This is a genomic window from Parabacteroides sp. TM07-1AC, from assembly GCF_003480915.1.
Classification (GTDB): domain Bacteria; phylum Bacteroidota; class Bacteroidia; order Bacteroidales; family Tannerellaceae; genus Parabacteroides; species Parabacteroides chongii.
The window spans coordinates 1-57,671 of the sequence record NZ_QUKD01000007.1; the positions used below are offsets into that span (position 1 = coordinate 1).

Below are 57,671 nucleotides of genomic sequence, written 5' to 3' on the forward strand. Positions count from 1 at the left end.
GGTGCAAAAGTAGTGCTTTACAACATACGCTCCAAATATTTCGGAGATTATTTTGTAATTATTTTTCCTTCAAAGACGTTGTAATATAATGTACGTACGAAAGAGAAAAGAAATACGGGCATAAACGAAACCGACACGGATAAATCAGCTGAAATTAACCTCGCTCATTCTGTCGCTAAGTCTAAACCGGTACAATCCATAGGCAGGAAGAAGAACAAGGATGCCGTTCATTGTGCATTTACATTCCAAACGGTTTGCCTTTCGACAGCTGTGGGAAGGCCTTTCGATAGCTATGGGAAAGCCTTTCGACAGCTATCGAAATATCTTACCACAGCTGTCGAAAGGCAAATTGTTCGAGAGACTAATAAGCATTCATCATTATATATTCTTTTACACTTCGCATAGGAAGTTTACGACTCCCTGGTATTCAGCACCGTTCTTCGTTAAGATATTATCAGAAGGCCAAATAAACAAGCGGAAAACAACAATTAGTATCAATAAGTTAACTATATTTGCTGTCTGATAAAAATAACGCGACACAGATATGAAACAGTTTTTTAAAATGATGTTCGCCTCAGCATTAGGAGTTTTCGTTGCTGTTGGCCTGATTTCCATTGTATTTGTATTTACTTTGATTGGCATCGCCACCAGTATGAGCAGCACACCTGACTATACTCCTAAAAGTAATACCGTTTATAAACTAACACTTGACGGTAGTTTGTCTGACAATATTCAGGAGAATCCTATCGCTATGCTGATGGGAGAAACAGAAAAAGCTCTTTCTTTAAAAGATATATTATCTACAATTCAAACCGCGAAAGAGAATAAGAACATTAAAGGTATATATATAGAAGCAAAATCACTGAGCACAGGTACAGCCAGCCTTGAAGCCATCCGTAGAGCTTTAGTGGACTTTAAAGATAGCGGTAAATTCATTGTCGCTTATTCCGACAATTATACACAAGGGTGTTATTATCTTTGTTCTGTTGCCGATAAAGTATTTCTGAATCCCCAGGGTACTTTAGGATTAATCGGAATGGCATCACAAACGATGTTCTACAAAGAACTACTCAAAAAAGTCGGCGTAGATATGATGATCTTCAAAGTCGGCACCTACAAAGGAGCTGTAGAACCTTTTATGCTCGACAAATTGAGTGATGCCAACCGCGAACAGATTCAGTCATACATGGGCAGTATTTGGGAAAATGTAACAACAGGCATTGCAGAAGCCAGAAATATACCGGTAATTGATATTAATAATTTCGCCAACGAGGGTTATGCTTTCGCTGCTGCGGAAAAAGCTGTTGAATGCGGTCTAATAGACGAATTAAAGTATCGTACTGAAGCCGAAGAATACATTAAAGAGCTGGCTGGTCAAAGTGACAAACGCCTGCAGACTGCGGATATATCCAAAATTAAAAGTATTAAAACAATCGATCGCGAAAAAACAGACCGCATTGCAATCTTATATGCAGAAGGAGAAATCAAACCGGAACAACCTTCTTCTCCATACAACGCAGAACAGGCTATCACGGAAAAGGTTGCCAACGAACTGATCAAACTCAAAAATGATGAAAATGTAAAAGCTGTTGTTTTTCGCGTGAACTCTCCGGGCGGCAGTGCTTTTGTCTCCGAACAGATCTGGCGTCAGGTAGTAGAACTGAAAAAGGTAAAACCAATCGTAGTCTCCATGGGTGACGTTGCCGCCTCAGGGGGATATTATATTTCATGTGCCGCAAGCAAAATAGTTGCTGAACCCAACACGCTGACAGGATCGATCGGCATCTTTGGTATTTTCCCGAATGTAACCGGTTTATTCAATAAATTATCTCTTACAACAGATATTGTAAAAACCAATACATATGCCGATCTGGGAGATATGAGCCGCCCGATGCGTGAAGACGAGAAAGTTCTGATCCAGTCGTTCGTAGAAAGAGGTTATGATACGTTCCTTACCCGTTGTGCCGATGGCCGTGACATGAGCAAAGAGGCTATCAATGAGATCGGACAAGGTCGTGTCTGGACCGGTGAACAGGCTAAAGAACGTGGATTGGTAGATGAGCTAGGGGGAATCGACAAAGCGATCGAAACAGCAGCCACATTAGCCGACCTCAGTGACTACAGCCTGACATATGTTTCCGGTTCAAAAGATTTCTGGAAAGAATTTATTGAAAAACAACTGGGAGAAGTAAAAGTATCCATCGTAAAAAATGTACTGGGTAATGAATATGAATATTTCAAAACTCTGAATAATATAAAATCGACAACAGGAATCCAGGCTAGACTTCCTTATGATGTTAAACCTTTATAATCCGAGATGCCGACAGAAAACAACATAAAAATACATACTCTGCTTTCCCCCCTCTCCTTCCTGTACGGATTGGGGGTAAGATTCCGTAATCAGCTTTTCGACTGGAAATGCTTAAAATCGGAATCATACCCCATACCTGTTATCTGTATCGGGAACCTGGCTGTGGGAGGAACAGGTAAAACACCTCATACCGAATACATTATCCGTCTACTGAAAGATACTTACAGAATAGCAGTGCTCAGCCGGGGATATAAACGAAAGACAACCGGTTTCATCCTGGCAAACGAACAAAGTACCAGCCTGGAGATTGGAGATGAGCCTTATCAGATGAAACACAAGTTTCCTGATATTCTCGTTGCAGTAGATGCCGACCGGCGTGAAGGTATCGGTAAATTACTGGCGCTTCCCTCCGAGTTACGACCGGAAGTGATCCTGCTTGACGATGCTTTTCAACACCGTTATGTCACCCCTTCTTTTTCGATCGTACTAACTGATTATCACCGCCTATTCTATAATGACAAACTTCTTCCGGCAGGCAGGTTACGCGAACCGATCTGCGGAATACGGCGTGCCGACATGGTGATCGTCACAAAATGTGAAGAAGATATGAAGCCGATCGAATACCGTATTATTGAGGAAAACATGAAGTTGCTGGCTCATCAGTCGATTCATTTCACCCATATTGCATATGCAGATATCAGACCGGTGTTTACCACTCATGCAAAGACTCTTTCCCGGCATGAGATCCGTAAAGAGGATGAGCTTCTGGTGTTATCGGGAATTGCTTCTCCTGACGGTTTTATCAAAGAAGCCAGGAAGCTATCGGATAAAGTAACCCCACTGATATTTCCCGACCATCACGCTTTCGAGAAATCCGATATCCGCCATATTAAAAACGTATTCGATAAAATGAGTTCAACCGGCAGATACATTTTGGTCACAGAAAAGGATGCTGCCCGGTTAATAGATAATCCGTATATTCCTGAAGAATGGAAAACTTGTATGTATTATCTGCCGATCACAATAGAGTTTTGTCTGGATAAGAAATTCGACGATGAAATCAAAAAACATATAACAACTTTCCACAAAGATAAATTGTTACGATAAATAAAAGATGAACAAACGAACAGAAATAGGAACATTAGGTGAGTTTGGATTAATCCGTCACCTTACAGAGAAAATAGAGTTAAAAAACGAAAGTACGGTAAAAGGCGTTGGTGATGATGCCGCAATACTCGATTACAAAGAAAAGCAAGTACTGGTGACAACCGATCTCCTGCTTGAAGGTATTCATTTCGACCTGACTTATGTTCCATTAAAACATCTGGGATATAAATCAGCTGTCGTTAACTTTTCCGACATCTATGCAATGAACGGAAAACCGAAACAAATGACCGTTTCACTCGGTATATCCAAACGTTTCTCAGTAGAAGATTTGGAAGAGTTCTATGCAGGACTTCAACTGGCATGCGACATTTATGGAGTTGATATTGTCGGAGGCGACACTTCCGCATCATTGACAGGTCTGTGCATCAGCATTACCTGCATCGGTGAAGGCGAGAAAGGCAAAATCGTTACCCGTAGCGGAGCCAAAGACACTGACCTGGTATGCGTATCCGGCGATCTGGGAGCCGCTTATATGGGTTTACAACTCCTTGAAAGGGAAAAGAGAGTATTTAAGGGAGAAAAAGAATTTACACCGGACTTTACCGGCAAAGAATATTTATTGGAACGTCAGTTAAAGCCGGAAGCCCGCAAGGATATTATCGAATCACTGGATAAAGCCGGTATCGTCCCTACTTCCATGATGGACGTTTCCGACGGACTTTCATCCGAGTTACTCCATATTTCAAAAGAAAGCAATGTCGGTTGTCGTATTTACGAAGACCGTATTCCTATAGATTATCAGACTGCAGCTATGGCAGAGCAATTCAACATGAATTTAGTGACTGCCGCCCTGAATGGCGGTGAGGATTATGAACTTTTGTTCACAGTTCCTCTTACCGACCACGATAAAGTGTCTGATATGAAAGGTGTTAAAGTCATCGGTCATATTACCCGTCCCGAACTGGGCAAATATCTGGTGGGCCGTGACGGTGGAGAAGTTGAACTGAAAGCTCAGGGCTGGAATTCACTCAATGAATAATTTTTGATATTTTTCTCCACAAACTCTTGCACATTAAAAAAAAGTCCGTATCTTTGCACCCGTTAAACAAAACAACGGTGCCATAGCTCAGTTGGTAGAGCAAAGGACTGAAAATCCTTGTGTCCCCGGTTCGATTCCTGGTGGCACCACTTTTTAAGAAAGAAAAACGATGTAAATCCCTGAATTTCAAAGAAGTTCAGGGATTTTTCATTTCCAAGAATAGGCAAAATAAGTGGGATTAGAGCAAACTATACGTCCTTATTCAAGGGACTGGTTTTAAAAGCCCGAAATGTTCCACCGCGAGGTATTTACTTCATTCTTTTACAGCATGTTGCACTATTTTACATAACAGGGTTCCCGGTTCGATTTCCTAACTTTGTATCATTAAAAATTGAGCCGTATGGAAAGAAAAAGATTCAGCGTGTTGTTCTTCATCAAGCGTAGCAAACTGTTAAAAAACGGGGAAGCACCCGTGCGTGTGCGTGTCACTTATGACCGCCTATACGTGGAACTTCAACTAAAACGGAGCGTAAAAGTCCCACTTTGGTCGCAGGAAAAAGAGAAATCGACAGGCAAAGACCGAAATTCCGTGGAACTTAACCATTACATTGACGCCCTGCGTGTGAAATTCTATCAGATTTACCAAGACTTGGAACTGGAGGGAAAGATTATCTCCGCACGTGCCATAGTGAACCGCTATCAGGGAAAGGACGAGACTTTCAAGACATTATATAATGTATTCAAGGAGCATAACGACAACTGTCGGAAGCTAATCGGGACAGACTATGCCGACATCACCGTAAGACGCTACGACAATTGCCTTAAATACCTCATGGAACTGGTTAAACGGGATTACAAGGTAGATGATATGTTGCTGCGTGAGGTAAACGGGGAACTGGTACGCAAATTCGATTTATACCTAAAGACGGAGAAGCATTGCGCACAGAATACCGTTATCCGGTACATGAAATGTTTTAAGAAAGTGATAAACCTTGCCATTGCCAACGAGTGGCTGACAAAGAACCCGTTTGCCGGAATCAAGTTTCACGAGGTGGAAGTAAACAAACAGTTCTTAAGCCAAGCCGAGATAAACCGGATATGGCAGAAAGAGTTCAGGATTGAACGGCTGGAACTGGTACGGGATGTTTTTATCTTTTGCGTATATACGGGGTTGGCATTCATAGACGTGTATAATCTGCGCCCCGAACACGTTTCAGAGGACAGCAACGGCAACCTGTGGATAGTGAAACCCCGTGAAAAGACAAACAACCTCTGTAACATCCCGCTTTTGAGCATTCCCAAACAGATACTTGGCAAGTATAAGGATAACCCCTACTGCATGGATAAAGGAACTTTGTTGCCCGTTCCCTGCAATCAGAAGATGAACAGCTACCTGAAAGAGATTGCCGACCTGTGCGGTATCAAAAAGAACCTGACCACGCACACAGCCCGCCACAGTTTTGCATCGGTTATCGCACTGGCTAACAACGTGTCACTACCGAACGTGGCTAAAATGCTGGGGCATTCATCCACCCGAATGACACAGCACTACGCAAAGGTATTAGACCAAACGATACTAAGGGATATGCAAGCCGTTGAAAAACAACTATTTGTATAACAAAAGATTACTTAATACATACTTATAAAAGTAATACCCCCTAAAATTATGAAGAAAATTTTCTTCATAATTTTAGGGGGTATTGAGCTATTTCTTTATATTTGCAGAAAATTTTCTGCAAATATGAACAATATAGACATAGAACTTAGTAAAGTAATTGATGCAGCTGTTCAATCTTCAATCGATATAGGTCAGGTTGCATCCTTAAAGGATTTATACAAAGAAAAGAAAAATTCACTAAACTTATCAGATAGACAGATTCAGAAAATTTTAGGAATGGATTCTAAAACTATAAATCCTATATTAAATGGAACTGCTAAACAAATCAATTTCATAAATGTAGTAAAATTGGCTCATTTTTTAGGTCTGTCTGTTAATGACCTAATAAAAGTTTACGTACCAGAATTAGCTCCTAAACAAATAGGAGAAATCCAACGAGCAAGAGAAGCAGGATATATCGTTGAAAATTTTGATGTATCTATCCTTGTTAAGATGAAGTTTTTTAATTCCAATGCTTCATCTAAAGATATGAGTGATAAAATCAAACGCTTTTTTGACATTGATAATATTTACAGTTACTCGGAAAATTCTTTGCTTCCCGTTTTTAGTCGCTCTAAAAGAAACTCGAATGATTTAATGCGTAATTTTTGGATACAATCTGCGTTTATCCAATTTAAATCTATTGCAAATCCCAATCCATACATAAGAAAAGAATTAGTTGAATTAATACCCAAAATTAGACCATACACAAGAGATATAAAAAATGGTCTAATTAGAGTTCTGAAAGCACTATTTCGTATTGGGGTCACAGTTATATATCAACCAAGTTTAGAAAAAATACAAGTTAGAGGAGCTACTATGATAATAAATGATAAACCATGTATTGTACTTTCTAATTTACAAAATAATTATCCTACATTATGGTTTACTCTTTTACATGAACTACATCATGTACTTTTTGATTTTGAAGAAATCAAAAAACAGACGTATCATATTAGCAATAATGAGGGAGACATATTTTTAATGAATGAAGAACAAGCAGATAATTTTGCTTGTGAATATTTATTAAATGAATCTCGATTAAAATTTGCATCAGGGTATATTACATCACATTACAATATTGAAAAACTAGCTAAAGAATGGGGGGTACACTCCTCTATTATATATGCAATGTATTGTTATAAAACCAACGAATGGGCTTTTTATAATAAATATATACCTAAAATGAATGAAGCCTTAGAGCTTATAAATACTCACCCATTTGAAAAAGAAACGTTAATGGAATCAGTACAACAAATCAAAGAATTTTTATACAATTAATTATGGAAGAAAAAAAGAAAAAAAAATCTCAGGAGGAATTAGAAGAACTCCAAAGAAAGCAAGAACAAGATTTAGAGCGTGCAGCAATTTTAATGAAAGCTGATGAAATCAAAGAAGAAACATTTGATTTTGATGTAAACGGTCAAATCGAACTCAAAAATGAGTTGGCAGATATGGTTTTAGAACAAATCGATGACCCTGAAGCTAAATATAATTTATATTATAATGTTGTCAATCGTCTATTAAGAAAATATCTTCCAAAAGGCGATACATATAAAGATGCAAGAGATTTGATTTATGAAGAAAAGAACACATTTTTAACTCGTGGACACAGAAAAGATGCACAAGGTATAAGAGGAGCAGACGGAAGAATGTCCTATATTTCAGATATAAATGAGCTTGTTAACATTATCACTGAATGGATTTCGAACAAAGGAACAATGTTTGATTTATATACTCAAATTAGGGATTTGAACATTTCTAAAGGATATGGTGCTCCACAGTCAAAATAAAATGAATAGAACTATATATATACTCATAATCTCTATTTTAGCCTTTCTTTGCTTACACAGTTGCGCTGTGGATATTGACCCTAAAATAGCTAATACAGCCTTTGGGCTTACAGCTATAAAATACGAATATATAATAATGATTTTAAGTTTATGCAGTGGCATCTTCTGCATTATTGGAGGTATTATACTTACCATTTTAGGGTTTACTGGAAACATCAATTGGATTATTGAAGGAACAGATTTTACGTCAAAATTAATAAATGCTTCTCCTGGAGTTTTACTAATGGTAATAGGAGCCTTGATTATTATTTTTAAAAGATTGAAAATAAAAAGTAAGTAAATAAAAAGCCAGCAACACAGTTTTCAAGAAAACGTGATTGCCGGCTTTTAATCAAACAATAAATCAATAAATGCAGAAAACAAGATTGAAATATTTCAAGAAAGCAATATTCCAAGAAAACAAAATTCAATGTTTTCAAGATTTCATTTTCTGTAATGCCTTTCCAGCAGGTCTAAAATCTCGCTTTCCCGGTAGATGATTTTTCCCGGAAGCTGCACATATCCCAGCAGTCCCGTGTCCCTGTAATCCTGCAACGTCCGTTTGCTGATGCAAAGCCGCTCGCACACTTCCTCGCCCGTCAGGTAGTGTTCACCGTTCAATACCGGACGATAGTTCATTACCACGTACTCCACATTTTCCAGCACCCTGTCAAGGGAGGAAAACAGTACCAGCGTGGTTTCGGAATCTTTCGTTATCAAATCCATACGCCTACTTTTTAGAATTCTCCCTTACTTGGTTGAGCAGAAATGTTTCCACGTCCGAAGCCTTGTAATAAATCTTATTGTTAATCTGCGAATAAGGCAGTTTCCCCGTATCACGGTAGGTCTGCATCGTCCGGGCTGAAACATTCAGCAAACGGCAGGTTTCGCAGTTATCCAGCCACTTGTCACGCTTCCTGCGTAAAGGCACGCAGAGCGCATCCACACGCCCCACAAAGTTTTCAAACCTCTGTTTCCAAAGTTCAAAGGTTCTCTTTTCAATCGTCACTATTTCCATAACCGATATATTTATTCTTGTCAATACTCCGTTTTTCTTCACTGGTGCAAATATATAAGGCTGAATGACAGGTTGTTTCTTTCTGTCCTCAAATGACCTTGCGTGTCCGAAAATGTCCACCGCCACCCCAAGAACAACACGAAAGAAACGAACCGATAACAAAAAAACTGTTTTTTCTCCACTCCTTAAATAAGTAAGGTAATGAACACAAAGCCGTTTTCTATTTGCCGACATTAATTTGGTGCAGAGCGCAGCAAAGCGATTCCAAACGGCTGACGCTTTGTTTTTTACCGATTTTTCTTATTTTATTTGTGGTGCTAATTCAAAAAACAAGCACCTATGAATAATCCTTTCGAAGAAATTTTCAAACGGCTGGAGAACATCGAAAAGATGATTGCCCCGGTCATGGGCGTACAACCCGAAGAACGGCAGGACGGAAAAGAGCCTGTGTTAGTCAAAATATCCGTTGCCAGCGGCATAACCGGGTATTCGGTCAATTACCTGTACCACTTAGCCAGCAAGGGGCTGATACCGTGTGTCAAGCGTGGGCGTACCCTGCGTTTCGACATGGAGGAACTCAAAAAGTGGATGCAGCAGCAGTATGTCCCGGCTTCTAACAGACTTCCCGATGAAAAAGAAAAGAAGTGATGATACACGGCACATCGAGGGCTGGCAGTCAAAGAACGAGCGCATCGAAAGCCTGTTGAACATCCTGTACGATTTCCGGTTCAATACCGTAAAGAGCCGGACGGAATACCGGGCTGCAAGTTCTTCGGGCTTGTACCAGCCCGTTACGAAATTTGTTCTGAACTCGTTCAGGCGCAGGCTGGATGCGACCGCTGGTATTGTCACCTCTGCCGAGAACATCCGTACCATACTGGAAAGCGATTTCGCAAGAAAGGTACATCCCATACGGGAATACTTCAATGCCCTGCCCTTACTGAATCCAGCCGAACACGGGCATATCGGCAGGCTCCTGAACACGGTACAGGTAGCCAACCCCGGCAAATGGGAGGAATATTTCACGAAATGGCTTATCGGTGTGGTAGCCAACGCCATGAATGACACGGGATGTCAGAACCATACCTGTCTGGTATTGACAGGGGACAAGCAGGGACAGTTCAAATCGTGGTGGCTGGACAACCTTTGCCCAACACCGCTTAAGAACTACCTGTTCACCGGAAAGATAGACCCGCAGGGCAAAGACATCCTGACACTGATAGCCGAATACCTGTTCATCAACATTGACGACCAGCTAAAGGAACTCAACAAGCAGAACGAGAACGCCTTGAAGAACCTTATCACCACCCCGGCGGTGAAGTACCGCAGACCGTATGATGTTTACATAGAGGAATACCCCCACCTTGCCAGCCTCATGGCTTCGGTGAACGGCAACGAGTTCCTGACCGACCCGACAGGCAGCAGGCGTTTTCTACCGTTCGAAGTGCTGCACATAGACAAGCCCACGGCAGAAAATATCCACATGGATAACGTCTATTCCGAAATCATGTACCTGTACCGTCAGGACGTGCGCTACTGGTTCAATGATGCCGAGATTGGAGAACTACACCTGAACAATGCGGAATTTGAGGTGCAGACAATTGAGTTTGAAATACTGACACAATATTTTGAGAAGCCGACAGAGGAAGAAGAACCCCAGTTTTTTATGACAACAGCGCAAATACTGGCACGTTTACGGGATATATGCGCCATGCAGCTATCTGAAAAACGGCTGGGGGAAGCTTTGCGAAAAGCCGGGTTCAAACGGATACAGAAACGTATCGACAAACAGACCTATTCGGTATATGGGTACAGGATAAAGCCTGTTCCGGCATCCTGTACAAACCACGATTACGGTTAGCACGGTCATTTTACGATTGGTTATTACTGCAATGCAGTAACTGCCATAGTAAGATATATTTCTATTTTACATACTGTATATCAGATATTTAACAATGATGCAGTAAGCAGTAAGATAAAACCGCAAACTTTTGGAAAAGTTTGGAAAAAGAAAAAACGCAGGAATTATCAGGGGTATATTTCTATCTTCTTTTTAAGAAATAACTTACTTATCTTACTGCATAAGAGATAATCCGCTGAAAGAAAAAGAATTATGCGCAGAAACATGGTCGTTTTTCTTCTTACTGACTTCTTACTGTGCTACTGCAATTTATCAACACCCAAAAAATAAAGATTATGACCTACAAGGAAGCCAACAATATCAGTATCAAGGATTACCTGAACTCTTTGGGAATCCAGCCCGTCACGGAAAAAGGAAGTTACGGGATGTACCGCAGCCCCTTACGGGAGGACAATACGCCAAGTTTCAAGGTGGATTATAACGCCAATCTATGGTGTGACTACGGAACTGGTGAGGGTGGGACGCTCATCGACCTTGTGATGAAGCGGAACGGGTGCAACGCCTACGGTGCTATCTGCCGGCTGGAACAGGGTGACACCACCTCTTTTTCCTTTCACGGGAAAGACCTGCCCGAAAGGGGAACGAAAAGGCAAGCTGCCAGCCCGATAGAGATACGCAGAATACAGTCGTTACAGAATCCGGCACTCATGCGCTACTTACAGGAAAGGGGGATTTCTCCCGGAACGGCATCCCCATACGTGCAGGAAATGTATTACCGCATCGCTGGCAAGCCTTATTTTGCACTGGCATTCAGGAATGATTCAGGAGGTTACGAGCTTCGCAATCCCCGTTTCAAGGGCAGCACATCGAAAGACATCACCCATATAAGGCAACAGGGAGAGCCGAGAGATACCTGTTTCGTGTTCGAGGGCTTTTGGGATTTCCTCTCGTTCCTCACTTTCCGGCAACAGAAAAGCCCGGATATGCCCTGTACCGACTGGCAGGACTACGTTATTCTGAACTCCACCGCCAACACGGATAAAGCCTTATATCCGTTGGCTGGTTACGGGCATATACATTGTATGCTTGACAATGACGAGGCAGGCAGGAAAGCGGTTGAAGCCATAAGGCAGGAATACAAATGGCGTGTACGTGACGTATCACACCTGTACAGCGGTCACAATGACCTGAACGACTATCTGCGTAGCCTTAAAGTGAAACAATCCCAAGACTTGACAGTTGCCGACAAGCCCCAGTTGGAGCAGGATAACAGACAAAATCCGGGTGAAAAAAGAAAAAAAGGGCTAAGGATGTGACCTGCAAGACTGGCGGCATGAACAGACGGCAGGCTATATGATTAGGGAGAGCAAGGTTATGTTTCGGTTTACCGAAACACCTTTCTTTGCTTGACAGCAAAGAAAATTTCTCCCGTTGGTCGCAATTTTTAAGATACCACCTAAAAGCAAAAACGTATGACAGAAATAAGGAACAAACCAGGAGGTCGCCCGGCAAAAAGCCGGATAGACAAGCAGAACCGAGTAGTCAGCACGAAGCTGACCGAGTTACAGTTCTACGCAATCAGGAAGCGAGCCACCGAAGCCGGGCTGCGTGTCAGCGAGTACGTCCGGCAGGCGGTTGTTTCGGCAGAGATGACGCCCCAGCTGAACAGGCAGGATGCGGACACCATCCGCAAACTGGCAGGCGAAGCCAACAACATCAACCAACTGGCACACCGGGCGAATGCCAGAGGTTTCGCACTGGTGGCGGTGGAACTGGTGAAACTCAAAAACAGGATTGTCGAAATCATAAACCAGTTGTCGGATGATTGGAAAAATAAAAAAGGGAAGCGGATTTAAAGGCTGCGTGAACTATGTACTCGGCAAGGAACGGGCTGCTTTGCTTCATGCGGAGGGAGTGTTGGCGGAAAGCAATCGGGACATCATACGCAGTTTCATACTGCAAGCCGGGATGAATCCCAGCCTGAAAAAGCCTGTCGGACATATTGCGCTAAACTATTCCCCGGTGGACGCACCCAAGCTGACAAACGGGAAAATGATACAGCTTGCGCAGGAGTACATGCGTGAAATGAAAATCACCGATACGCAGTACATCATCGTGCGCCACCAAGACTGGGAACATCCGCACGTGCATATCGTGTTCAACCGTATAGACAACAACGGCAAGACCATTTCGGACAGGAACGACATGTACCGCAACGAACAGGTATGCAAGAAGCTGAAAGCCAAACACGGGCTTTATTTTGCTAAAGGTAAGGAGCATGTAAAGCAGCACCGCTTGAGAGAACCGGACAAATCCAAATACGAGATTTACAACGCTGTAAAGAATGAAATCGGGAAGTCCAAGAACTGGCAGCAGTTACAAACCCGGCTGGCAGAAAAGGGTATCGGGATTCATTTCAAGTACAGGGGACAGACTGGCGAAGTGCAGGGCATATCCTTTTCCAAAGGTGAATACACGTTCAAAGGTTCGAAGATAGACCGCAGTTTCAGTTTCTCCAAACTGGACAAATGTTTCGAGGATGTAGGGCTGAACACTACCGGAAACAATAGACAGATAGTTTCCGCACCTGTTCAGGAGCCAGCGCAGACACCGGGCAAAGCCGACAGTCCGTTACTGGCAGGCTTGGGCGGTCTGTTCTCCGCTTCATCCTCTCTGGCTGATGATGCGCCCGACAATCCCGGTGAAAGAAAAAAGAGGAAAAAGAAACGACACTTAAAATTATAGGAACATGGAAGAAAATTTAATTTTGGAGGGGCTTCTCTCTATGGTTACGGAACTGAAAGAACGGCAGGAGAAGCAGGTCACGCCTGCCAGCCGGGAGGAAACGATTAACCGACTGGACGTTATCGAACAGCGCATTTCGGATATGCAAAGTAAATCCGGCATTCCTGAAAACACGGTGCAGGAGATTCTGAACCAAATCGGCAGTATCAGAAAAGGGCAGTCCGAGAACCAAAAACAAGACCTTGAAGATATTAAGGGGCTTATCGTGACCTCGCACCGATATTTCAAGGAGCGGTTAAAAGTATTATTCCCGGTTGATGATACAACACCGACCGGAGAAGTAACGCCCGTTTCATGGTACGGCAAACTGACATACCGAGTAACTCCCTATCTGAAACCTAAGTTCTTTCTTCTTTCAACAGGGTTTATTATCTGTATCACTTCGCTAATCCTGAATGTTCGTTTTACGGAACGGATGCAGCGGTTACAGGACAACGATATAAAATACCGCTATATCCTGATGAAAGGAAAAGCAGACGGCAGCAGCCTTGATTTGCTGGAAACGAAGTTCAGCCGGGAACGGGATAACGCTTTCATCCGAAGCCTGACCGATTCGGTGAAAGGCTTTGAATACCGTAGCAGGAAACAGGCGGAAGCGTTGGAACGGGCAAGGCTGTTGAACGAACAAGCCGAGCAGCTAAAGGAGCAAGCCAACAAGTTGGGCAAGCCATAAACCAAAGCAAAGCCGGAGCAGAACCGCCCCGGCTTTTTAATTCACTTCTTTTTCTTCGTGCAGTGTTCTTTCTCGAACTGGCGCATGGTGGTAACACTAAACCGCTCCTTGATGAACTCCCGGACATCGGAAGCCTTGTAATACACTTTTCCGCTGATTGTGAAGTATGGCAGCGCACCGATAGCCCGGTAGCGTTGCAGGGTCTTGATACTCACTTTGAACAACAGGCACAAGTCCTGATTATCCAGCAGGTTGTCATCTTCGGGCAGTACCCTGTCGGCATTGCGCAGTACCCGTACATCCTTGCAGAGTTCTTCCAGTTTGGCGTACAGCTTCTGCATCCATACGCTGAAATCGTCATTGTCTATATACATGATTGCTTCATTTTTCTGATTATACATTATGGTTTGTCAATCGATTGATGAAGCAAAGTTCAGAAAACGAGAGCAAAGAAAATAAGGGAATGGTACATCCACTCCCCTATAAATCATCCACATCTAATTGATTATCAAATAAAAATATTTAAAAATAATCGTATCCATTATCTTTACTCTTTTTGATAATAGCAGATTTCAGCCTATCTAAAAAGTCTGTAATTTTAGTAGGTTTTCGTTTAATAACTGCAATTTCCTTTTTGTATATATCACCAAAATTTATATTAAACATTTTCTTAAAAATACGTGATATATCACTTAGAAAAACATCCTTGTTATCAATGCGAATAATACCATCTTTGATATAGAAAATGCCACAAACTAATTCCATTATATCTATAATTTTAATTACCTCACTGTTTAAATAAAAGGGAGATTTCCAATCTGATTCAATGTTAATGAAAAATTTGGGGTATTCCATTTGCCGATAGATTAGTTCTTGCTCCATATTTATTAAAGATAACAGTTTGTCAAGATATATAATTTTTAACTTACTATTTTCCGTAGGTGAAGTTTCTTCTAAAGCCTTAATTGTTCCAAAATCTATATAACTCATATTTAATTGCCTAATACGTGTTTTGTTATCATTTTCTTTATTAAGGTAATCGAATAATTCTTCTACAAATTCAAGATATGCAGCAGTAATAGCTTCTATCTCAGATTTTTCCTTTTGGCAAGGGTGTTTTAATAACTTATATATCTGTTTTTCTGCTAAATTCCAGTTTGCCATAATTAACTTAAGTAGCTATCGTGAGCATTTTATAAGTTCTTTGCAATTTTCTGCCATTTCTTTTGTCTGTGTTTATAAAATTTAAGAGTCCACCAAGCAACAAGTGGGGTTAGATAACCAGCATACAATTCAACACTATCGGTATATCTTGTAACATTTTCGGTAATCTTTTCCATTTGAATATAATGATTCCATATAGTTACTCTTTTATTATACTCATTTGAAACTATTTCTCTTGCTTCTTTATCTATCTTAATTATGTTTATTGTATGTTTTCCAATAGAAATAAATCGATGAAGAAACATCTTAAAATAAAATGTTTCCCCCTCTTTCCAAACAGGAGGAATATTGCCATAAGATATAAAACTTGCTTTGGGTTTACAAATATCCCTTAGCGTTTCAATATCTTGAATCTTGCGCCAAATATTTTCAATGTCAGTTTCAAATACTGACGTCACTACAACTTTGCGCCCCATAACTCTTTTACCTCTCCGTGTCACTAAACAAATCTTTTTTATCATACAGGAATAATTAAAACATTAAACATCTATTTATCTTACACTTATGCTCTTTTTATTAACTTTGTGCAAAGTTAGATGTAAGATACTCTAAAGACAATAGTCATTTATAATGAGATGTAACCTAACTATTTAACAATAAACGTCATAGCAAGCATGATAATTAGTGAAATAGAAAAGAAAGTCATAAATATACTGCCAACATCAAGCATAGAGTTTGATGAAATTGATTATTCCATTCTTGAAAAGAGGAAAAATGACTGGATTAAACTTTCAGAAGTTACACATAGTATCGTATTGGTATTTGATTGCTACACTAATAAATTCATTTTTGTTTCTGATAATATTCCCAAACTATATGGACTTGACTCCCGTAGGTTGTTTATTCACGGACACCAGCCGGTTACTGAGGTTATACATCCGGACGATATAGATTATGGGTTACTTGTAAGAAAAAAAATCTATTCGATATTGCGTTCATTCTCCAATGAAGAAAAAAAGAGCTACAAAGCCATTCATGAAATGAGGATAAGAAATATACGGGGTGAATATATACGCATAATAGAGCAAGAACAAGTTCTTGAGTTAGATAAATCAGGAAATATTTGGCTTATGCTATCGGTTATTGATGTTGATGCAAGCCATGAATCGGAAATTATTAAAAGCCACCTATATAACTTTAAAACTGGAGAACAGATATTTATAGATTTATCTGATACACTGGATGAACCTTTGACAAACCGGGAATTAGAAGTTTTACGATTTATGAAGAAAGGCTTATTAAGTAAAGAGATAGCAGAAACATTGAAAGTTAGTATCAATACAGTGAATAGTCATAGACAGAATATATTACAAAAATTAAAAGCTAACAATTCGATTGAAGCTGTCAACTTCGCTCAAAGACTGGGTTTGTTCAATAAATGCAGTATTGATAAAAGCGAAAAGAGGAATGTTTTGCCATAAATAAAATGAAACTAACAACTTACAATCGTAACAAATAACTATTTTTGTGGCACTATTATAAAAGTTCATGTTAAACACAGAAAACATACAATCACTCATTGATAGTGGAGAAGGCTACAATGTGGAATTTAAGGTTCGTGTTCCTTCAAAGGTTCGTGAACTGACAGAAGAAATATGTGCTTTTGCCAATGCAGACGGAGGATATTTGCTTATTGGAGTAGATGATAACGGACAAGTGGTAGATACTAACTTAGAAAACGATAAGCGTTCTGCCATTCAAGGTTCTATCAGCGAAATATCTCCTGCACTCCACTGTGAATTGTATTCCATAAATATTGGAGATAAAACTGTTTGGGTGATTGATGTTCCGTCCGGCAAGGATAAACCTTATATATTTTCCGGTTCTATCTATGTGCGTGAGGGGGCAAACTCACAGAAACTTCGCACAGCCGAAGAAATGCGCAGCTTCTTTCAGGAGTGTAACAAAATCTTTTTTGACCATATACCCTGCCATTGGTTCAATATTTACACGGATGCAGACGAACAAATGATTAAAGACTTTCGAACAGAAGCAAAACTAAGCCCGTCCACACCCGACAAACAAATCTTTGAAAACTTGGAATTGTTTACCGAAAATGGTACGGCAAAAAACGGTGCAGCAATGTTCTTCGGCAAACAACCTGAACGAAAGTTTCCACACGCTGTTACAAGATGTGTTCTTTTCAAGGGAACGAATAAAGTCTATATTATAGATGACAAAACTTTCGGAGGTTCATTGTACCAACAGTATTTACAGGCTATGTCTTGGCTGGAAAGCAAACTGCAAGTAGCTTATAAAATAGAGGGAACAGGACCAAGAGAGGAAATTTGGGAAATCCCTCTGACCGTATTTAAAGAAGCTATTATAAACGCCCTGTCGCACCGTGATTACTACGAACAAGGCGCAAGCATTATGATAGAAATGTTTGAAGACCGGGTAGAGATTTCCAATCCCGGAGGACTTTTACCTGTTGTAGCTAAAGACTTTGGACACAAAAGCATGACACGTAATCCACTAATATTCGGATTATTTACCCGTATGCACTTGGTAGAAAGAGTTGCATCCGGTATTCCACGTATGCAAGAAGCTATGAGAGAAGCAAATCTTCCTGAACCGGAATTTCATACGGACGGGATGTTTACGGTTATATTCAAAAGAGGTATCAGTATCAAGAATGATACTGTAAATGATACTGTAAATGATACTGTAAATGATACTGTAAATGATACTGTAAATGATACTGTAAACTCAAAAGAACAAGAAGTGCTAAATATCATCAAGCAATATCCGGGACTTAATTCGTCTAAGATTGCAGGATTAATAGGCAAAAGTGTTCCGACTGCTAAACGCTACTTAAATTCTTTGGTTAGATTAGATTTGATAGAGTTTAGAGGGGCACAGAAAAATGGAGGATATTATTGGAATAGCCAAAAGAGATAAAACACCAAGTAAAAATTATCATCATATTTAAAATTAGTATTTACAAATTTGCCCTATGAAAAGTGTCAATATTCTATCTATCATAGAAGCTTATCGAAAACTAAGTAATACACTATTCCAAAAACTTATGAATAGTTACGGAATAATCAGTGGAATAAAAGATTACGAGCTTAATGGTATAGAGTCTTTTGTGAATGAATTATTAAAAATAAAAAATAACATCACCATTGTTAACAACTATTATTTAGGATATTCAATACCACAAATTGGAAAAGAATTTGATTTACTTAGATTTGGTGATAATTATATTATCAACATAGAAATAAAAACGGAGAGTTCAATAGACAAGATATTCAAACAACAGCAAAAGAATAGATACTACCTCGAGTTCTTGGATAAGGAAGTTTATATCTATACCTATATTTTAAATGAAAATAAGCTTTATAAACTCATAATAAAAGATAGTAATAATGAAATAAAAGAAGCGACTTTTAATGAGTTGTGCAACAAGCTGTTTCTTCAAGAAGTAGTAACATTCAACAATATTGATGATTTATTTAATCCATCCGACTATTTAGTTTCTCCTTTCAATTCTCCTGAAAAATTTATGGCAGAAGGATATTTTCTTACAGTCCAACAAGAACAAATATATAATGAAATCCGAACAAAGTTATCTGACGCAACAACAAAATTCATAGCTTTAACAGGTAGTGCAGGAACAGGCAAAACATTATTGACTTATCATATAGCTAAAGAAAGTATTCGGAAAGGCGAAAAAGTACTTATTTTACATTGTGCTCCACTAAATAGTGGTCACAAAATCTTAATGGAAGAATATGGTTGGAGCATACATATGCCTAAATATGCTCCGAATACGACAGATTTTGACTTAATTATAATTGACGAAGCCCAACGAATGTATCCATATCAATTTGATAAATATATAGAGGAAGTACGCACTTTCAATAAAAAATGCATATTCTCATACGATGAAAACCAATACTTGCGTGATAATGAGAAAAATTACCATACCAAAGAAAGGATTGAAAAAGAATTATCATGTACCCCCTATAAGCTAACAGATAAAATTAGAACAAATAAAGAAATTGCATATTTTATAAAACAACTTTTCAATCTCAAAAAGAATATATCCAACATAGACTATCCCAACATTGAACTTACATATTGCAAAAATTATTTTTCTGCAAAATCATTGCTGCAAGAATTATCGAAGAAAAACTGGAAAGTACCTAATTACACACCGGGAACGCGCTCAACCTTCCATTATGAAGCATACTTATCCGGTGATACAGAAAGCGCACATTCTGTAGTTGGTCAAGAGTTCGACAACGTTGTGATAGTCATAGATGACTCTTTTAAATATAATTCTCAAGGAGATTTAATTGCTGATAATACTTATTATTCGCAAAAACAAATGTTATATCAAATAATCACTAGGACAAGAAAAAAACTGCATATTGTAATAATTGACAATGAAGTCATGTTAGATAGATGTATAGATATTCTAAATAAATAATTTCATCGACTTACTAACAAAAATCTAAATTAAAGAATTTAATATCAGAAAATGTACTATCTTCGCATTCAGAAATCGTACCCAAGATACAAACTTGTGTTGAACGGTGCAAAGCTGTGAAAACCTTATTCAAGGGACTTACATCGTAGCAAAGATATAACTTACTGAGAGATAGTGCCATATCAAACCGTTTCCGGTTGCTGGTGGCACCACTAAAAATCAAGCAGTTACATTTATTTGTAACTGTTTTTTTTATGTCTTTTCGATGGTTTTTACTTCAAAATCCTGTTACTTTCTGTGTTTCGAGTGCTTTGTTTAAACCATGAGTACAACTGCAAATGTCGTATGTTACAAATCCGAAGTATTGAAAAACAAAGAAAGCCATTTAAGAAACGCACAGGCTACATGCTTTCTGTCAAACAAGTTCATAACTCGCTTATAAGGTTCAACAAACATCTGAATATCTATTTTCCCGATATTGATACAGCATGGCTACGCAAATACGAAACATGACTACATTCAAACAATATCAAAGAAAATACTATTGGAATACGTTTCAGAACACTAAGAACTATTTACAAGCTATGTCTTGGCTGGAAAGTAAATTGCAAGTAGCCTATAAAATAGAAGGCACAGGACCCAGAGAGGAAATTTGGGAAATACCTCTAACCGTATTTAAAGAGGCCATTATAAACGCCCTATCACACCGTGACTACTATGAACAAGGCGCAAACATTATGATAGAAATGTTTGACGACCGGGTAGAGATTTCCAATCCCGGAGGACTTCTGCCCGTTGTGGCTAAAGATTTCGGACATAAAAGTATGACACGTAACCCGCTAATCTTCGGTTTATTTACCCGTATGCACTTGGTTGAAAGGGTTGCATCCGGCATTCCTCGTATGCAAGAGGCTATGAGGGAGGCGAATCTACCTGAACCAAAATTTCACACGGAGGGAATGTTTACAGCAGTGTTCAAACGTCAAATCTCCAACTCTGCCAACTATGACACAGTAAATGGCAGAGTAAATGACATAGTAAATAATGCTATAAATGAGAATGAACAAGCTGTAATCAATTTACTGATAGTAACTCCCGGCTTAAATGCTTCCGAAATAGCAAATCATATAGGCAAAAGTGTAAGAACAACAATGCGATATATTAAATCCTTACAAGAAAAAGGTATAGTAGAATTTAGAGGTGCACCCAAAACAGGAGGATATTATACCGTATTATTATCACTTTAATAACTGCAACTGATTCAAGATAGATTAACATAGACTTCTGTAGGATTAGTAAACCATGATTCAGCAATAGTACAAGAGAGCAACAGCTCTGCTTCTTTATCATTTAATGGATATTTATCAATTAAATTAGCTATGTCACTTTTATTATAGACATAAATATATGTTTTCCTGATATTGATATTGCATGGCTATGCAAATACGAAACATGGCTACGTTCAAACAATATCAAAGATTCCAGACGCAAAACAAGTAAGTTGATAAAACTGCCATTACAGCCGAAAGCCATTTAACTGATCCAGAAATACGCTGATCCGGATAATCCTTACCTATTCCCTATCCTGTCTACCTTCCATAAAACGGAACAACAGCAACGGAACAGGATTCACAAGGTAATCACTAAAGTGAATGAGCGTTTGAAAGCTATTGGCAAAGAGTTTAACTTGCCCATTGAATTGACAACATACGTTGCAAGGCACAGTTTCTCCACTACCTACTAATGCAAGATATAAAAAATCGATGTTTAATATTTTACTTGTAACGATAGGAATACTAAACACTTTTCGTACATTTGCAGCAATCTCATACACCTAAAGCGATAGAACATAGTATGAGAGGACATACGTTTAACGAAAGGTGTTATTGAGATTATCTTCTATTGACAAATTCTCGCAAAATTTGAATGTAGTATGAAGGTGATAGCAATAGCACCCGCATCATTTGTATTAAACTTACCTGAGAGGGTAAATTATATACGAAACTGGTGTGGGTTGCTGTTGCTTTATCCATACTACAGGCAATGCGAGAAGCCGGTCAATAGGATAAAGCAAATACAGTTCCCACACCTTTTATTTTATAATCCAACCGGAGGGAGCAGGGAGGGGGAAATTTAATTGCTATGATTAGAAAATTACTTTTTATGCTTATTGCTGCATGTACTTTGTTCAGTTGTGGAGGTGATGATCCTGTAACTGATGATCCGATTAAACCGGAACAACCAGATAAACCAGACATTCAAACTAAACGGATAAAGTCAATGACTGTTTATTATCCAGGTAAAGATTATCTAACAGAGCAGACATTATCGTATGATGATAAAGACAGAATCAACAAGATTGAAACCTATATAAGTGATAGGTATCGTGATAATTTTATTACTTCAATCAGTTATGATAATAATCAGATAACAAGTATTACTAAAAATCATTGTAAACATTCAAACCCAACAGATTTGAATTGTGACTATGGAGGACTTTCTTGTTCTTATAATATACAAAGTACAATGAATAATCAAGGATTCATTTTAGATGTTACATATTTTTACAAAGACATAACCAATAATGAACAAGATCAGGCTGATAAAGGTAAATTTAATTATAAAGATGGATATTTAGATTACTCTGATTTTAATGGTGATAATGTCAAATACATTTATGCGAATAATAATCTAATTAGCTTCATTTATAATTATTCTGATGGTAATAGTGAAACTAATTATATTTCATATACAAAATATGAGAACAAATTAGGAATTTCACCTCTTTTTCTGACAGAAGATTATCGTTTCATAGATATGGATATAGAATCAGATTATTATACGTTCGGGCTTTTCTTTGCTTATTATAGTGGATGGTATGGAAAGACTTCTAAATATTTAGAGGAAAAAGTAGGAAGTTGCCGCTTTGAATATGAGCTTGACAAAGATGGTTATCCTGTAAAGATTATCAGTAAAGATTTTGATGAGGATGGTCAATATGACGAAAATAGTGATGAATCATTTACAGTCAATATTATATATCAGGAATAACAAAATAGGATACGTTTTATTCTAATTCGTACGTTGCTTTCTTCATTTATATGGTATAATATTATAACAGAAATAATTAACTAATTTATTAATCAAACATCTGTTTAAACCAGACAAAGGATAATGAGAAAATAACAAAGGACTGAAAATCCTTGTGTCCCCGTTCAATTCCTTGTGGTACCACATAAAAAAACAGTTATCTAAAAGATAACTGTTTTTTTATGTCTTTACAGTGTTTTTATCTTAAAACCGGATCATACCGAAATCCAAAGGGATTGCTAGACTTTATTACTTAGGGCTAAGGCCATTGATGTAATATTGATAACTTTCCTCTATAATCTCCGGTGTATCGGCATCCAAAGCGTACAGTATTTCCCGACAAAAGTCCAATGGCGCTGTTCCGTTGGCGGTAACAATGTTCACATCTCTTACTGCCTGTTTGTTGATATAATTAGCTTCGCCTGCATATTTATCTCCGGCATATTGCTTGATATATTCAAGTCCGTTGCTCGTGTGCTTCACATTATTGAGGAAGCCATGAGCTCCGAGAAAAACCGAAGCATTGCATATTCCGGCAACCAGCTTCTTGTCTGCGATTGCTTTCTCTATCAATGGAACAATCTGCCCAGCTTCAGGCGAGAACCAACTCATTCCACCAACCAACACCAATCCTGCATAATCTTCCGGCATATCATTAATTCCATAATCCGGCAAAACCTTAAAACCTCCTATGGAACGAACCGGGTCTTTGCTTATAGACAAAGTCTTAACACTATATTTAATTGGATTTCCGGGCTTAACCCCAATATTCAAGCAGGTGGAGATATAGGCTCCTTCCCAATCTGCAAAATTATTTAGCAGAATAAAAATTACTTCTTTCTTGTTCATTCCATTTTATATAATATTTGTACAACTTCGGTTTTATAACTATTACATACGTTTCTTTGTCCTTATTCTCTTTATTTTACGCATACAAAGATAAGTGTTTATAATGGATGTCACTCATGTTAATGTGGTAGGCAATGCCTTTATTAGCCCCGGCAGACAACTCCGGATCTTACTGACAGGCCAATTCCACCATTCCAACTTCAGTAATCGTTCTATTACATCAGCATCAAAACGTTTGCGAATTTCCCTGGCAGGAACTCCGCCTACAATAGTATAAGGAGGTACATCTTTAGTTACAACAGCACGCGTTCCGATAATTGCCCCGTCACCAATATGTACTCCCGCCATAATCACAGCTTCATAACCGATCCACACATCGTTACCAATCACAATATCTCCTTTATTATCCCATGCGGAGGTTATGTCAGCCTTGTCTAATTCCCATTCCTCATAAAACAACGGAAAAGTATACGTTGATAATGATTTCAATGCGTGATTAGCGCAATTAAATAAGAACTTCACACCACAAGCGATAGAACAGAATTTACCGATCACCAACTTCTCCTGATGGATGGGATAATGATAGAGCACATTGTTCTTTTCAAAAAATAACGGATCGGAAACAAAATCATTATAAATTGTATAATCACCAATCTCTATTTGCGGATCTTTTACTACGGCATTCAAATACACCGTCTGTTTATCTCCCGTACGCGGATATATTTTCGTCATCATAACTTTCTGATATTAATAATGTTTTCTCTTCAAATAAATAATGGATTGAACTGCCAACAGAATCACAAAAAGATATTCTGCAGTCAGATAGATAGCTAAAGAAGTATTTGTACAATGGCTTAACCAATAAAGATAAATCAGGTAAATAACAGTTGTCGTCACCTGAAATATAAATGTAATTATTGTCTTACCGGTTCCTCCAACAGCATTTAGATATACATAACCAGGTAGAGCAAAGGTATAATTCAACAACATTACTACAAAAGGTGTAAACGCTAATTCCACCAATTGTTGGTTATCCGTATAAAAACCTATAATCCATTGATTACACAACAAGGCAACTCCAACCAACGGAAAACCGATAGCATAGCCCAATTTGAGTATCTTCCGGCAGATAGGAAAAGCGGCATTTCTATCTCCGGCTCCTATCATATTACTGACCAGCGATCCGGTAGTAACAGCAAAAGAATTTGCTATGACAAAAAATATGGCAGATACACTTCTGGTAATATTAGAAATAGCCAATTCCATCTCTCCCAGATGCTCTATAGCGATAAAAAACAAAAACCACGGAGCCACGCTGATAAAAGCATGCAACATACTCCATACCGACAATTTCAACACAGCAACAAGTACCCGTCCATCATAGACAAACTTCAATCCATACTTCTGCTTATCTATTTTCTTCCACATATAGATACAAAGTATGACAAAAGACCCCATCTCAGCCAACGATGAAGCTATTGCCGCACCGGAAATACCTAATCCCCAAACAAATATCAGCAAGTAATTGAAAGGTATATTGATCAAAACAGCCACCATAGCAGCCCATGACAATGCTTTGGTCAGTGTTATCCCGACAAAGAAAGAGCGGATTGCCAGGAAAGGAAACGAGAATAACAATCCGAAACTACGCCAATCCAGATACCGAATCACTGCCTGATAAATTTCCGGAGAAGAAATCAATCGTCCCAAGAGACACGGAGATACAATACGAAGTAACAAACAAAGAAGGATAGCCAATCCTGAAAGGAAATAGATTCCCTGAATAAATGTTTTTCCTGTTTCTTTATATCTCCGCTCTCCATTTCTTCGGGCCACCATCACCTGCAACCCGATACTAAACCCAAACCCCAGCATATAAACTGCCAGATAGTAGATCCCCGCAATAGCCGATGCTCCCAACTCTATTTCTCCGACATGCCCTAAAAAGACCGCATCGGTAATATTAATTAATTGTTCCATTAAAATGCTCATCATCACCGGAAAATTGATGAGCCATATCTGTTTATATGTATAATTCATTGCTCAACTGTAATAACACGTTACAGCACACTGTATTCAAGACAGTCCGCCATTCCACAAATTCATAAATAAAAGGGAATAAAACTCTGTGGCAAATAAAATCATATTATTTGTCAAATAGCTGAATAGCTTTATTGAAGAAGGCTATTCGTTGAGCGTAGCTATATACAAAGCTGATTTTTCATTGTTGAACAATCTTTGTTTTTGAGTTCTTCTTTCTACAAATGTAGAATAATTAAATCAAATTAGTTATGTTTGCAAAGCTAAATAAAACAACTGTAATATCAGCCATCCGGCTTCGTTAATTATTACATTAAGAATCATATCCTATGAAATCAACAGATATCACCCGGGAAGAATTGTGGGCACAACAAAACTTATCTGCTGCCGAGATCGACTACTCGATATGGGAACGCGACAGGTCTATGCTCCATCAAATCTCAAAGATAAGCCATACCTGTACATTTGTCGTGGACGTGTATAAATGCAGATATGCCTTTGCCTCTCCCAACTTCACAGACTTATTAGGATATGACAGCCATAAGATCGCCACTCTGGAGAAACAAGGGGATTACCTGGAATCGCGTATTCATCCTGACGACCGCCAACAACTGGCAGACCTTCAGATCCGACTGGGACAGTTTATTTACAGTCTTCCCGCCGAAAAACGGAACGATTATTGCAATATATACAGTTTTCGTGTCCGTGATGCCCGACAACAATATATACGTGTCATCAGCAAACAACAAGTGTTGGAACAGAGCATTAACGGAAAAGCATGGCTCATACTAGGCAATATGGATATATCTCCAAATCAAAAAGAATCCGGACTAGTCGATTGCACAGTTGTCAACCGCAGAAACGGAGAAATATTCTTCCCATCCCCTCATTCGCAAACAAACCTTACTCCACGGGAGACAGAAATACTACGTCTTATCCAACAGGGACTTTTGAGTAAGGAGATAGCCCATCGACTTTGTATCAGTATCCATACAGTAAATATTCATCGACAAAATCTATTGCGCAAATTAGGAGTACAAAATTCTATTGAAGCAATAAAAGCAGGATTAGCAGCCGGATTACTTAGCTAAAACAGCATAACCGGAGTCTCTAAACGGATGATAGTCTATGGCATCCATTCAACAACACCTGTCACCGGATGCCGTTTTCTCCACTCTGAAAAATCAGCATAATTTCTGATTCCATCCTGAATAACCGCCTGATAATACTCCACTCCTATTATCTTTTCCGTCTCAGGAGTTTCATATTTCAATTGTAAGATAGCCTGTCTGGTTTCATCCGTCAGGAGTGCTTCGATCCTATCGGCTACTTTCTCAAAATAACCGTCATAACGAGAGCCTTTCCGAATATGGATCATATCGATCTGCCAAAGTTCACCGGCTGGTTCCTGATACCAGGCATGCCACTCCACACACTCCTCAACCGTATGCAGCAGATTTGCACATTCTATTTTTCTGATAAACGGATTTTCAGCCAACCTTGCCATCGCCTGAAAGCTATCGGACAAACTCAATGGAGAAGAATAAATATGAAAATCGATATCCCGATGTTTCATCAGCAGACCTGTACGCAAAGACCCCACCATATTTACTTCTGACCCGATACTTTTCCAGGCTGGGATAATACCACTGTTTTCCACTACTTTCCAGGCTTCCTGCTGGTTCTGCCATGCCATATCAAGAATATTCATCTTCCAATCTTTTAAAGTGAGTATGCAAAAGTAGAAAAAAGCCCAAAGATACCATATAGCTATAAATAACTATATCAGATCCAGAAACACTAGTCAAATATCTTTTAGCTGTTTCTTTACCAACAAATACTAACTTTATCGCGTTATTATATTATAAGAAAGAGTTCCTTTGCTTGCAATCATCTATAGTTAGCCCGTGTCGGCACCTGGAAAGTCTCCTTTTCCGTCAGATAGCCATCCGAATCTTTAAGACGGATGGAAAAAGATGCTTCACCGCTTTTCAATTTGGGTTCTGCATGTACAGTAATGGTATAACTCACTCGTCCGTGCGGACGGATTTCACGGATTATGGCCGGTTTGGATAGTTTTAGATATTTAGTTCCGCTTTCCGTTTTTATGATCGGTTCAATACTATAAGCCGGCTGGCGGCTCTCGTTACGCAAAATAAAAGAAATACGACAAGTCTCTCCGGCATCAATCATCTGATTTCCATTACGGTCTTCCAAATAAATATCTTCAATAACCACATAAGGGCGATCGTAACTTCTGTTATCATTCCGTACCCTATTATTATTACGCTGGTTTTGAGATGAAGCAGCCGCAGCACCGACCACTGTCCCGCCTACCGAACCGACAAACGACCCTATCGCCTCGCCCCGGTATCCTCCGACAGAATGTCCGATCACCGCACCGGTAACCGTACCTGCCAGCATCCCGACCTGCGAACCCACAATCGTCCTCGATGTCGGATCCATTGTCGCACATCCCGTACAAAGTACGGAAGCCATCAATAATAGGATATAATTCTTCATGCCCATACCAATCAACGTTTTATTTATCCGCTAAAATACATCTATTCAGCGAATAAAGTCTAATCAAAAACACGATAATATTCGTCTAAACAGAAAACGGTCCTCCGATTACTATATAGATAAAACGTCTGAAACAGTCATTTTGTTCTGTATCGCCTCAATCAATCCAGCGTCAGGTTAAACTCATCCTTCAACTTGGCAAGAACCGGATTCACGCTTAACAGATGCTCGAACTTTTCGGTAGAAGTATAAGCCAGATGTTTTTCATTGGTTTCCACAATCCGCACACGCATCTGTATACGGGTGTTTTTTAACTGGACACGCAGGTAATTCAGCAAGTCCACGCACCCGTTGCTCAACTCATCCTGCTGACCCGGATTATGAACGCCCACTTCAAAGAAATAATTCTCCTGCAAAACGGGTTTACAGTTGATCATTGTATTTTTCAGATACACCTTCTTTTCAATCATACCGCTTGCCGCGTAAGCATCCCAACAACGAACCAGATCCTCCTGAGAAAAAGGGGTGACCATTTCCTGCACAGTCCGGCTCTCTTGTTGCGTCATTTGGTTTTTCGGTTTTTCAACCCCTATTTCTTTTAAGGAAGTACCCAAATGAGGCGGACGTGAACTCCTTTTCGGGACTGAATCCGGAGGTCCTTGCGGAATTTTCGTTGCCGATGAAGGCATATTTGTCGTTATCACTTGCCCATTACCACCATTCATTCCGACGGGTTGCTGGGGCATATGGTTGGGTATTTGTCCGGATTGAACCTGCTGACGTACCGGTTGCCCTTGAGGGACAGGCTGCACACCTTGAGATACAGGCTGTCCGGAAGTACCGGAAGCAATCGGTTCAATTACTCCTTTTTTTTTATCATCGACAGCCTGTCCGCCCGTAGTCAACTGGCAAAGCTGGATAAGCGTCAGTTCGAGCAACAAACGTTTATTGCGGCTGGCACGATAGTTCAGATCGCAGGAATTAGCCAGTTCGATCGCTTTAAAAAGCAACTGATCCGGACAACGTTTCGCCATCTCTTTATAACGTTCGCGGATGGAAGCACCGACTTCAAAGAGTATCAGCGTCGCCTCATCCTTGCAGACCAACAGATCGCGGAAATGAGCTGCCAGACCAGTGATGATGTTCTGCCCGTCAAAACCTTTACTTAATATTTCATTCAGTATGAGGATAGAAGAGCGGACATTTCCTGCCAAAATAGCATCCGTAAGACGGAAATAATATTCGTAGTCAAGCACATTCAAGTTGTCGATAACAGCCTGATAGGTGATATTTCCGTTGGTAAAGCTGACTACCTGATCGAAAATAGACAAAGCGTCACGCATACCTCCGTCAGCTTTCTGAGCGATTACGTTCAAAGCTTCCGGTTCCGCCGTTACATTTTCCTGCGAAGAGACGTATTCGAGGTGCTCCACCATATCCGTTATTGAAATACGGGAAAAATCATAAATCTGACAACGCGACAGGATAGTCGGCAGCACTTTATGCTTTTCAGTAGTAGCCAGAATAAACAGGGCATGATGAGGAGGTTCTTCCAACGTTTTCAAAAAGGCATTGAAAGCCGCCGAACTCAGCATATGCACCTCATCGATAATAAATACTTTGTATTTCCCGATAGCAGGCGGAATACGTACCTGGTCGATCAGCGAACGGATATCGTCCACCGAGTTGTTGGAGGCGGCATCCAGTTCATGGATATTATAAGAACGCTGCTCATTGAAAGCCTGGCACGATTCGCATTCGTTGCAAGCTTCACCATCGGCTGTCGGGTTCAGGCAGTTGATCGTTTTAGCAAAGATACGTGCACACGAAGTTTTCCCGACACCACGCGGTCCACAAAAAAGATAGGCATGAGCGAGCTTGTTACTTTGTATTGCATTTTTTAGTGTAGTGGTAAGAGACTTTTGCCCTACGACACTACGAAAAGTAGAGGGGCGATATTTTCTTGCCGATACAATATAATTGTCCATTCTTTGCTTTTTTATTAACAACACAAAGATATACAAAATAATTCATTTACCTTTGCAAAAACGAAGTTCCATGTCACGCATAAAAGACTTTTACAACAAGTATCTATCCAAGATAAATGCCTATTGGCTGGTTATCATCGGATTTCTGATCCTCACTTTTACGGTGGGCGACAGCAATTTGTATAAGCGGTATACGTACGACGAAAAAATCCGCAGCCTGGAAAAAGAGATCAAACATTATCAGAAAGAGATTGAGATAAACAGTAAGAAACTGAACGATCTTCGCACCGACAAGGAAGGTCTGGAACGATTCGCCCGTGAAGAGTATTTCATGAAGAAGCCGAATGAAGACGTCTATATCATCAAAAAGAAATAATGAATCAAAAAGCAAGAACTATCATTTTTAATACGGCCGGTTTACTGATACTGGCGGGTGCTGTACTGTTCCTTACCAAATGGTTTCTGGCACCCTATCTATTTGCCGTAGGTGCTGCCGGAATGGCGGTCTGTTTCCTCACATTACCTACCCAGGAGATGGAGTTTCGCGAACGTCGTCTGCACCGTTTCAACGTGATCGCTTCCATTCTGATGATCTGTGCCTCCGGACTCATGTTCAAGGATATGAAAGAATGGGTGATCTGCCTGACAATTGCAGCCATCCTGCTGCTCTACTCCTCATTCGTTTCAGGTAAAAAGAAATAAATACATTCTATGTTTTCCCCAAAATATTTTTTCCTGTGGGGAATTTCACCCATCACTGTGGGGATAAAGTCCCACGTATATGGGGATTTTCACCCACTAGAGTGGGGATTTTTTTTTACTGTAATAGAAATTATACATAATGACATAAAAAAAGCTGTTACAATACTGCAACAGCTTTTTCTATATATTACTTTTAATCTTTGCTTACTTTCCGCTGGAATAGCTCTTGTTTAATAAGTCGATCAATTCGTTTGTGATATCGTAAGCATCGCCTGCCAGCAAAATATTGTCTTCTGCCGTATTGCTGAAAATTACCTGATATCCTTTATCCTTATTATATACTTTCAGTTTTGAAACAACTGTATCACGAAGCTGTTCGTTCAACTTCTGGCGTTCTACCAACAGATCTTGTGACAATTTAGCATCCAGGTCTTTCAGTTCCTGTTCTTTTTTCATCAAACGTTCCTGTTCCTGTTGAGCTCTTTCACGAGTAAGGAAGGCGTTATTTTCCATTTTACGATAGAACTCCTGCACTTCGGTCTGCAAGGTACGTGCCTGCTGAGTTACATTCGCACGCGAATTTTCTTCTTTTTTCAGGAGCTGTTCATTCAGATCCTTGAAATAATTATAATTAAGCAAAAGTGAATCGACATTGACATAAGCGATAGGAAGCAGATTCGTTGTATCGCCTTCTCCGGATGCAAATGTTTTTGTTACAGTCGATTCTTTCTTGTCGGAAAATTGCATTATGAACAATATCACGACAGCCACCGCGAGCACACCATTAATTACGTAGTTAATGTTCTTCATAAAGTGTAAATTAAATCCTTATTTTATTCTTCTATTTCTTTCAACCGATCATATAGATTCTTTTGCTTGGCCTGTTCCCGGTCTTGCGTTTTCGCACAATGTATCCCTTTTTTACCCAGTGCTCTGTTACCACCCACATGCGTATTCGGGAAACGTCCCCCTTTCTTGAATATCACTTTTATGGCAAGCAACACAACACAAATAACAAGAATTATGACCGTAAGCAATATCGTTGTAAGCATTTTCTCTATATTTGTGGACGCAAATATAAGAGTTTAAGTGATTACAAAGTATCTTTTTGGTATTTAATTCTACTTTTTTTCATACACAACTCGAAAAACGATCACATTATTAACTATAGAGTAACATCTATAATATATTGTAACATTATGAAGATTACTGACTTAAAGCCTGAAATCGTTTGGAAATTCTTCCATCAGGTAACCCAAGTGCCCCGTCCTTCAAAGAAGGAAGGCAAAATGATCCAGTATCTGGAATCGTTTGCAAAAGAGTATAAAATCGCTATAAAAAAAGATGCAGCCGGAAATATCCTGATGTCGAAGCCTGCAACCCCCGGATATGAAAACCGGCCGGTTGTCATCCTGCAGTCTCACATGGATATGGTTTGCGAAAAGAATAACGGGACAGTTCATGATTTTGATAACGACCCGATCGAAACGATCGTCGACGGCGACTGGCTGCGTGCCAACGGAACGACACTCGGAGCCGACAACGGTATAGGTGTTGCTGCCGAACTGGCTATCCTGGCATCCGACGATATCGAACACGGACCGATAGAATGTCTGTTTACTGTGGACGAAGAAACCGGTCTGACCGGAGCTAAAGCACTTGAAAAAGGATTCATGACCGGTGACATCCTGTTGAATCTGGACAGCGAAGACGAAGGTGAGATTTTCATGGGCTGCGCCGGCGGAAAAGACACGCAAGCCGTGTTCCATTGCGAACAGCGCGCAACCAATCCCAATATGTTATATTTCAAAATCAATATTAAAGGATTGAACGGCGGACATTCCGGCGGTGAAATTCACAAAGGATTGGGAAATGCCAATAAAGTACTGGTTCGCTTCCTGTATTTACTGAACAATGAAGTAGACTTCACGCTGTGCTCTATCGAGGGCGGTAATCTACGCAATGCGATTGCCCGTGAAGCACATGCAGTTATCGGTCTTTATCCGGAAGACAAAGAACAGGTACGCGTCCTGCTTAACAACTATACTGCCGATATAGAGAATGAACTGAAACATGTCGATCCGAATGTACAGATCACTATGGAATCGACCGATCGTCCGGAATTTTGTATCAGCAACTTCGACATGGAAAAAGTTATCTGGGCTTTACAAGCCTGTCCTCATGGCGTGATCGGCATGAGCCACGATATCGAAGGACTGGTAGAAACTTCAACCAACCTGGCTTCCGTAAAAATCAGACAGGATGCAGAAACCCAATCATTCATCATCACAGTAGGAACCAGCCAACGCAGTTCCATCGAATCCTGCAAGAATATGATCGCCAACCAGGTCGCTTCCGTATTCAAACTGGCGGGTGCTGTCGTTACTCACGGTGACGGTTATCCGGGATGGGCTCCGAATCCGGATTCTAAAATCCTGAAAGTGGCACAGGATACTTACAAACATTTATTTAATAAGGATGCCAAGATCATGGCAATCCATGCCGGACTGGAATGTGGATTATTCCTCGAAAAATATCCTAATCTGGATATGATTTCTTTCGGACCGACATTAAGAGATGTTCACTCTCCCAACGAACGGATCGAAATTAAGACCGTCGGCTTGTGGTGGGCACATCTTCTGGAATTATTAAAAAGCGTACCGGCAAAATAAATTTAAATATTCTACGTTATAGAAAGAGGATTAACACTTTAATCGTGTTTTTCCTCTTTTTTTATGTTAAGGCCTGAAAACATTCTTTATAAATCGTTTGTTTATAAAGAAACAAGAACACAAAGGCATACATTTTAACATTTAGCGAAAATGAAAAGAATTACAGCGCCGTTGCTGATCATAAGTACAATTTTACTCAACCTGTTGGCTGGATGCGACGGGCTGGACGAAAATTACTCGACCAATCCAAACCACCGGTTGAGTTTCTCGACAGATACCTTATCTTTTGATACTGTCTTTACAACAATCGGTTCCGCCACAAAACAATTTATGGTTTACAACAGAAATGACGAACCTTTGAATATCGAACGGATTATTCAGGCATCGCCTGCTACCAGCGGTTTTCACATCAATGTAGACGGACGCAAAGGAGATAATTTTGAAAATGTCCGGATTGCCGCAAAAGACAGCATGTATATATTTGTAGAAGTGACCGTCAATCCGACCGGAAAAGATCAACCGTTATTAGTTCAGGATTCCATTCTGTTCAGTTGTAATAATATAACACAAACTGTTTTACTGGAAGCATGCGGACAGGATGTCAAGCTGATCAAAGGCGGACAGACATTAAGCGAAGATACCAGGCTGACGGCTGAACGTCCCTATCTGATATACGACAGTTTGATGATCGACAAGGGCGTAACCGTACAGATAGAAGAAGGAACAACCCTCTATATGCACAACAAGGCCAAGATCATTGTCGACGGCACACTGATCGCCGAGGGCACAAAAGATAAACCGATTGTCTTCCGTGGCGACCGTCTCGATTTTATCCTGGACGACCAGTTACCTTACGACCGTACCCCGGGACAATGGGAAGGTATTGTTTTCAAAAAAGAAAGTTTCAACAACCTATTTAATAATGTAATAGTACGAAACGGGAATAATGGTATTACCTGTGAAGCGTCCGATCCGGAAAAATCCAAATTGAAGATCAACAATTCACAGATCACCAATATGGACGGAAGTGTCCTGACAGCAATCAATAGTAATATCGAAGCGACGAACAGTGAATTTACAAATGCCACGATCAATATCGTTCAGCTAAGTGGCGGTAAATATAGCTTTACTCATTGTACACTGGCGAACTATATATCTGCTAAACCCCGTCATTCACTGGCCCAAAATCCGGAACCCAGCTTCACTTTACGTTTATTAGACAATACAGCCGATAAATACAGTGAAATCGGTCCGTACGATTTATTGCAGGCCAACTTCGACAATTGCATAATCGACGGTAGCCTGGGAGCAGGAAAGGAAATTGAAATTTCAATGGGAACCAAAGCGACCCCATTAAGAAACGATAATTTGAAATATCATTTTAACCACTGTGTAGTAATGGCAGATCAGATCGACAGTGAAAACTTTACCGATGTCATTTTCGTAAAAGGAAAAGACGACAGTAAAATGGAATATCGGATGAACGGTGGAAAAACGAATAAATATATGTACGACTTCCGCCCCGACAAAGAAACAACTCCGGGTGTCGGCAAGGCAGACCTGTTCGTCTCTCAGAAATACCCGGTCGACCGGAACGGTGTCAACCGATTAACGAACAACGGACCCGATATCGGAGCTTACGAGTTTGTTCCAAAAGAAGAGGATGAAAAATAAAAACAATAGATATGACCAGGACCTTAACTATATTTATTTGCGTTCTAGCCTTTCTCTCCTGCCCGGCGAATGCCCAGTCCGGATTCAGGATCATGAGTTATAACGTAGAGAATCTGTTCGACACCGATGATAATCCGGATAAGAACGACAACGATTTCCTCCCGTCGGGTAACCATCACTGGACCCGCGGACGTTATTATCATAAACTTCAGCAGATAGCTAAAGTGATCAGTGCCGCCGGTGAATGGAATACCCCGGCTTTGGTAGCCCTTTGCGAAGTGGAAAATGATTCCGTCCTGATCCATCTGCTCAACCGGACACCCCTGAAACAACAACAATACCGATATTGTATGACACACGGTTCAGATACAAGGGGCATAAATACAGCCCTCCTCTATCAACGGGATCAGTTCGGCTACATCGGTCACCGGGAACATTCGGTTGTTTTCACCCGTAAAAATCATAAACACACCCGCAATCTCCTCCATGTATGGGGAAAAGTCATAACCGCAGATACACTGGATGTATTTGTCTGCCATCTCCCGTCCCGTTACGGAGGTGAAAAAGAGAGCGAAGCCGCCCGATTCGATGCCGCCCGGACATTGCGGAACCTTTGCGACTCCCTGCTCGGAACTCGTACAAACCCTCAAATACTGATTATGGGCGATTTCAACGATACGGCAGAGAATGCTAGCATCACACAAATACTGGCAGCCGGAAAAATCGGCAAAAGGATCGAAGCGAAAAAGTTGTACAACCTTTTTGCCGATCCGCACGTTCTGCATTATCCGGGAACCCATAAGTATCAGGGCGAATGGAATCAACTGGATCATATCATCGTCTCCGGAAACCTGATCGATACTACATCCTCCATGCACCTTCTCCCGGGAAGTAACCGGATTTTCGCACCGCCTTTCCTGCTCACCAACGATAAGACCTGGCAGGGGAAACGTCCTTTCCGCACCTATTACGGCTTTAAATATGAGGGCGGTTACAGCGATCATTTACCGCTCATTACCGACTTTTTATTATCTTTGCCTGACAAAGATTGAATAAAAATAAACATGCGAATACATCATATACTGGCAGGATTTCTCTTCTTCGCCGGAATTACAAGCATTACAGCCGAAGCACAGCAACTGCGCAAACCGATGGACCATCCCATCTTGCTTAGCGGCAACTTCGGAGAGTTAAGAAGCAATCATTTTCACTCGGGAATAGACTTCAAGACACAAGGTGTGGAAGGGAAACCGATCCACTCTGTACAGGACGGATACGTCTCACGTATATCAGTCAGCCCGTGGGGATATGGCAACGGATTATACATCACCCATCCGGACGGAACGACCACCGTTTACGGACATCTTCAGAAATTCTCCCAAAAGATCGCCAACTACGTAAAAAACAAGCAGTATGAACTGGAGAGTTTCAACGTAAACCTGACACTCACACCGGAAGAACTACCGGTTAAGGAAGGTGAACTCGTTGCCCTGAGCGGGAACACCGGAAGTTCAGGCGGTCCTCATCTCCATTTCGAGATTCGCGATACGGAAACAGAAGAACCGCTGGACCCGATCGAAGCGTACAAAGAATTGATACAAGACACAAAGCCTCCTAAAATACAGGGTATCATGATCTGTCCGGTACAAGGAAAAGGAGTCGTGAACGGTAGCCGCCGAAAACTGGAACTAAAGCCTGTCACCACCCAAAACAGCAAACAGACACTGACCGGCAAGATCGAAGCCTGGGGAGAAATAGGACTGGCGGTAAAAGGCTATGACTATATGGATAACACCTCCAATATCTACGGAGTCAAGGAGATCACACTGACAGCCGACAGCCAGGTCATCTATCACAGCGACCTGACCCGTTTCGCTTTCGACGAGACACGTTACCTGAACAGCTTCACCGACTTTGAAGAATGGAAAGAACACCGTTCCTTTTATATGAAAAGCTTCGTCGATCCCGGTAACCGTCTCCGCTTCATTGAAAGTATCGACCGCGGTATCCTGACGATCGATGAGCCTCGTACGTATCATCTGACCTACCGCTTGGCAGATGCCTTCGGCAATGCAACTCAGCTGACTGTCCGGATTGAAGGGAAAGAACAACCTATTCCGGAAATCGACACGGATAATACCGAACTGTTTCATTGGTGGAGCGACAACCGCTTCGGAGCCAAAGGAATCCGTCTGACTATTCCGAAAGGAAATCTCTACGACGACCTGTATTTCCGTTATTCAGTAAAAGAAGACAGTACAGCGCTGGGAGCCGTACACACACTACATAATAAACCGGTTGCCTTGCATAAATCGGCTAAACTTTCCCTCCGGCTGCAGACAGACACACTGGAAAACAAGCAGCAATACGGAATCGTCCGTCTGCAAAACGGGCGCAGGTCATGGACAGGAGGCGTTTACCGTAACGGTTGGATCGATGCCGACATAAAAGAAATGGGGACTTACACCCCGGGGCAAGACCTTGTTCCTCCGACCATTACACCACTCAACCCGGCTACATGGGTCAGCAAACAGGCTATTTCATTCCGGTTATCGGATAATCTGAGCGGTGTACAAACTTACCGGGGGGAAATCGACGGCCAATTCGTCTTATTCGAGATGAACAGCAAGTCTGTTATCACCTACCATTTCGACAAAGAACGGCTGGCAAGAGGAAAACATACATTAAAACTAGTCGTAACAGACGCCTGTGGAAATCAATCCTCTTATACTTATCCGTTTACATGGTAAAAAAGAACTTTGCTTTTTTCTTCAAAATAAGGCTGCAAGCCATTGTTTACAACAATTAATTTGTATCTTTGTTATCTCATAAACTAAGAGATTACACATATATAAATGCAAGATATCTAGGTATGGAAAACAACGAACTGTTAGAAATGGTAAGAAGTAAAGCCCAAAGCTGGCTTACCAAAAGTTATGATGCCGAAACAAAAGCAAAAGTACAGGAATTACTGGACAACGAAGATCCGACAGAACTGATCGAATCATTCTACAAAGACCTTGAATTTGGTACAGGAGGTTTAAGAGGTATCATGGGAGTAGGAACCAACCGTATGAATATTTATACAGTCGGTGCAGCTACACAAGGTTTATCAAATTATCTGAAAAAAGAATTTGCGAACCTGGATCAGATCAAAGTTGTTATCGGACATGACTGCCGTAACAACAGCCGTAAGTTTGCTGAAATTTCGGCCGACATCTTCTCTGCCAACGGTATCAAAGTTTACATGTTCGAAGACCTTCGTCCGACACCGGAAATGTCTTTCGCCATCCGTAAACTGGGATGTCAGAGCGGTATCATCCTGACAGCATCGCATAATCCGAAAGAATACAACGGCTACAAGGCTTACTGGGACGACGGTGCACAAATGATCGCTCCGCACGACAAGAATACAATTGCCGAAGTAAACAAGATCCGTAATGCCAGCGATATCAAATTCAAAGGCAATAAGGAACTGATCGAAATCATCGGTGAAGAAATCGATAATCTGTATATCGACGCTTTGACAACTATTACCCTTTCTCCGGAAGCTATCAAACGTCATCACGATATGAAGATCGTTTACACTCCGATCCACGGAACAGGTGTTAAGATTATCCCGGCTGCATTGAAAGCATTCGGATTCACCAATATCATCCACGTTCCCGAACAGGATGTGGTAAGCGGCGACTTCCCGACAGTTATCTCTCCCAACCCGGAAGAACCGGCTGCATTGGCTATGGCTGTCGAGAAAGCAAAAGAAACAGATGCCGAACTGGTACTGGCTTCCGACCCGGATGCTGACCGTGTAGGTGCTGCCGTTAAAAACAACGACGGTGAATGGGTGTTGCTGAACGGTAACCAGACAGCCTTGATGTTCGTTTATTACCTGATTACTCGCTGGAAAGAACTGGGTAAGGTGAACGGCAAAGAATATATCGTAAAGACAATCGTTACAACCGAACTGATCCGCACAATCGCTGAACGCAACGGTGTTGAAATGTACGACGTTTACACCGGCTTCAAATGGATTGCCGACGTAATGAAGAAGAACGAAGGCAAGAAGAACTACATCGGTGGTGGCGAAGAAAGCTACGGATTCCTTTGCGAAGACTTCGTGCGCGACAAAGATGCAGTTTCTGCATGTGCTATCCTGGCTGAAATCGCAGCATGGGCAAAAGATCAAGGCATCACCATGTATCAGTTGTTGCAGAACATCTATGTAGAATATGGTTTCTCAAAAGAAAAAGGTATCTCTGTTGTGAAGAAAGGCAAGAGTGGTGCCGAAGAAATCGAAGCCATGATGAAGAACTTCCGCGAAAACCCGTTACAGGAAATTGCCGGTTCAAAAGTTACATTGTTCTACGATTATGCTTCTCTGAAAGGATTCAGCTACATCGACAACGAAGCTATCACTTTGGACATGCCGACCACTTCCAACGTTCTTCAGTATTTCACAGAAGACGGCACAAAGATCTCTATCCGTCCTTCAGGTACGGAACCGAAGATCAAGTTCTACTGTGAAGTTCATTCTAAGGTAAACAGCTTGGAAGATCTGCCTGCTGCAGAAAAGGCTGGTGAAGAAAAGATCAATCAGATTAAGGCTTCTTTGGGTATTTGATCGAATAACTAAAGCAAAATAAGAAACGGGGCAAGAGATTTAACTTCTCGCCCCGTTTTTTGTTATCTAGGAATGTACACTGACTGTCCCCTTCCTTCCCGCCATACTATATATATACCAGACGGAAGCGAATAAGTATAGTCACCCGGTTGAAGCTGTTGATAAGAATAGACTTTCCCATTATAATCAACAATCAAGACTGAGGATTTTGTGGAGACTGAAATATACAATAGTTGAGAAGCCACACGAATCTGCCAATCGTCTTTGAATACAGGTCTATTATCAACACTCTCTTCATTCTTTTGAATACCTTCGACTGTTATTGTAATATCCCGACTTACCGATCGTATACGATACGAACGCCTACCGGCTGCATTCACAAAATGCAATTCTACAACATCGCCATTTACCCGAACGATAGGCTCAGATTGATCACAGGAAATAGTAGCACCTTCCAACTCCGGAATGGATACAGTATAATAAACGGGGTCAGGGTCAGGTTCGGGCTCAGGGTCAGGGACCGGGTTTTTAACTATTCCTGAAATACGAATCCTTATATCTTTATCAATATCAGAAACAACATAATAATAAGTATTCCCTTCTTTCGTAAACGACACATCTCCTGCCGATGCCTTTACTCGGGGAGTAGATTGATTATAATCTGACAATAATCTCAATGAAAAACAGAAATCATCCCCTTCCTGTACCTCCGTATCTCCCGAATTGGAAAGAACAGCTCCTCTAATTGATTGAGGTAAACGAACTGTATAATGGACTAATTTAGGTGTCCACTGAGCAACAAACGTAGTTGTTTGGGTTATAGGTTTTTCTATATTTTCGGCATTACTCCAACCTGTAAAGTCAAAGAATTCTTTCGTCGGATCTTCGGGCTTGACTGCGAGTTCATCTTTTAAAATGATTTGCTGATTACAAATTTCTTCCGGATCTTCAGACAATAAAAAAGATACTGTAAAGAAAGCAAGAGAAAGCTCTTCTCCTTTTTTAAATGTAACATTTCCCATCTCTTCTTCTCCATATTTAATTGTATATGTAGACTCTTGCAGATAGTTTATCTCATTTATCGGCATTGCCGTTCCACCTTCAGCCATTAATGAAACAGGCTCTTCTTCCTCCCACTCTTCACCATCCAATGTCAGGGTAGAAACAACAGGGTAGAAAGGCTGATTACCGGTTACATTTCCTGTCAAAGTTCCATCCACAAAAATAGAACCTTGTTGATTATCCAATTGAAATTCCCCCTGAATAGTAAGACTACATCCTTCTTTAATCTCCAATGATTGATCCGGTTGAAGAGTCATATTGGAAGACAAAGAGACTTTTCCATATACATTACCCTTATTTCCTTCAAAAAGAATTCCTTTTGTTAATGTTGAGGTTACTTTATCGATGGAATTTACGGATAATAGTGCGTTATTGTTCAATTCAAAAGAATGAGATTCTTCAGCTTCATCCTCTTTTCCTTCGATAGAACCTGCTAGCATTAATGAACCTGAACTTTCTCCATCCGCAATTAAAGTCGCACCATTTGCAATAAGTATTTTAGCATCATCATCAGTTGAAGAACTCCATTGATTTATTCCCTCCCACGAAAGATGAACTTGGGATGCTGATTGTATTTCCAATGGTAAATCAGAGTTTATATTTACATTAATTAAATGGATAGAAACTGCATCGGTTGTGTTTACTACAATTTTATATGGAAATACTAGATTAACTTCTCCTTTTATAGTGATTTGTCCTTTCAGAACGACAAGTACATCATCTTCAAATTTATAATTATCTTCATCTCCTTCTATACTAAACATAAGTACCAAATGCAATGTACTATCCTTTTGGATACTATAATCCTGTAAAGTATTCCCATCCTCCAACTGTTTTCCTGCAAAAATCAATCGTTGTTGATCTGGCGGAATTCCTTCTTTATCCTGTATTTTAGCCTTAATATCTTCAATACGATCTGTAGGCTCTACTTCCAAAGTGATATGCTTTCCTGTCAATGTCTTTACAAAGATTTGCATAGCATACGAGTCTTCCGCATACGACAATCCAACAAATAATAGTAATAAAAAAAAGAGTTTGTTTTTCATAATGCAAAACTTGTGCCTGTGGTTCCCTCTTTAGGCTTGTAAAAAAATAAGGTGTGGGAACTATATAGCTTTATCCGATATTCAGGTCTTCGCACACCCATCCAATAGACAAAGCAATAGCTACCCACACCCATTTTATCATAGTTTACCAATCCTGATAATGCTATAACAAACAGGTTGAGTGCTATTGCTACCACCTTCATTGGATTAATCAAAGTTGCGAAGTTTGAATATCGAAGATAATTTCAATAACACCTTTCATATGTCCTCTTCATTTCCTCAACGCTATGAGTCTGAAGAATTGGTACAAATTTAGAAAAAGATTTGTATTTATGCAACTTCTCTTCCTATCATCATTCCTATACATCTCCCCAACTTCTATTTTTCAAAAACATCTACCATATCTACCACCCTCTCCCACTCGCTTTGTAAATAAAAGCCTCCAAGGGTGATGGTAGATAAAAAAGTATCCACCACTACCCTTGGAGGCGTTTATTTACAAGGCGTACAGAAAATTGTAGTAGATGTGGTAGATGTTTTAAAAAAATCAGTGTGAATATTTTATTCATTTACCAATAACGGGCACGAATGTCTTTAACCAGTTTCTTCAATACGAAATTGTGCATCCAATACAAATATGATTCTTTGCCATATTTCACAAAAGACTCTCTTTCCCAAAACAAAGCGGCAACAACGAAGCCGCACTCTCTGCCACCATCACTTCCTTCGTTCCGCAAAGCAACACCTTGACAGGCCGGCCATATCGCTGCTCCGTTTCCAGCAACACTTGCCGACAGGCACCGCAAGGCGAAATGCTCTCCACCTGCTTTCCGCCTGTTGCCGCAGCAATCGCCAAAGCCACAACAGGGATATCCGGATACTGATGCCCGGCATGAAATAAGGCTACCCGTTCGGCACACAAACCGGATGGATAAGCCGCATTCTCCTGATTACTTCCCGTCACAATCGTTCCGTCCGCCAACAAGACCGCCGCACCGACATGAAACTTTGAATAAGGAGCATACGAATGTTCCGTCGCTTTCAAGGCAGCACGCACCAATGGCTGTTCTTCATCCGAAACTTCGTTTAACGGATAAACTGCTATTTTTGTTTCCAGTCTGATTTCCTTCATACAATCAAAATATTACTGGAAACAAAGATAGTAAATTTGTATCTTTGCCAGATAATTTATCCATAAATCAATTTCAGTAGATGCAAACATCACTACTCACACCCGATAAAGACCCGATGGGCGCGGCAATCGCCGATTATTATGCAAATGGGAAAGCGACTAAACTTCGTGTATTCTCTTCTATGTTTGACGAAGATGAAATACCGGTCAAGCAGCTGTTTCGTTGCTTTGAAGAAATGCCGGCGACGGAACAGGAAGCCCTTCGTCTGAGTAGCGGAAAGATACTCGACGTCGGTGCCGGCAGCGGATGCCACTCACTTGCCTTGCAGGAAATGGGGAAAGAGGTGAAGGCCATCGACATCTCTCCACTCTCGGTCGACATCATGCAGAAGAGAGGAGTGAAAGATGCCAGCTTGCAGAACTTCTTCAGCGAGCAGTTCACAGGTTCGTTCGACACGATCCTATTATTGATGAACGGTTCGGGAATTGTAGGTAAGATCAGTAATCTTCCGGCTTTCTTTCATACACTGAAACGCCTGCTGGCACCGGGAGGCTGCCTGTTAATGGATTCTTCCGACCTGCGTTACCTGTTTGAAGACGAAGATGGCAATCTCGAAATAGATATGGAAGACGATTATTACGGCGAAGTAGATTTTCGCATGCAATATAAGAACATCAAAGGCGATCGGTTCGATTGGTTATACATAGATTTTCAAACGCTCAGCCTGCATGCCGCCAATAACGGGTTTAAAGCTGAAAAGATACAGGAAGGGGAACACTATGATTATCTGGCTAAAATTAGCAGCATATAAACCAGTATTTTATAGATTATTTAGAAGAATAATATATCCAGCTTCATTATCTTTGCGAAAATAAATACTTTAAGAGGAATCTTCTTATGAAATCAGTGATACGAATTATTTGTCTGCTATTCTTCATTACAGCCTTTGCGGGAGCAGCAACTCAGAGGAAAATACCTTCCTACGAGAAATACATAAAGACATACAGCACCCTGGCTGTAGAACAACAGAAAAAATATAAAATCCCGGCCAGCATCACGCTCGCACAGGGCTTGCTCGAATCGGGCGCCGGACAAAGCAGTCTGGCACGCCGCTCGAACAACCATTTCGGCATCAAATGCCACTCAGACTGGCGTGGCGGACGTGTCTATCATGACGACGACCTGCGCGGAGAATGTTTCCGGAAATACAAACGGGTGGAAGATTCGTATGAAGATCATTCCAAATTTCTGAAACGCTCGCGTTATGAATCATTGTTCCGCCTGAAAATAACCAATTACAAAGGCTGGGCTAAAGGTCTTCAGAAATGTGGTTATGCCACCGACCGTGCCTATGCAAACAAATTAATCAAAGTCATCGAGGACTACGAACTGTACCGCTACGACAGTGGCAAAGTACACAAACTAACACGTAAGGAAAGGAAGAAACTCAAATTCCCGGTTGTCAAATACACAATCTACAAGACGTTCGGCCTGCTATATGTTTATGCCAAAGACAATGACAGCTTCGACCAAATCGCACAAAACCTGGACTTTCCGGTGAAAGACCTGAAAAAGTTCAACGAAGTGCCGGAAGACTTCCCGCTGGACAAAGGTGATATCGTCTATCTGGAAAAGAAGAAGAAAAAGGCAGACAAACCTCATTACGACCATGTTGTACAAATCGGAGAATCCATGCACAGCATCGCACAGAAATACGGAATACAGATCAAGAGCCTGTATAAGATGAATAAAAAAGACAAAGATTACGTTCCCGAAGAAGGAGATGTGCTTAAACTTAGATAAGTAACATAAAAAAATAGTATCTTTGCAGCCAAATATGTAAAAACAATGAGTGACCAACGTTACAACCTGCGCGGTGTATCCGCTTCAAAAGAAGATGTTCACAATGCAATAAAGAACATCGACAAGGGTATATTCCCTAAAGCATTTTGTAAGATCATCCCCGATATATTAGGCGGTGATCCTGAATATTGCAACATTATGCATGCTGACGGAGCCGGAACGAAATCATCCCTGGCTTACATGTACTGGAAAGAAACCGGTGACCTGTCTGTATGGAAAGGTATTGCCCAGGATGCATTGATCATGAACATCGACGACTTGCTGTGTGTAGGCGCAGTAGACAATATACTTGTTTCTTCCACCATCGGACGTAATAAACTGTTGATCCCGGGAGAAGTAATCTCCGCCATCATCAACGGAACGGACGAACTGCTGGCCGAACTGCGCGAAATGGGCGTAGGCTGCTATGCAACCGGAGGCGAGACTGCCGATGTGGGCGATCTGGTTCGCACCATCATTGTAGACAGCACCGTAACCTGCCGCATGAAACGTGCGAATGTGGTTGACAACAGTAATATACAAGGTGGAGACGTAATTGTCGGCATGGCTTCTTACGGACAAGCCACCTACGAAAAAGAATATAACGGCGGAACCGGCAGCAACGGTCTGACCTCTGCACGCCACGACGTATTTGCCAAATATTTGGCAACAAAATATCCGGAAAGTTATGATGCAGCCGTTCCCGGCGAACTGGTTTATTCGGGCGGACTGAAACTGACCGACCAGATCGAAGAACTGGGTATCGATGCCGGTAAACTGGTGCTCTCTCCTACCCGCACATACGCTCCTGTGATCAAAGTGTTGCTGGACAAACTGCGTCCGCAGATCCACGGTATGGTACACTGCTCCGGCGGAGCACAAACCAAAGTGATGCACTTTGTAGAAAACAAACGTGTGACAAAGAACAACCTGTTCCCTGTCCCTCCTCTTTTCCGTATCATTCAGGAACAGAGCGGAACGGATTGGAGCGAAATGTATAAAGTGTTCAACATGGGTCACCGTATGGAAGTTTACCTGTCACCTGAACATGCTGAAGAAGTGATCAGCATTGCCAAGAGCTTCAACATCGATGCACAGGTAGTTGGCTTCGTGGAAGAAGCAGATAAAAACGAATTGATCATTGAAAGCGAAAAAGGTCGCTTCGTATATTAATCTGATAAATGGCCGATAATAGTTTATTAGGAAGACTGGACGGATTAGTGAGCCGTTTTGAAGAAGTCGGGACTCTGATCACCGACCCGGCAGTGATTGCCGATATGAAACGGTTTGTAAAGCTCAATAAAGAGTACCGCGATCTGGAGAAGATCGTGGCTACCCGTAGCGAATATGTCAATACATTAAATGGAATAAAAGAAGCACGCCAATTACTGGAAACGGAGCAGGACCCCGAAATGAGGGAGATTGCCCGTGAAGAACTGGATACGTGCAATGCCCGTATTCCGGAGCTGGAAGAGGAGATCAAGTTACTGCTTGTCCCCAGCGATCCGGAAGACGACAAGAATGCCATCGTTGAAATACGCGGCGGAACAGGAGGCGATGAAGCAGCCCTGTTTGCCGGCGACTTGTATCGTATGTATATGAAGTACTGCGAAACCAAAGGATGGAAAGTCGCCCTGTCGAGTTGCAGCGAAGGTTCATCGGGCGGATATAAGGAAATTATCTTTACCGTCAGCGGTGAAAAAGCATACGGTACGCTTAAATATGAATCGGGTGTACACCGCGTTCAGCGCGTGCCCAGCACAGAGACACAGGGACGTGTACACACTTCAGCAGCCACCGTGGCTGTGCTCCCCGAAGCAGACGAGTTTGATGTTGAAATTAATGAAGGTGAAATTAAATGGGATACTTTCCGCTCGGGAGGTGCCGGCGGCCAAAATGTGAATAAGGTTGAATCAGGCGTGCGCTTGCGTTATGTCTGGAAAAACCCGAACACCGGCGTGAGCGAAGAGATCCTGATCGAATGTACGGAGACGCGTGACCAGCCGAAAAACAAGGAACGCGCGCTCACCCGCCTGCGTTCTTTTATCTATGACAAAGAACATCAGAAATACCTGGACGACATTGCCAACAAACGCAAGACAATGGTTTCGTCGGGCGATAGATCCGCGAAGATCCGGACATACAACTATCCGCAAGGACGTATCACCGATCATCGTATCAACTACACAATTTATAACTTATCTGCTTTCATGGATGGCGATATACAATCCTGCATCGACCAACTGACCGTTGCCGAAAATGCAGAACGTCTGAAAGAGGCCGAACTATAACAGTTTCACTATTTGACACAAGACAAGATGAACAAGCAACAATTATTCGAGAACATCAAAAAGAAACAATCTTTCCTTTGCGTTGGATTGGATACCGATATAAAGAAAATCCCGCAGCATTTACTTTCTGAAGAAGATCCCATCTTCGCTTTCAACAAAGCGATTATAGATGCTACAGCCGACTATTGCGTAGCTTACAAACCCAATTTGGCTTTCTACGAAAGTCTGGGCGTGAAAGGAATGCTTGCATTTGAAAAGACAGTCACTTACCTGCGTGAGAATTATCCGGACCAGTTCATTATTGCTGACGCGAAACGTGGCGACATCGGTAACACTTCCGAGATGTATGCCCGCTCTTTCTTCGATCATATCAAAGTTGATGCCGTAACAGTAGCACCTTATATGGGTGAAGACAGCGTGAAACCGTTCCTGATCTATCCGGAAGCATGGGTGATCCTGCTGGCTCTGACATCCAACAAGGGGTCACTGGATTTCCAAATGACAGAAGATGCCAACGGCGAACGTCTGTTTGAAAAAGTATTGAAGAAATCGCAGGATTGGGCTACCGACGAACAGATGATGTACGTTGTCGGCGCGACACAGGGAAAAATGTTCCTGGATATCCGCAAACATGCCCCCAACCATTTCCTTTTAGTACCGGGTGTCGGTGCACAGGGAGGCAGTCTGCAGGAAGTTGCCCAGTACGGAATGAACGATCAGTGCGGTTTGCTTGTTAATTCTTCACGTGCGATCATTTACGTAGATAAATCAGAAAAATTCGCATCATTTGCCCGTGAAGCAGCACAGACTGTACAGCGTGAAATGGCAGGATATCTGCATGATAAGGGAATTATTCCCTGCAAAGCATAGGCTATCCCAATAATTTTCACCATTTTTGCAAACTGCTTTGTTCTTAGTGGAGCAGTCTCAATTCAAATACAATATAACAAAATAAGTAATGGAGTTATCAGCCCAACAAATAGCGGACTTTCTTGGCGGAACCGTTGATGGCAACCCTGAAGTGAAAGTCAGCAACTTCTCAAAAATAGAAGAAGGACAACCCGGAACACTGACGTTCCTGGCAAATCCTAAGTACGAACATTATATCTATAATACAGAAGCGAGCATTGTTCTGGTGAATAACGACTTTTCTCCGGCTGAACAAGTTACCGCTACTTTAGTAAAAGTAGAAAATGCTTATTCTGCTCTTGCCATGTTACTCAACCTGGTAGAACAGTCCAAACCTAAAAAGACCGGAGTTTCTTCAACCGCGTTCATCGCAGCCTCTGCCACACTGGGAGACGATTGCTTTGTCGGCAATTTTGCCTATATCGGCGAAAATGTCCGGCTGGGGAAGAACTGCCTGATATATCCTAACACATATATCGGTGATAACGTGACTATCGGAGATAACTGCATTCTTTATCCGCACACGACCATCTACAACGGATGTAAGATCGGTAATAACTGTATCCTGCATGCCGGTTCGGTAATTGGTTCGGACGGATTCGGGTTTGCTCCCGAAGGAGAAAATTACAAGAAGATCCCGCAGTTGGGAAATGTCGTGCTGGAAGACAATGTTGAAGTTGGTGCCAACACGACGATCGACCGTGCCGTAATGGGTTCTACCATCATTCACAAAGGCGTGAAGCTGGATAACCTGGTACAGATCGCCCACAATGTGGAAGTCGGAGAAAATACGGTAATGGCAGCCCAGGTCGGCATCGCCGGTTCTGTCAAGATCGGCAGTCATTGTATGTTCGGCGGGCAGGTAGGCCTGGCAGGACATATCCATATCGCCGACCATGTGGTATTCGGTGCACAGGCGGGTGTGATCAGCGACATTAAGGAAGCAAAGACCGTACTGGGTGCTCCTGCCATCGATGCGAAAAACTTCATGCGTTCGAGTGCCATATTCAACCGTCTGCCGGATATGTATCGCACCATGGGACAGTTACAACGCGAGATCGAACAATTAAAGAAAGAAATTAATAAATAATTATATACGTATGCAGAAACAAAAGACGCTAGCCAAGAGTTTCTCGATGCAAGGCAAAGGCTTGCATACCGGACTGGACATTCAGATTACGTTCAACCCGGCACCAGAAAACCACGGATACAAAATTAAACGTGTTGACCTGGAAGGAGAACCTGTTATCGATGCATTGGCAGAAAACGTGGCCAGCACACAAAGAGGTACCGTTCTGTCAAAGAACGGCATTCAGATCAGCACTGTTGAACATGCTATGGCAGCCTTATATGCCTATGAGATCGACAACTGCCTGATTGAAGTGAACGCTCCGGAATTTCCGATCCTGGACGGCAGCTCACGCTTCTTCTCAGAAGAAATCCGGACAGCAGGAATCGTTGAACAAAACGCTCCGAAAGACTTCTATATTGTAAAGCATAAAATCGAAGTAAAAGACGAAGAAACTGGTTCTTCGCTGATCATCCTTCCGGATGAAAAGTTCAGCGTAAATGTTCTGATCTCTTTCAATTCTCCGGTATTGTCAAACCAGTTCGCTACATTGAACGATCTGAGCGAATTTCCGGAAGAAATTGCAGCTTCCCGCACATTCGTATTTGTACGCGAAGTGGAAATGCTTCGCCAGAACAACCTTATCAAAGGAGGTGACCTGGACAACGCGATTGTTATCTATGACCAGAAGATGCCGCAGGAAACACTGGACAAGCTGGCAGACGAAGTAGGTATTCCTCACAAAGATGTACACGAACTGGGTTATATCAACAATAAACCGCTGGTGTTCGACAACGAGCCTGCCCGTCACAAACTGATCGACGTACTCGGCGACCTGGCACTGATCGGCAAACCTATCCGCGGACGTATCATCGCAACCCGTCCGGGTCACAAGATCAACAACCAACTGGCCCGCATGATCCGCAAGGACATCAAGCTGAACGAGGTACAGGCTCCGGTTTACGATCCGAACGCGGAACCGATTATGGATATCAACCGCATCCGCGAACTACTTCCCCACCGTTACCCGTTCCTGCTGGTCGACAAGATCATCGAGATCGGCGGCAACTACATTGTCGGAGTAAAAAATATCACTACAAACGAACCGTTCTTTACCGGACACTTCCCGCAGGAACCTGTTACACCGGGTGTATTGCTGGTTGAAGCGATGGCGCAGACAGGAGGTTTGCTCGTTCTGAATTCAGTAGACGAGCCGGAACGTTATTCGACTTACTTCATGAAGATCGACGGCGTGAAATTCCGTCAGAAAGTAGTTCCCGGAGATACGCTGATCCTGCGTCTGGAACTGCTGGCTCCTATCCGTCGCGGTATTTCAACGATGAAAGGTTACATCTTCGTAGGCGACAAGCTGGTTTGCGAAGCCGAATTTATGGCTCAGATCATTAAAAACAAATAATATAAAGAAGGCAATGAATCAATCCCCTTTAGCAGTCGTTCATCCCGAAGCAAAGATCGGTGAGAATGTAACGATAGATCCTTTTGCAGTAATTGAAAAGGATGTAGTAATAGGCGACAATTGTCATATATATTCACATGCAGTCATTCTCAACGGGGCACGGATCGGAAACAACTGTTCCATTTTCCCGGGAGCTGTAATTGCCGGTATTCCACAAGACTTGAAGTTCAACGGAGAACAGACAACCGCAGAAGTCGGAAACAATACGACGATCCGCGAATGTGTTACGATCAACCGCGGAACAGCTTCAAAGGGAAAAACCGTTGTCGGAAACGATTGCCTGATCATGGCATATTCCCATATTGCACACGACTGCGTACTGAAAGATCATATCATCATCGGGAATGCTTCCCAGATAGCCGGAGAAGTGGAGATTGACGATTTTGCTATTGTCAGCGGCGGCAGCCTGGTTCACCAGTTTACCCGCATATCGAAACATGTGATGGTTCAGGGTGGTTCACGTATCGGTAAAGATATTCCTCCTTATACACTGATCGGCCGCGATCCGATCGTTTACTGCGGTATCAATATCGTAGGATTACGCCGTCGCGGATTCACCAATCAACAAGTGTTCCTGATCCAAGATATTTACCGCACATTATACACCCGCGGTCTGAACAATACGGAAGCGCTGAAAGCGATCGAAACCGAATACGAACCCAGCGTGGAAAGAGACTTGATACTCAACTTTATAAAAACCTCCGAACGTGGTATCGTCAGAGGTTCCATCGATGAGTAAACGGTAAGAAATACAAACTATTTCAAAAGGCTGTCAGCTTCTTTCAGGACTGACAGCCTTTTGTATTTATTTACTTCATGTAATACGCCTCTTTTTTTAGACTGTTATATATGGGTATTGATATTTTTTACTACTTTTGAACCAACAAAAAACTAAAAAGACTATGGTATTCAGATTCCTCATTCTATCAGATGAAGTAGATGACTTCAAACGCGAAATCAAGATTGATGCGGAAGCAACTTTCCTTGACCTGCACGATGCCATCCTGAACTCGGTTGGCTACACAAAAGATCAAATGTGCTCTTTCTTTATTTGTGACGACGATTGGAGTAAAAATACAGAAATTACATTAGTAGAAATGGACACCACTTCGGAAGTGGATAACTATATAATGGAGGAAACTCGCCTGGAAGAGTTGCTTGAAGACGAACACCAAAAACTTATGTTCGTTTTCGACTACATGACCGAACGCGCTTTCTTCATGGAACTCCGTGAGATCGAGCCGGGTAAGGATCTCGATAAAGCTGTCATCAGCAAATCGATCGGCCTCCCTCCTGCTCAGACAGTCGACTTCGACCAGTTCGAAGCCAAGAACACGAGTACAGAAATCGGAGAAGATTTCTACGGAGATTCAGAATACGACATCGATGAACTGGATAAGGAAGGTTTCGAAGGCTTAGGCGACGGACCGATGGATAACCCGTACGACGACGAGCGTTTTTAATAGATGAACTCCCTTGTCATATTACTCGGGCCGACAGGAGTCGGAAAAACCGAATTGAGCCTGCGTGTGGCAGAACATTTCGGTTCACCTATTATTTCATCCGACTCCCGTCAGCTCTATAAAGACCTGCCTATCGGTACTGCCGCTCCTACTCCGGAGCAAATGGCAAGAGTCAGACATTACATGGTCGGAACGTTGAACCTGACTGATTATTACAGTGCCAGCAACTTTGAAGAAGACGTTATTTCCCTTTTAAATACACTTCACCAGACAACCCCGACAGTGGTTATGACCGGTGGTTCCATGATGTACATCGATGCCGTATGTAAAGGGATCGATGATATTCCGACTGTCACTCCCGCGATACGGGAAGAAATTTATACCCAGTTCGAGCGTGAAGGATTGGAAAATATTCTGCAGGAATTAAAAGAAGCAGACCCAGTGCATTATGGAGAAGTAGACCGGATGAACTACAAACGGGTTATCCATGCGGTCGAGATTTGCCGTATGACGGGAAAGCCGTATTCTTCTTTCCGCACAAACAGCAAAAAAGAACGTCCGTTCCGGATCATCAAAATAGGATTGACACGTGATCGTGAAGAGTTATACGACCGCATTAACTACCGTGTCGACCAAATGATGGCAGACGGTTTACTGGAAGAGGCCCGTAAAGTATATCCTTTCCGTCATTTAAATTCTCTTAATACCGTCGGTTACAAAGAATTATTCAATTATTTTGACGGCGAATGGTCGCTTGACCTGGCCATCGAAAAAATCAAACGCAACTCCCGCGTCTATGCCCGCAAGCAAATGACCTGGTTCAAGCGCGACGAAGAGATTGAATGGTTCCATCCGGAACAGGAAACAGAGATTATAAACTTCATTGAAGAGACAATATCTTCGTCTCATAATTTGTAAAAGTCAGAAGACTTCACTAAGCACTCCAAAACTACTTATTAAGTAAGCCTCAACTTACTTACCGAGTAACCTCTGAGCTACTTACTAAGTAGACTTTGATTTACTTATCGAGTAAGTCAGAGTTTACTTAGTAAGTAGGTTTAACAATCAATTTCTTTGAAAAGAAAGATTTTGATACAGTACATCCTTAATACTTAAATATTTTTCTTTACTTTTGTAATAATTCCAAGTAGCAACCAAGCGTGGCTTCGAACGGAAGGACATATTAGAAAGCGAAAAGCGTTTACGATATTATTCCTAATTCAGAAAATCGCCAATTTTCAACAACTCTGGAATAATAAACAATAAATGCTTGCGCTCTGTTTGTATACTTATTTGTTATAGGATAAGATTTATACATTATAGAGCGCGGGCTGTTGTTTTATTATCAGAGTTGTGGGTGTTTGGCGATACCTCTGAATTGGATAATTGAATGACAGTTCCCGCGCTTTTCTTATTATTAAACTTAAATTTATGCCTAGCAAAGGGAGCTCAAAGGCAGCTATTAGTGATATGGTAAGAGCTATTATTCTATTTTTATTTTTTACGGTTTACAATTTCACAGGGTATAGCCAAAGTACTTTAGAAATAAGAGTTAACCAACCTGGTACATTATCAGAAAAGTTACCAGAACGTGATGACAGCTATGTTACCCAACTAAAGATTATAGGTAATTTAAATGATCAAGATTTCAATTATTTAAGAACATGGGGATGGTATGATCCAAATGATATTTGCAAAAAATTATATGATCTTGATTTGTCGGAAACAATAGTTGACGAAATACCATCCAGTGCTTTTGCCGGATCAGGCTTACGGAAGGTCAAACTACCCAAAACTGTAAAAACAATATATGATTATGCCTTTGCTACTAATAATTTAATCGATATAGATCTTTCTTTATGCTCTAATTTAACGTCTGTAAGAGCGTGGGCATTTAACAACTGTTCTCGTTTAGGTGTTATTGATTTTAGTGAGTGTATTTCACTAGATGAAATAATAAGTGAAGCTTTTGCAAATTGCAACCAGTTAAAGATATTAATTTTTCCACCAAATATCAAAGATATCCGATTTCAAATTCCAACTTCCAGCAATCTCGAATATATAGAAATACCTTCCTCTATAGAAAATATTTATTTTTATGGAAACAATAACCAACGTTTTTCTCCACAAGTAAAAATAAAGTCATCAACACCACCTTCCTATTCTACAAATAGTGATAATATATCTCCTGTAATTTATGTTCCGTCAGGTACAGAATCCAATTATTTTTCAAAATGGGGACGTGGTGTTAAAGGATATGATCAATCCAAAATAACAAATGTTAAATTAAAGTACAATGAAGGAGGAATTGTAAAAGTTCGAAATAAAATATATCAATCCGGAGAAAATATCAGTGTTGAAGATGGTAGTCTATTCTATGCTTACATAGAACCCAACATTGGTTATCATATAAAAAATATATCCAATATGGCATCTCGTGGTGGAGGTATATATTTATTTGGCAATTTGTATGAAAACAGTGAAAGCACCATCACTTTTGAAGAAGATGATTTGGTTCCTTTTAAAATTAATTATTCAGATGGTGGAATAGTCAAAATAAACGACAACCTCATAAATGCAGGAACTTCAGTAAAAATAGAACCTCTTAAAGATGTAAAAGTTTATATAACTCCAAATGAAGGATATCATTTAATAAATGTCAGATTGGATAATATTGATGTGACAAATCAAGTTAAAGATGGTATATTAACAATTCTTTCTAAATTTTCGAATAAAGAACTTAGTGTTTCATTTGAAAAAGATCCTCCTGTTACTTACACGGTCAAAGTCTCTTGCCTTAGTAACAGTCTTTGGGGAGATGTTATAGTAAACGATACCCAAATAATCGACCAAGAAACTTTTACTGTTGAAGCATTGACAGATCTGTCAATATCAATCATTCCAAAACAGATAAATAATGGCTATTTGAAAGAAGTTAAAATTGGAACAACGGATGTGACAGATCAAGTAAAGGATAATCTCTTAACGATCCACTCAATATCTGAAGATAAAGAGGTTACTGTTTCATTTGGTCAAAACTACAATGTAATAGCTCGTTATTCAGAAGGTGGAACAATAAAAATAAATGGAAACATAGTAAAAAATAGTTCTGCTACCGTTATTTCTCCATCAACTAATGTCCTAATATCTATAATTCCAAATGAAGGTTATCACATAAAACTTTTTGAATTAGGTCCACATTGGGACAAAAGAGAAGATGTGACAAATCAAATAGAAGAAGGAAACTTTATTATTCACTCGATATCAGAAAATAAAATAATGAATGTTATTTTTGAAAAGGATGATTTAATAACCTATTCTGTCAAAGTTTCTTATTCAGGAGAAGGGATTGTAAAAGTTAATAATAAGGAAATCACAAATAATACATCAATAAACATCTTTGAAGAATCAATAGACGTACAAATTTCAATTATCCCGAATAAAGGTTATCATTTAAAGCAAGTAACAGTAGGAAATACCGATATGACTGAAAAAGTCAAAGAAAATCTATTACTACTTCCTGCTATATCTGAAAATAAGGATATTAAAATCACTTTCGAAAAAGATATACCGACAAACTATACTTTTAAAGTATACTATTCAGGAGTTGGATCAGTTAAAATGAATGATAAAATCTGTAGGAATGGAGAATCAATTACCGTTCCTACTACAGACGTAAAGTTTCTTTTTATTCCTGAAGAAGGATATTATTTGAAAGAAGTACAACTTGGAACTACCAATATAACAGATCAGATAGTAAACAACAGCTATATCATTCCTACAGTTTCATCAAACACATCAATATCTGTTACGTTTGAAAAAATTCCGACCTACAAATTAAACATTTCTATATCAGGAGGGGGTAGCATCAAGATTGGGGATAAAGTTATAACACAATCTACTTATATTTCGGATATAAAAAAAGGGAATTCTATTCTTATAGATTTTCTATCTAGTAAATATTATGTTATAAAAAGTGTTACTATTGGAGATCAAGATATTACAAATCAAATAAAAGACGATGTTTATGAAATAAAATCAATAATGTCTGACCTTACGCTAAAAATTGAATATATCCGAAAGCAATACACATTATCTGTAAACATTCAAGGTGCAGATAAAATTCAAATAAATGGAGAAGATATAACAAATGGAAGCTCAATCACCACAAACTCCGGATATAATCGCATTGATATATCTTCTGAATATTATTTAATAAAACAAGTTTTGCTAGATAATGAAATTATAGAAAAAGGACCTAGTGGTTATATAGAAATAAGCATGGATAGTGATAAGAAATTAACTATTATTGCAGAACTACGAGAAAAAAGAGAAGTCTCTCTGACATCAGAAGAGCCAGGGACATTGGCATCACATCTTTCTGAGGAAGACATGAAAATGGTGACAGATCTCAATATAAGTGGAGAAATAGATCAAAGAGATTTTCTTGTATTGAACCAAATGCAATCTTTATATAAATTGAATTTGATAGTAACAATAAGAGAATACAATAATTATCCAGCTAACACAATACCTGAAAATGCTTTTCATAATAATAAAACCATAAAAATGATTGATCTTTCTAATTCAATAGAAGCAATAGGAAAACAAGCATTTTGGGGTTCAGCAATATCTCATATTAAAAAACACGATGAAAACTTGACAAAAATAGGAGAAGAAGCATTTAAAGATTGCCAGTATCTCATTACTATACCTTCTACTTATAATGTCCCTGTTATAGAAAAAAGTACTTTTGAGAATTGCTCTAGTTTATCGGCTTTACCTTCTTTATACAATTTAATAGAGGTGAAAGAATCGGCATTTAGAAATTGTAAGAGCCTGTCTGTAGATTTAGGATCATCTTTAGAGCGTATAGGTAACTATGCTTTTGAAAATGTGAAAGAAATAAATACACTTCCCGTTTTTCAAGGTGAAGCAAAGTTATCATATATAGGTACAGATGCTTTTAAAGGAACTCAAAGTAACCGTTTTGACTTTAGTAACTACCCATATTTACAAGAACTACCAAATTTCGAGGGAAGTTCTAATTTAAACCACATAACATTCCCACCGAACGTAAAAGAAGTTCCTGCCAATACATTTAAAGGTTGTACCTCTTTACAAGAGGTGTATATGAATAATAAAATAGAACGTATCGCAGAAAATGCTTTTTGCGATAGTAACGGTATTTCTTATTTATATGTTCCCGTAAATAACACACCGGAAATTTTCACAAATAGTTTTAGTGAATTCTG

At 40.6% G+C, this 57,671-nt stretch carries 52 protein-coding genes, 1 tRNA gene and 2 pseudogenes (1 of these 55 running past the window's edge); 40 read left to right on the forward strand and 15 right to left on the reverse strand.

Features of this window, described 5'->3' with window-relative positions:
• Positions 1 to 544 precede the first annotated feature (544 nt).
• From sppA to DXD68_RS14415, 8 genes are all read left to right on the forward strand, one after another.
• Entirely contained in the window at positions 545 to 2,311 is a 1,767-nt protein-coding gene (gene sppA, locus DXD68_RS14380) for a signal peptide peptidase SppA (protein ID WP_122362265.1), read from the forward strand.
• Between the two features lie 6 nt (positions 2,312 to 2,317).
• On the forward strand, positions 2,318 to 3,418 hold the full coding sequence (gene lpxK, locus DXD68_RS14385) for a tetraacyldisaccharide 4'-kinase (RefSeq protein ID WP_122362266.1): 1,101 nt from the start codon (positions 2,318 to 2,320) through the stop codon (positions 3,416 to 3,418).
• Between the two features lie 7 nt (positions 3,419 to 3,425).
• Entirely contained in the window at positions 3,426 to 4,457 is a 1,032-nt protein-coding gene (gene thiL, locus DXD68_RS14390; protein ID WP_122362267.1) for a thiamine-phosphate kinase, read from the forward strand.
• Between the two features lie 76 nt (positions 4,458 to 4,533).
• Positions 4,534 to 4,606: transfer RNA gene (locus tag DXD68_RS14395), tRNA-Phe, on the forward strand.
• A 251-nt stretch (positions 4,607 to 4,857) separates the two neighbouring features.
• Complete coding sequence (locus DXD68_RS14400; protein WP_122362268.1) at positions 4,858 to 6,075, forward strand: site-specific integrase; 1,218 nt, start codon at positions 4,858 to 4,860, stop codon at positions 6,073 to 6,075.
• A 48-nt stretch (positions 6,076 to 6,123) separates the two neighbouring features.
• Positions 6,124 to 7,395 (forward strand): ImmA/IrrE family metallo-endopeptidase, encoded by a 1,272-nt coding sequence (locus tag DXD68_RS14405; protein ID WP_233577162.1) that lies wholly within the window; start codon positions 6,124 to 6,126, stop codon positions 7,393 to 7,395.
• Positions 7,396 to 7,397: 2 nt separating this feature from the next.
• Positions 7,398 to 7,907 carry a hypothetical protein gene (locus tag DXD68_RS14410; RefSeq protein ID WP_016277457.1) on the forward strand — a complete coding sequence of 170 codons (510 nt, stop codon included), beginning with the start codon at positions 7,398 to 7,400 and terminating at the stop codon, positions 7,905 to 7,907.
• A 1-nt stretch (position 7,908) separates the two neighbouring features.
• On the forward strand, positions 7,909 to 8,247 hold the full coding sequence (locus DXD68_RS14415; protein ID WP_233465849.1) for a hypothetical protein: 339 nt from the start codon (positions 7,909 to 7,911) through the stop codon (positions 8,245 to 8,247).
• Between the two features lie 143 nt (positions 8,248 to 8,390).
• On the opposite strand, the gene DXD68_RS14420 is transcribed toward DXD68_RS14415, so the two are convergent.
• Both DXD68_RS14420 and DXD68_RS14425 read right to left on the reverse strand, forming a co-directional pair.
• On the reverse strand, positions 8,391 to 8,672 hold the full coding sequence (locus DXD68_RS14420) for a helix-turn-helix domain-containing protein (protein ID WP_122362270.1): 282 nt from the start codon (positions 8,670 to 8,672) through the stop codon (positions 8,391 to 8,393).
• A gap of 4 nt (positions 8,673 to 8,676) precedes the next feature.
• Positions 8,677 to 8,964: a helix-turn-helix domain-containing protein gene (locus DXD68_RS14425; RefSeq protein ID WP_122362475.1), complete on the reverse strand. Its 288-nt coding sequence runs from the start codon at positions 8,962 to 8,964 to the stop codon at positions 8,677 to 8,679.
• 339 nt (positions 8,965 to 9,303) lie between these two features.
• Between DXD68_RS14425 and DXD68_RS14430 the strand changes: the two genes are divergently transcribed.
• From DXD68_RS14430 to DXD68_RS14460, 6 genes are all read left to right on the forward strand, one after another.
• Positions 9,304 to 9,612 carry a helix-turn-helix domain-containing protein gene (locus tag DXD68_RS14430; RefSeq protein ID WP_122362271.1) on the forward strand — a complete coding sequence of 103 codons (309 nt, stop codon included), beginning with the start codon at positions 9,304 to 9,306 and terminating at the stop codon, positions 9,610 to 9,612.
• Entirely contained in the window at positions 9,593 to 10,825 is a 1,233-nt protein-coding gene (locus DXD68_RS14435) for a VapE domain-containing protein (RefSeq protein ID WP_122362272.1), read from the forward strand. The genes DXD68_RS14430 and DXD68_RS14435 overlap by 20 nt, the downstream gene beginning before the upstream one ends.
• Before the next feature lie 335 nt (positions 10,826 to 11,160).
• The gene (locus DXD68_RS14445; protein WP_122362273.1) at positions 11,161 to 12,141 is read left to right on the forward strand and encodes a toprim domain-containing protein; all 981 of its coding nucleotides are present in this window, start codon (positions 11,161 to 11,163) and stop codon (positions 12,139 to 12,141) included.
• A gap of 156 nt (positions 12,142 to 12,297) precedes the next feature.
• Positions 12,298 to 12,681 (forward strand): MobC family plasmid mobilization relaxosome protein, encoded by a 384-nt coding sequence (locus DXD68_RS14450; RefSeq protein ID WP_122362274.1) that lies wholly within the window; start codon positions 12,298 to 12,300, stop codon positions 12,679 to 12,681.
• On the forward strand, positions 12,647 to 13,570 hold the full coding sequence (locus tag DXD68_RS14455; RefSeq protein ID WP_122362275.1) for a relaxase/mobilization nuclease domain-containing protein: 924 nt from the start codon (positions 12,647 to 12,649) through the stop codon (positions 13,568 to 13,570). The genes DXD68_RS14450 and DXD68_RS14455 overlap by 35 nt, the downstream gene beginning before the upstream one ends.
• A 4-nt stretch (positions 13,571 to 13,574) precedes the next feature.
• Positions 13,575 to 14,303: a hypothetical protein gene (locus DXD68_RS14460; RefSeq protein WP_122362276.1), complete on the forward strand. Its 729-nt coding sequence runs from the start codon at positions 13,575 to 13,577 to the stop codon at positions 14,301 to 14,303.
• A gap of 41 nt (positions 14,304 to 14,344) precedes the next feature.
• On the opposite strand, the gene DXD68_RS14465 is transcribed toward DXD68_RS14460, so the two are convergent.
• From DXD68_RS14465 to DXD68_RS14475, 3 genes are all read right to left on the reverse strand, one after another.
• Complete coding sequence (locus DXD68_RS14465; RefSeq protein ID WP_122362476.1) at positions 14,345 to 14,677, reverse strand: helix-turn-helix domain-containing protein; 333 nt, start codon at positions 14,675 to 14,677, stop codon at positions 14,345 to 14,347.
• A gap of 148 nt (positions 14,678 to 14,825) precedes the next feature.
• The gene (locus tag DXD68_RS14470) at positions 14,826 to 15,467 is read right to left on the reverse strand and encodes an RteC domain-containing protein (RefSeq protein ID WP_122362277.1); all 642 of its coding nucleotides are present in this window, start codon (positions 15,465 to 15,467) and stop codon (positions 14,826 to 14,828) included.
• Positions 15,468 to 15,496: 29 nt separating this feature from the next.
• Positions 15,497 to 15,988, reverse strand: coding sequence for a hypothetical protein (locus DXD68_RS14475; protein WP_122362278.1), 492 nt, complete (start codon positions 15,986 to 15,988; stop codon positions 15,497 to 15,499).
• Positions 15,989 to 16,141: 153 nt separating this feature from the next.
• Here DXD68_RS14475 and DXD68_RS14480 point away from each other — a divergent pair, with 153 nt between their 5' ends.
• The 7 genes and pseudogenes from DXD68_RS14480 (at position 16,142) to DXD68_RS14520 (ending at position 23,016) form a co-directional block, all read left to right on the forward strand.
• The gene (locus DXD68_RS14480; protein WP_122362279.1) at positions 16,142 to 16,948 is read left to right on the forward strand and encodes a LuxR C-terminal-related transcriptional regulator; all 807 of its coding nucleotides are present in this window, start codon (positions 16,142 to 16,144) and stop codon (positions 16,946 to 16,948) included.
• Between the two features lie 67 nt (positions 16,949 to 17,015).
• On the forward strand, positions 17,016 to 18,428 hold the full coding sequence (locus tag DXD68_RS14485; protein ID WP_122362280.1) for a helix-turn-helix domain-containing protein: 1,413 nt from the start codon (positions 17,016 to 17,018) through the stop codon (positions 18,426 to 18,428).
• 55 nt (positions 18,429 to 18,483) lie between these two features.
• Positions 18,484 to 19,965 (forward strand): DNA/RNA helicase domain-containing protein, encoded by a 1,482-nt coding sequence (locus DXD68_RS14490; protein ID WP_122362281.1) that lies wholly within the window; start codon positions 18,484 to 18,486, stop codon positions 19,963 to 19,965.
• A 405-nt stretch (positions 19,966 to 20,370) separates the two neighbouring features.
• Positions 20,371 to 20,478 (forward strand): phage integrase SAM-like domain-containing protein, encoded by a 108-nt coding sequence (locus tag DXD68_RS24520; protein WP_233577179.1) that lies wholly within the window; start codon positions 20,371 to 20,373, stop codon positions 20,476 to 20,478.
• A 53-nt stretch (positions 20,479 to 20,531) separates the two neighbouring features.
• Positions 20,532 to 21,212, forward strand: a pseudogene (locus DXD68_RS14500) (ATP-binding protein); the annotation flags it as partial.
• A gap of 176 nt (positions 21,213 to 21,388) precedes the next feature.
• A pseudogene (locus DXD68_RS24525) lies at positions 21,389 to 21,709 on the forward strand (site-specific integrase); the annotation flags it as partial.
• Positions 21,710 to 22,107: 398 nt separating this feature from the next.
• On the forward strand, positions 22,108 to 23,016 hold the full coding sequence (locus tag DXD68_RS14520) for a hypothetical protein (protein ID WP_147382999.1): 909 nt from the start codon (positions 22,108 to 22,110) through the stop codon (positions 23,014 to 23,016).
• 288 nt (positions 23,017 to 23,304) lie between these two features.
• Here the strand turns inward: DXD68_RS14520 and DXD68_RS14525 are convergent, their stop codons facing one another.
• The 3 genes from DXD68_RS14525 to DXD68_RS14535 form a co-directional block, all read right to left on the reverse strand.
• The gene (locus DXD68_RS14525) at positions 23,305 to 23,904 is read right to left on the reverse strand and encodes a type 1 glutamine amidotransferase family protein (RefSeq protein WP_122362283.1); all 600 of its coding nucleotides are present in this window, start codon (positions 23,902 to 23,904) and stop codon (positions 23,305 to 23,307) included.
• Positions 23,905 to 24,018: 114 nt separating this feature from the next.
• Positions 24,019 to 24,639: a CatB-related O-acetyltransferase gene (locus DXD68_RS14530; protein ID WP_122362284.1), complete on the reverse strand. Its 621-nt coding sequence runs from the start codon at positions 24,637 to 24,639 to the stop codon at positions 24,019 to 24,021.
• 12 nt (positions 24,640 to 24,651) lie between these two features.
• Positions 24,652 to 25,944: an MATE family efflux transporter gene (locus DXD68_RS14535; protein WP_122362285.1), complete on the reverse strand. Its 1,293-nt coding sequence runs from the start codon at positions 25,942 to 25,944 to the stop codon at positions 24,652 to 24,654.
• A gap of 329 nt (positions 25,945 to 26,273) precedes the next feature.
• On the opposite strand from DXD68_RS14535, the gene DXD68_RS14540 reads away from it, so the two are divergent.
• Positions 26,274 to 27,035: a helix-turn-helix transcriptional regulator gene (locus DXD68_RS14540; protein WP_122362286.1), complete on the forward strand. Its 762-nt coding sequence runs from the start codon at positions 26,274 to 26,276 to the stop codon at positions 27,033 to 27,035.
• A 35-nt stretch (positions 27,036 to 27,070) separates the two neighbouring features.
• Here DXD68_RS14540 and DXD68_RS14545 read toward each other — a convergent pair whose 3' ends face one another.
• The 3 genes from DXD68_RS14545 to DXD68_RS14555 form a co-directional block, all read right to left on the reverse strand.
• Positions 27,071 to 27,655 carry a phosphoglycerate mutase family protein gene (locus DXD68_RS14545; RefSeq protein ID WP_122362287.1) on the reverse strand — a complete coding sequence of 195 codons (585 nt, stop codon included), beginning with the start codon at positions 27,653 to 27,655 and terminating at the stop codon, positions 27,071 to 27,073.
• Between the two features lie 179 nt (positions 27,656 to 27,834).
• Positions 27,835 to 28,473, reverse strand: coding sequence for a glycine zipper family protein (locus tag DXD68_RS14550; protein ID WP_122362288.1), 639 nt, complete (start codon positions 28,471 to 28,473; stop codon positions 27,835 to 27,837).
• Positions 28,474 to 28,628: 155 nt separating this feature from the next.
• Positions 28,629 to 30,455, reverse strand: coding sequence for a DNA polymerase III subunit gamma/tau (locus DXD68_RS14555; protein ID WP_122362289.1), 1,827 nt, complete (start codon positions 30,453 to 30,455; stop codon positions 28,629 to 28,631).
• 70 nt (positions 30,456 to 30,525) lie between these two features.
• Between DXD68_RS14555 and DXD68_RS14560 the strand changes: the two genes are divergently transcribed.
• Together DXD68_RS14560 and DXD68_RS14565 are read left to right on the forward strand one after the other, a co-directional pair.
• Positions 30,526 to 30,831, forward strand: a complete 306-nt coding sequence (locus DXD68_RS14560) for an FtsB family cell division protein (RefSeq protein WP_122362290.1) — start codon at positions 30,526 to 30,528, stop codon at positions 30,829 to 30,831.
• Positions 30,831 to 31,157: a hypothetical protein gene (locus DXD68_RS14565; RefSeq protein ID WP_122362291.1), complete on the forward strand. Its 327-nt coding sequence runs from the start codon at positions 30,831 to 30,833 to the stop codon at positions 31,155 to 31,157. The genes DXD68_RS14560 and DXD68_RS14565 overlap by 1 nt, the downstream gene beginning before the upstream one ends.
• Before the next feature lie 204 nt (positions 31,158 to 31,361).
• Here DXD68_RS14565 and DXD68_RS14575 read toward each other — a convergent pair whose 3' ends face one another.
• Together DXD68_RS14575 and DXD68_RS14580 are read right to left on the reverse strand one after the other, a co-directional pair.
• Positions 31,362 to 31,967: an OmpH family outer membrane protein gene (locus DXD68_RS14575; RefSeq protein WP_122362293.1), complete on the reverse strand. Its 606-nt coding sequence runs from the start codon at positions 31,965 to 31,967 to the stop codon at positions 31,362 to 31,364.
• Between the two features lie 23 nt (positions 31,968 to 31,990).
• Entirely contained in the window at positions 31,991 to 32,209 is a 219-nt protein-coding gene (locus DXD68_RS14580) for a hypothetical protein (RefSeq protein ID WP_122362294.1), read from the reverse strand.
• 147 nt (positions 32,210 to 32,356) lie between these two features.
• Here DXD68_RS14580 and DXD68_RS14585 point away from each other — a divergent pair, with 147 nt between their 5' ends.
• The 5 genes from DXD68_RS14585 (at position 32,357) to DXD68_RS14605 (ending at position 40,124) form a co-directional block, all read left to right on the forward strand.
• Entirely contained in the window at positions 32,357 to 33,829 is a 1,473-nt protein-coding gene (locus tag DXD68_RS14585) for an aminoacyl-histidine dipeptidase (protein WP_122362295.1), read from the forward strand.
• A gap of 150 nt (positions 33,830 to 33,979) precedes the next feature.
• Complete coding sequence (locus DXD68_RS14590; RefSeq protein ID WP_122362296.1) at positions 33,980 to 35,503, forward strand: hypothetical protein; 1,524 nt, start codon at positions 33,980 to 33,982, stop codon at positions 35,501 to 35,503.
• Between the two features lie 11 nt (positions 35,504 to 35,514).
• Entirely contained in the window at positions 35,515 to 36,555 is a 1,041-nt protein-coding gene (locus DXD68_RS14595) for an endonuclease/exonuclease/phosphatase family protein (RefSeq protein ID WP_122362297.1), read from the forward strand.
• Positions 36,556 to 36,567: 12 nt separating this feature from the next.
• Entirely contained in the window at positions 36,568 to 38,253 is a 1,686-nt protein-coding gene (locus DXD68_RS14600; RefSeq protein ID WP_122362298.1) for a M23 family metallopeptidase, read from the forward strand.
• A gap of 122 nt (positions 38,254 to 38,375) precedes the next feature.
• On the forward strand, positions 38,376 to 40,124 hold the full coding sequence (locus DXD68_RS14605) for a phospho-sugar mutase (RefSeq protein ID WP_122362299.1): 1,749 nt from the start codon (positions 38,376 to 38,378) through the stop codon (positions 40,122 to 40,124).
• A gap of 62 nt (positions 40,125 to 40,186) precedes the next feature.
• On the opposite strand, the gene DXD68_RS24305 is transcribed toward DXD68_RS14605, so the two are convergent.
• Together DXD68_RS24305 and cdd are read right to left on the reverse strand one after the other, a co-directional pair.
• Complete coding sequence (locus DXD68_RS24305; RefSeq protein WP_233577164.1) at positions 40,187 to 42,232, reverse strand: ubiquitin family protein; 2,046 nt, start codon at positions 42,230 to 42,232, stop codon at positions 40,187 to 40,189.
• A 655-nt stretch (positions 42,233 to 42,887) separates the two neighbouring features.
• Positions 42,888 to 43,364 carry a cytidine deaminase gene (cdd, locus tag DXD68_RS14615; protein ID WP_122362300.1) on the reverse strand — a complete coding sequence of 159 codons (477 nt, stop codon included), beginning with the start codon at positions 43,362 to 43,364 and terminating at the stop codon, positions 42,888 to 42,890.
• 80 nt (positions 43,365 to 43,444) lie between these two features.
• Between cdd and DXD68_RS14620 the strand changes: the two genes are divergently transcribed.
• From DXD68_RS14620 to DXD68_RS14670, 11 genes are all read left to right on the forward strand, one after another.
• On the forward strand, positions 43,445 to 44,176 hold the full coding sequence (locus DXD68_RS14620) for a class I SAM-dependent methyltransferase (RefSeq protein WP_122362301.1): 732 nt from the start codon (positions 43,445 to 43,447) through the stop codon (positions 44,174 to 44,176).
• Positions 44,177 to 44,262: 86 nt separating this feature from the next.
• Entirely contained in the window at positions 44,263 to 45,168 is a 906-nt protein-coding gene (locus DXD68_RS14625; protein WP_122362302.1) for a glucosaminidase domain-containing protein, read from the forward strand.
• Between the two features lie 45 nt (positions 45,169 to 45,213).
• Positions 45,214 to 46,380, forward strand: coding sequence for an AIR synthase related protein (locus DXD68_RS14630; protein ID WP_122362303.1), 1,167 nt, complete (start codon positions 45,214 to 45,216; stop codon positions 46,378 to 46,380).
• A gap of 8 nt (positions 46,381 to 46,388) precedes the next feature.
• The gene (gene prfA, locus DXD68_RS14635) at positions 46,389 to 47,498 is read left to right on the forward strand and encodes a peptide chain release factor 1 (protein ID WP_122362304.1); all 1,110 of its coding nucleotides are present in this window, start codon (positions 46,389 to 46,391) and stop codon (positions 47,496 to 47,498) included.
• Positions 47,499 to 47,525: 27 nt separating this feature from the next.
• The gene (gene pyrF, locus DXD68_RS14640) at positions 47,526 to 48,368 is read left to right on the forward strand and encodes an orotidine-5'-phosphate decarboxylase (protein ID WP_122362305.1); all 843 of its coding nucleotides are present in this window, start codon (positions 47,526 to 47,528) and stop codon (positions 48,366 to 48,368) included.
• A gap of 88 nt (positions 48,369 to 48,456) precedes the next feature.
• Positions 48,457 to 49,497: a UDP-3-O-(3-hydroxymyristoyl)glucosamine N-acyltransferase gene (gene lpxD, locus DXD68_RS14645; protein ID WP_122362306.1), complete on the forward strand. Its 1,041-nt coding sequence runs from the start codon at positions 48,457 to 48,459 to the stop codon at positions 49,495 to 49,497.
• Between the two features lie 10 nt (positions 49,498 to 49,507).
• Positions 49,508 to 50,893, forward strand: coding sequence for a bifunctional UDP-3-O-[3-hydroxymyristoyl] N-acetylglucosamine deacetylase/3-hydroxyacyl-ACP dehydratase (locus DXD68_RS14650; protein ID WP_122362307.1), 1,386 nt, complete (start codon positions 49,508 to 49,510; stop codon positions 50,891 to 50,893).
• Between the two features lie 13 nt (positions 50,894 to 50,906).
• Entirely contained in the window at positions 50,907 to 51,692 is a 786-nt protein-coding gene (lpxA, locus tag DXD68_RS14655; RefSeq protein WP_122362308.1) for an acyl-ACP--UDP-N-acetylglucosamine O-acyltransferase, read from the forward strand.
• 163 nt (positions 51,693 to 51,855) lie between these two features.
• Positions 51,856 to 52,416, forward strand: coding sequence for an IS1096 element passenger TnpR family protein (locus tag DXD68_RS14660; protein WP_122362309.1), 561 nt, complete (start codon positions 51,856 to 51,858; stop codon positions 52,414 to 52,416).
• 3 nt (positions 52,417 to 52,419) lie between these two features.
• On the forward strand, positions 52,420 to 53,334 hold the full coding sequence (gene miaA / locus DXD68_RS14665) for a tRNA (adenosine(37)-N6)-dimethylallyltransferase MiaA (protein WP_122362310.1): 915 nt from the start codon (positions 52,420 to 52,422) through the stop codon (positions 53,332 to 53,334).
• A 513-nt stretch (positions 53,335 to 53,847) separates the two neighbouring features.
• A protein-coding gene (locus tag DXD68_RS14670; protein WP_122362311.1) for a leucine-rich repeat domain-containing protein crosses the window boundary here: on the forward strand, positions 53,848 to 57,671 show its 5' portion. The gene runs 622 nt beyond the window's last position; 3,824 of the gene's 4,446 nt are visible here — the first part of the coding sequence; it begins with the start codon at positions 53,848 to 53,850; the stop codon falls past the right edge of the window.

Excerpts from the sequence above, each read along its gene's own strand:
- DXD68_RS14460 (WP_122362276.1), top strand. The coding sequence starts at position 13,575 with ATGGAAGAAAATTTAATTTTGGAGGGGCTTCTCTCTATGGTTACGGAA.
- prfA (WP_122362304.1), top strand. The coding sequence starts at position 46,389 with ATGGCCGATAATAGTTTATTAGGAAGACTGGACGGATTAGTGAGCCGT.
- miaA (WP_122362310.1), top strand. The coding sequence starts at position 52,420 with ATGAACTCCCTTGTCATATTACTCGGGCCGACAGGAGTCGGAAAAACC.
- DXD68_RS14535 (WP_122362285.1), bottom strand. The coding sequence starts at position 25,944 with ATGAATTATACATATAAACAGATATGGCTCATCAATTTTCCGGTGATG.
- DXD68_RS14520 (WP_147382999.1), top strand. The coding sequence starts at position 22,108 with ATGATTAGAAAATTACTTTTTATGCTTATTGCTGCATGTACTTTGTTC.
- DXD68_RS14450 (WP_122362274.1), top strand. The coding sequence starts at position 12,298 with ATGACAGAAATAAGGAACAAACCAGGAGGTCGCCCGGCAAAAAGCCGG.
- DXD68_RS14410 (WP_016277457.1), top strand. The coding sequence starts at position 7,398 with ATGGAAGAAAAAAAGAAAAAAAAATCTCAGGAGGAATTAGAAGAACTC.
- DXD68_RS14430 (WP_122362271.1), top strand. The coding sequence starts at position 9,304 with ATGAATAATCCTTTCGAAGAAATTTTCAAACGGCTGGAGAACATCGAA.
- DXD68_RS14455 (WP_122362275.1), top strand. The coding sequence starts at position 12,647 with ATGATTGGAAAAATAAAAAAGGGAAGCGGATTTAAAGGCTGCGTGAAC.
- DXD68_RS14550 (WP_122362288.1), bottom strand. The coding sequence starts at position 28,473 with ATGGGCATGAAGAATTATATCCTATTATTGATGGCTTCCGTACTTTGT.
- DXD68_RS14415 (WP_233465849.1), top strand. The coding sequence starts at position 7,909 with ATGAATAGAACTATATATATACTCATAATCTCTATTTTAGCCTTTCTT.
- pyrF (WP_122362305.1), top strand. The coding sequence starts at position 47,526 with ATGAACAAGCAACAATTATTCGAGAACATCAAAAAGAAACAATCTTTC.
- DXD68_RS14590 (WP_122362296.1), top strand. The coding sequence starts at position 33,980 with ATGAAAAGAATTACAGCGCCGTTGCTGATCATAAGTACAATTTTACTC.
- DXD68_RS14475 (WP_122362278.1), bottom strand. The coding sequence starts at position 15,988 with ATGATAAAAAAGATTTGTTTAGTGACACGGAGAGGTAAAAGAGTTATG.
- DXD68_RS14600 (WP_122362298.1), top strand. The coding sequence starts at position 36,568 with ATGCGAATACATCATATACTGGCAGGATTTCTCTTCTTCGCCGGAATT.
- DXD68_RS14530 (WP_122362284.1), bottom strand. The coding sequence starts at position 24,639 with ATGATGACGAAAATATATCCGCGTACGGGAGATAAACAGACGGTGTAT.
- lpxD (WP_122362306.1), top strand. The coding sequence starts at position 48,457 with ATGGAGTTATCAGCCCAACAAATAGCGGACTTTCTTGGCGGAACCGTT.
- DXD68_RS24520 (WP_233577179.1), top strand. The coding sequence starts at position 20,371 with ATGCTTTCTGTCAAACAAGTTCATAACTCGCTTATAAGGTTCAACAAA.
- DXD68_RS14620 (WP_122362301.1), top strand. The coding sequence starts at position 43,445 with ATGCAAACATCACTACTCACACCCGATAAAGACCCGATGGGCGCGGCA.
- DXD68_RS14560 (WP_122362290.1), top strand. The coding sequence starts at position 30,526 with ATGTCACGCATAAAAGACTTTTACAACAAGTATCTATCCAAGATAAAT.
- DXD68_RS14420 (WP_122362270.1), bottom strand. The coding sequence starts at position 8,672 with ATGGATTTGATAACGAAAGATTCCGAAACCACGCTGGTACTGTTTTCC.
- DXD68_RS14625 (WP_122362302.1), top strand. The coding sequence starts at position 44,263 with ATGAAATCAGTGATACGAATTATTTGTCTGCTATTCTTCATTACAGCC.
- DXD68_RS14425 (WP_122362475.1), bottom strand. The coding sequence starts at position 8,964 with ATGGAAATAGTGACGATTGAAAAGAGAACCTTTGAACTTTGGAAACAG.
- DXD68_RS14400 (WP_122362268.1), top strand. The coding sequence starts at position 4,858 with ATGGAAAGAAAAAGATTCAGCGTGTTGTTCTTCATCAAGCGTAGCAAA.
- DXD68_RS14660 (WP_122362309.1), top strand. The coding sequence starts at position 51,856 with ATGGTATTCAGATTCCTCATTCTATCAGATGAAGTAGATGACTTCAAA.
- DXD68_RS14445 (WP_122362273.1), top strand. The coding sequence starts at position 11,161 with ATGACCTACAAGGAAGCCAACAATATCAGTATCAAGGATTACCTGAAC.
- DXD68_RS14565 (WP_122362291.1), top strand. The coding sequence starts at position 30,831 with ATGAATCAAAAAGCAAGAACTATCATTTTTAATACGGCCGGTTTACTG.
- DXD68_RS14435 (WP_122362272.1), top strand. The coding sequence starts at position 9,593 with ATGAAAAAGAAAAGAAGTGATGATACACGGCACATCGAGGGCTGGCAG.
- DXD68_RS14525 (WP_122362283.1), bottom strand. The coding sequence starts at position 23,904 with ATGAACAAGAAAGAAGTAATTTTTATTCTGCTAAATAATTTTGCAGAT.
- thiL (WP_122362267.1), top strand. The coding sequence starts at position 3,426 with ATGAACAAACGAACAGAAATAGGAACATTAGGTGAGTTTGGATTAATC.
- cdd (WP_122362300.1), bottom strand. The coding sequence starts at position 43,364 with ATGAAGGAAATCAGACTGGAAACAAAAATAGCAGTTTATCCGTTAAAC.
- lpxK (WP_122362266.1), top strand. The coding sequence starts at position 2,318 with ATGCCGACAGAAAACAACATAAAAATACATACTCTGCTTTCCCCCCTC.
- DXD68_RS14650 (WP_122362307.1), top strand. The coding sequence starts at position 49,508 with ATGCAGAAACAAAAGACGCTAGCCAAGAGTTTCTCGATGCAAGGCAAA.
- lpxA (WP_122362308.1), top strand. The coding sequence starts at position 50,907 with ATGAATCAATCCCCTTTAGCAGTCGTTCATCCCGAAGCAAAGATCGGT.
- DXD68_RS14470 (WP_122362277.1), bottom strand. The coding sequence starts at position 15,467 with ATGGCAAACTGGAATTTAGCAGAAAAACAGATATATAAGTTATTAAAA.
- DXD68_RS14480 (WP_122362279.1), top strand. The coding sequence starts at position 16,142 with ATGATAATTAGTGAAATAGAAAAGAAAGTCATAAATATACTGCCAACA.
- DXD68_RS14490 (WP_122362281.1), top strand. The coding sequence starts at position 18,484 with ATGAAAAGTGTCAATATTCTATCTATCATAGAAGCTTATCGAAAACTA.
- DXD68_RS14595 (WP_122362297.1), top strand. The coding sequence starts at position 35,515 with ATGACCAGGACCTTAACTATATTTATTTGCGTTCTAGCCTTTCTCTCC.
- DXD68_RS14555 (WP_122362289.1), bottom strand. The coding sequence starts at position 30,455 with ATGGACAATTATATTGTATCGGCAAGAAAATATCGCCCCTCTACTTTT.
- DXD68_RS14405 (WP_233577162.1), top strand. The coding sequence starts at position 6,124 with ATGAAGAAAATTTTCTTCATAATTTTAGGGGGTATTGAGCTATTTCTT.
- DXD68_RS14585 (WP_122362295.1), top strand. The coding sequence starts at position 32,357 with ATGAAGATTACTGACTTAAAGCCTGAAATCGTTTGGAAATTCTTCCAT.
- DXD68_RS14545 (WP_122362287.1), bottom strand. The coding sequence starts at position 27,655 with ATGAATATTCTTGATATGGCATGGCAGAACCAGCAGGAAGCCTGGAAA.
- DXD68_RS14540 (WP_122362286.1), top strand. The coding sequence starts at position 26,274 with ATGAAATCAACAGATATCACCCGGGAAGAATTGTGGGCACAACAAAAC.
- DXD68_RS14485 (WP_122362280.1), top strand. The coding sequence starts at position 17,016 with ATGTTAAACACAGAAAACATACAATCACTCATTGATAGTGGAGAAGGC.
- sppA (WP_122362265.1), top strand. The coding sequence starts at position 545 with ATGAAACAGTTTTTTAAAATGATGTTCGCCTCAGCATTAGGAGTTTTC.
- DXD68_RS14580 (WP_122362294.1), bottom strand. The coding sequence starts at position 32,209 with ATGCTTACAACGATATTGCTTACGGTCATAATTCTTGTTATTTGTGTT.
- DXD68_RS14465 (WP_122362476.1), bottom strand. The coding sequence starts at position 14,677 with ATGTATATAGACAATGACGATTTCAGCGTATGGATGCAGAAGCTGTAC.
- DXD68_RS14575 (WP_122362293.1), bottom strand. The coding sequence starts at position 31,967 with ATGAAGAACATTAACTACGTAATTAATGGTGTGCTCGCGGTGGCTGTC.
- DXD68_RS24305 (WP_233577164.1), bottom strand. The coding sequence starts at position 42,232 with ATGAAAAACAAACTCTTTTTTTTATTACTATTATTTGTTGGATTGTCG.
- DXD68_RS14605 (WP_122362299.1), top strand. The coding sequence starts at position 38,376 with ATGGAAAACAACGAACTGTTAGAAATGGTAAGAAGTAAAGCCCAAAGC.
- DXD68_RS14630 (WP_122362303.1), top strand. The coding sequence starts at position 45,214 with ATGAGTGACCAACGTTACAACCTGCGCGGTGTATCCGCTTCAAAAGAA.